The following is a 55,345-nucleotide window of genomic DNA, read 5'->3' as shown; positions in this document are numbered from 1 at the left end:
ATCAGTTGAGGGAAGCCAAGCCAGGCGCCCCGCCCGATTAGCCGCACCACCCTTGATCACAATAAGTTATGACCGCTGGGGATCTTTCCGTTGTCCGTCTGGAACCTATCTAAGGTGAGCCGCGACCCCAACGGCCGCGACAGGTGCGTCCGTCCCCCGAGCCCTCGGACGCAGCGAGCCCCGAGCGAACCGCCGCCCCCCCACGGCGGGACCGCACGCCGCCGGAAACTCTCCTCCGGCGGCGTCCTCGCTCGGCTGGCGGAGGCGCGCCGGTGAGCAAATCTCGGCGCGTCCCATCCGCCCTCTCCCCATCCGCGCTGACCAAGGCCGTCATCCAGACCATCGGCGAGGACCCCGCCGCGTCCGCCGTCCGCGTCTTCGCGCAACAGGCCGCGGCCGACGTGGTCGCCGACGAGCTGCCCGAACTCACCGCGACCCAGCTGGCCGACAACCTGGCGGACTTCTGGCGCTTCGGCGAACGCCGGCGTGGCCGCGCGCCGCTGGTGCGGATCGCCGCGGCCCTGGACGCCGATGCGCCCGGGCTCGACCGGCTGGAGATCGTGCAGGACGACTGCGCCTTCCTGGTCGACAGCGTCATGGGCGAGATCGCCGACCAGGGTGTCGCGGTGCGGGCCATGTTCCACCCGATCGTCGACGTCTTCCGCGACCGCGCCGGCCTGCGCGCCGAATCCGGCACGGCGCGCAGGGAATCGATGATCCAGGTGATCCTCGAGCCGATCGGACCCGACCGTGAGGCGACGCTGCAGGCCGGCGTCGCGGCGACGGTAGCCGATGTCCACGCTGCCGTGGACGACTTCAAGGCCATGCTGGCGCTGGTGCGCCGCACGCTCGACGAACTGCGCGAGCGGCCGGGCAAGGCGACGCCTGAGGAGTTCGAGTTCCTGACCTGGCTGCAGCCCGAACAGTTCGTCTTCCTGGGCGCGCGGATCTACGAATTCCCTAAGCGCCCCAACGGCGAATATGCACCGGAGGAACCGCTCTACCAGGCCAAGGACGGATTGGGCGTGCTGCGCGATCCCGAGCGCACCGTGCTGCGCCGGGCGAACGAGCCCGCCGTCCTGATGGGCGCCAGCAAGGATCGGATCTTCCGCGAGCCCGCCGTCACCGTCGCCAAGGCCAACGCCAAGAGCCGGGTCCATCGCCGCGGCTATCTCGATTACGTCGGGGTCAAACGTTACGACGACGAGGGCCGTCCCTATGGCGAAGTCCGCTTCGTCGGCTTGTTCACCGCCCGGGCTTATGACGAGTCGGTGACCGCCGTGCCGCTGCTGCGCGAGAAGGTGGCCCGTGTGCTGGCCCGCGCGAACGCCGCGCCCGGCGGACACAACGAGAAGCGGCTGAAGTACATCCTGGAGATCCATCCCCGGGACGAGCTTTTCCAGGTCGACGAAGACGAACTGCTGACCCAGGCGCTCAGCATCGTGCATCTCACCGACCGGCCGCGTGTCGGCCTGTTCGAGCGGCGCGATCCGCTGGACCGCTTCGCCTCGGTGCAGCTGTTCCTGCCGCGCGACCAGTACGATTCCGAGCTGGAACGCCGGGCTGGAGAGATCCTGGCCCAGGCCTACAAGGGCCGCGTCTCCGCCGCCTATCCCACCGTGTTCAACGCCCCTGTCGCGCGCGTCCACTACATCATCGGCTTCACGCCGGGCGCGCACGCCTGGCCGGACCTGAAGGCGCTGGAAACCGCGATCGCCGAGGCGGCGCGCAGCTGGCGCGACCGCTTCGAGGCCGCCGTTCGCACCGGCGGCGTCGCGCCTGCGGCGGTGGCGGAAACCCTGGCGCGGTTCCGGGACGCTTTTCCGGCCGGCTATCAGGACCGCTTCGACCCGGCGGAGGCCCTGGCGGACCTCGAGGTGATCGAGAGCCTGGGCGACGCCCCGGTGCGCGCCCGGGCCCATCGTCAGCCTACGGACGGTCCCACGCAGTTCCGCTTCAAGCTCTACCGTGCAGGAGCGCCGATCCCTCTCGCCGACGTCCTGCCGATCCTCGAGAACATGGGCCTGAAGGCCATGGCCGAGGCCGGGTTCCCGGTGGGCCGGCCGGGCGAACCGCCGGTCTGGGTGCACGATTTCGAGATCGACGATTCCCGTGGCGAGCGCCTGGTCTTCTCGGAAATCAAGCTCGCCTTCGAGGACGCGGTGGCGGCGGTCTGGACCGGCCAGACGGAAAGCGACGGCTTCAACCGCCTGGTGCTCGAACTGTCGATCCCCTGGCGCGACGCAGCCCTGGTCCGAGCCCTCGCCCGCTACCGCCAGCAGTCCGGCCTCGACCCCACCCAGAGGGCCCAGGAAGAGGCCCTGTCGAACCATCCCGGCGTCGCGCGGCTGATCCTCGACCTGTTCCGCACCCGCTTCGATCCGGCGATCCGCGCCGACCTCGCCGCCCGGCGCGAGCAGGCCATGGAGGTGTCCGCAGAGATCCTGGGCGCCCTGCAGCACGTCGACAGCCTGGAAGAGGATCGGGTGCTGCGCCGGATGGCCGCCCTGGTCCAGGCGATCCAGCGGACCAACTACTATCAGCTGGACGCCGAGGGTCGGCCCAAGCCCTACATCTCCTTCAAGGTGGCGAGCGGCCAGCTGGCCGACCTGCCGGCGCCCAGGCCCTTCCGCGAGATCTTCATCTGGGCGGTCAACGTCGAGGGCGTGCACCTGCGCTTCGGCCCCGTCGCCCGCGGCGGCCTGCGCTGGAGCGACCGGCGCGACGACTTCCGCACCGAGGTGCTGGGCCTGGTGAAGGCCCAGCAGGTGAAGAATGCGGTCATCGTGCCCGTCGGCTCGAAGGGGGGCTTCTTTCCCAAGCGCCTGCCGAAGGGCGGCGCGGCCGACGCGGTCCGCACCGAGGCGATCTCGGCCTACAAGACCTTCCTCCATGGCCTGCTCGACCTGACGGACAACCTGACCCCGGACGGCCGGGTGACCCACCCCGACGGCGTCATCGTCTACGACGGCGACGATCCCTATCTGGTGGTGGCCGCCGACAAGGGCACGGCGACCTTCTCCGACATCGCCAACGAGGTGGCCGAGTCCTACGGCTTCTGGCTCGGCGACGCCTTCGCCTCCGGCGGCTCGGCCGGCTACGACCATAAGGAGATGGGCATCACCGCCCGCGGCGCCTGGGAGGCGGTGAAGCGTCACTTCCGCGAGCTCGGCAAGGACATCCAGTCGGAACCCTTCAGCGTGATCGGCGTCGGGGACATGTCCGGCGACGTCTTCGGCAACGGCATGCTGCTGTCCAAGCAGACCCGGCTGCTGGCGGCCTTCGACCACCGCCACGTCTTCCTCGATCCCGATCCGGACCCGGAGCGCAGCTTCGCCGAGCGGGAACGGATGTTCGCCCTGCCCCGGTCGTCCTGGGACAACTATGACCGCAAGGCGATCTCCGAGGGCGGGGGGGTCTATGCCCGCACCCTGAAATCGATCCCGCTCTCCGCCCAGGTGCGGGCCGCCCTCGACATCAGGGCCGAGGAGCTCAGCCCCCACGAGCTGATCACGGCGATCCTCAAGGCGCCCGCCGAACTGCTCTACCTCGGCGGCATCGGCACCTATGTGAAGGGCGGTCGCGAGGCCAATGTCGATGTCGGCGACAAGGCCAACGACGCGGTCCGCGTCAACGCCCGGGACCTGCGGGTGAAGGTGATCGGCGAAGGCGCCAACCTGGGCGTCACCCAGGCCGCGCGAATCGAGTTCGCGCTGGCCGGCGGGCGGGTCGAGACCGACGCCATCGACAACTCGGCCGGGGTCGATTCCTCCGACCACGAGGTCAACATCAAGATCCTGACCGGCATGCTCGAGCGGTCGGACCAGCTGACCCGCAAGCGGCGTGACAGCCTCTTGAAGTCGATGACCGAGGATGTCGCCGCCCACGTGCTGGCGCACAACTACGGCCAGACCCTGGCGCTGTCGCTGATGGAGATGGACGCCGCGGGCGAGCTGGAGTCCTACGCCCAGTTCATGACCCGTCTGGAGGCCGACGGCCGTCTCGACCGAGCGGTGGAAGGCCTGCCTGGCCCCGCCGAGATCACCGCGAGGGCCGAGGCCGGCCTGGGCCTGACCCGGCCGGAGCTGGCCGTGCTCCTGGCCTACGGCAAGCTCGAGCTGAAGCGGGAGATGGCCGCCGGCCTGGCGACCGACGATCCCTGGTTCGAACGCCAGCTGGAAGGTTACTTCCCCAAGCCGCTGCGAAAATACGCCGACGCGCTGCGCCGCCACCGGCTGCGGCCGGACATCATCGCCACGGTCATCGCCAACGACATGGTCGACCGCTGCGGGCCGAGCTTCCCCTGGCGACTGATGAGGGCCGCCAACTGCGACGTCGGCGCCTTCGTCGCCGGCTATGAGGCGAGCAAGACCCTGCTCGACCTGCCGGCGCTCTGGGACCAGGTGTCGGCGCTCGACGGCCGAGCGCCGGCCGCGGGACAGATGGCGCTCTACCGGCAGATCGCCTCGGCGCTGCGCGGTGCGACCTTCTGGCTGGCGCGGCGGGCGATGCGGAACAAGGCTGGCCCAGAGACCCTGGTCTCGCGCTACGGCGACGGCTTCCGCAGCCTCAGGACCATCGCGCTCGAGGTCGCCTCACCGGTCGAGCTGGCCGGGATCGAAGCGCGCGCCCGCACGCTGGCGGAGGCCGGCGCGCCAGAGGATCTCGCCCGTGCGGCCTCGGTCCTGCAGGCGATCAGCACCGCCGCCGATCTCATCGACCTGGCCGAGGGCGCCGGCTGGCCGCTACGCAGCGCGGCCCGGCTCTATCACGCGGCCGGGGAGGCCTTCGGCTTCGACCGGCTGCGCGGCGCCGCGGCCAGCTATACTGTCGGCGACAGCTTCGAGCGCACGGCGCTGCGCCGGCTGATCGAGGAGCTGCTGGCCGAGCAGGCCAGCCTCTCGCGCGCGGTGATAGCCAAGGCCGACGCGCGCAAGGCCGGCGACCCCGCCGGCGCCCGCGCCGCCGTGAAGGCTTGGAGCGCGCCGCACGAAACCCAGGTGGCGGCCGCCCGGCGGACGCTGACGGAAATCGAGGCCTCCGTCGGGCCCTGGACCTTCGCCAAGCTCACCATCGCCAACGCCGCCCTGCGGGAGCTGGCGCTGACCGGAGACTCGCGGCGGCGGAAATAAGGCGTGGAGCGGGTCGTCAGTGCCGGAACACCCGCACGCCGGTGAAGACCATGGCCAGGCCGCGCTCATTGGCCGCTTCGATGACCTTCTCGTCACCGATCGAGCCGCCGGGCTGGATCACCGCGGTGCAGCCGGCGTCAGCGGCCTGGATCAGGCCGTCCGGGAAGGGGAAGAAGGCTTCCGAGGCGCAGGCGGAGCCGGTCAGGTCCAGGCCGAAGTCGGCGGCGCGCAAGGCGGCGATGCGGGCGCTGTCCTTGCGGTTCATCTGGCCCGCGCCGATGCCCAGGGTCTGGCCGGTCCGTGCGTAGACGATGGCGTTCGACTTCACGTGCTTGGCGATGGTGAAGGCGAACAGCATGTCGCGGATTTCCGCCTCGGTCGGCGCGCGCTCGGTCACCACCTTGAGGTCGGCGGGGGTGAGACGCGCAGTGTCGCGGCTCTGCACCAGGAAGCCGCCGGCCACCGAGCGGAAGGTGTCGCCGGCCTCGGTCGGGTCGGGCAGGCCGCCTGTCGTCAGTAGGCGGACGTTCTTCTTCTTGCGGAACAGGGCGACGGCGTCCTCGTCGGCATCCGGGGCGATCACCACCTCGGTGAAAGTCTCCAGCACCTTGGCGGCGGTGGCCGCGTCCAGCCTGCTGTTCAGGGCGACGATGCCGCCGAAGGCGCTGACCGGGTCGCAGGCCAGCGCCCGCTCGTAGGCTTCCAGCAGCGAGCCGCCGGTCGCCAGGCCGCAGGGGTTGGCGTGCTTGATGATGGCGCAGGCCGGCGCGGCGGCCGGATCGAACTCGGCGATCAGCTCATAGGCCGCGTCGGTGTCGTTGATGTTGTTGTAGCTGAGCTCCTTGCCCTGGAGCTGCTTGGCGGTGGCGACCCCGGTCCGCGGATTGGCGAAGCGGTAGAAGGACGCTTTCTGGTGGGGGTTCTCGCCGTAGCGCATGGTCTGCACCAGCTCGCCGGCGAAGGCGCGGCGCCGCGGCGCCTCGTCCCCCAGCTCCTTGGCGAACCAGCCGGAGATGGCCGCGTCATAGGACGCGGTGCGGGCGTAGGCGCGGGCCGCCAGCCGCTTGCGCAGGTCCAGGCTTGTGGAGCCCTCGGCCTCCAGTTCGGCGAGCACCTCCGAGACATCCGCAATCTCGGTGCAGACGGCGACATAGCCGTGGTTCTTGGCCGCCGAGCGGATCATCGCCGGGCCGCCGATGTCGATGTTCTCGATGGCCGTCGCATAGTCCGCGCCAGCCGCGATGGTCGCCTCGAACGGATAGAGATTGACGTAGACCAGGTCGATCCCGCCGATCCCGTGCTCCTCCATGGCCTTCTTGTGCTCGGGCGCGTCGCGCACGCCGAGCAGGCCGCCGTGCACCACCGGGTGCAGGGTCTTCACCCGGCCGTCCATCATCTCAGGGAAGCCGGTCAGCTCGGAGATGTCCTTCACGGACAGGCCGGCGTCGGCGATCGCCTTGCGGGTGCCGCCGGTGGAGACGAGCTCGACGCCCATGGCGGCCAGCGCCTTGGCGGCGTCAATCAGGCCGGCCTTGTCCGAGACCGAGATCAGGGCGCGGCGGATCGGGGCGCGGTCGGGCGCGGCGGGGAAGTCGGGAGCAGCAGGCATGGCGTTCTCCTTGCGGGGTCTTAAGGAAAATGCCCAGGCGAGCGGCGGATGAGTCCTGCGCTCCCCGGTGGTCGCCCACCTTACATCGCCAGTCACGCAGGATGAGGCGGGACTTAAGACGCGGTTATGCCGGCGTCAACGCGCGCGGCGGCGGAGAGCTTCCAGCGAAGCCGTGCGCCCTCGGCGATGCGCGCCTGGCCGCGCAGGACGATCTGCTGCGAGCGGCGCGGCTGGCCCAGCCGATAGTGCAACGACGGCTCCAGCACGACCTCGACGGCGTCGTTGCGCAGCCACCAACCCCGGTCATCGCCTTCAGGCTTCAAAAGGACGCTCTTCTTGTCCCGGGCGATCTGGGCCTGGACGTCCGGGTGCAGGTGGAAGCGGACCATGAAGGGCACGAAGCGCCGCCCATTCGGCTTCACTGGACCGACCGGTACAAAGCTGTCTTCACCGCGCAACTCGTCGGCCTCGACGTCGATGTAGAGCCGCCGCTCGTGCCGCAGCCCGAACCGCTCGACCCAGCCGTCGTGGGCCAGCTCCAGCCAGAGCGCGCCGGGCGCCTCGTGCCGACGGGACTCGATGCGGTGCACGGCGCCGGTGAGCCGCGGGCCCAGCACCTTGGCCGCGAAGCCGCGCAACGGCTCGCCGCAGGCTGCGTCGCCGATGGAGGCGGTGGAGGCCGCGTCCACCAGCCGCATGGCCTGAGGCGCCTGGGCCTCCGGCGACCAGCCGCCGCCGACGATCAGCCGCCGTTGTCCAACGAGCACTTCAATCGCCAAAGGCTGGGCGCAGGCGGCGACGCTCCAGGGCCCGGACGCGGACGGGGCGGAGTCCGCGCAGATCTGCAGCGAACGGGCCTCCAGCCGGTGATAGCCGTTGCGGGCGGCCGGCGCGGCGCGGTCCTGAGCCTCATCCTGGGCGCGCGCAGCCGAGACATAGGTCCGCTCGCATTCCTCTCCACCCTGGAAGGCGGCAAGCCGGCCGTCCGCCAGGGTGAAGAACCGCACCGCGCCGGACAGGCGGTCGATGGCGCGCAACAGCTCCTCAGGCGCCGAGAGGCCGCGCTGCGCCAGGGCGTCGTCCAGCGTGGAGAGGTCGAAGTAGAGCTCGAGCGCCGCTTGCGGATTGCGCGAGGCATGGCCGCCGTCCGGCGTGACGGTGATCGGCAAGACGCGCTTCAGACGCGCCAGCCCCTGGCCGAGCAGCCGCTCGCCGGCCCGTCCGGATAGAGCTGCGCCGGCGATCGCCGCCACGGTCGCCCGCTCTGCCGCTCGGGCGGGGCCGTCGTCGATCTGCAGCAACCGGCGCGCCTGGCGACAGAGGTCGAGGGCAATGCGCGCCGCCTCCGCATCCGAAGCCCGCGAGCAGATGGCCCGGGCGGCGCAGGCCAGGTTGTAGACCCTCCGCTCCAGCACTTCGGAGCTCCAGGCGAAGGCGTTCCAGCGGCCGAAGGTGTGCGACCATTCGAGCGTCAGCCGCAGCCCCTCCGTGGCGCCGTCAGGTCCGGCGGCCAGCAGGTCGCGCATCCAGCCGAACCGGTGCAGGACGACGGCGAAACGGCGGCTGGGGCTTGGCCGGTTCCAGGGATCGCCGCGCACGCCCGGCGCCATGGTCTCGCCGGCGAGGACGAAGGCCCCGGCGAGGATCTGGCGCCCGGCGCTCAGGCTGGCGGGGCGCAGGTCCCTGGGGATGGCGGCGAAGCCTTCAGGCCGGCCGCGGGCGAGCATCCAGCGGTGCAGCGGGGTGCCGGCCCACTCCTGGCCCAGCCGGCGCCGCGCCGCGAGGCCGACGGCGATGGCGACGTGGCGGCCGGGCAGTCGGTCGATGACTGAACCTCCCGCCATGCGCCCCGCTCTCAGCCGCCGCGCAGCGCGTGGATGTTGGCGGCGTACTTGTCGGGTCCGCCCCGGAAGACGGCGCTGCCGGCCACCAGGGCCGTCGCGCCCGCGGACAGGCAGGACGGCGCGGTCTGCGGCGTGACCCCGCCGTCGACCTCCAGGATGATGTCGCAGCCGCTGGCGTCGATCATCTTGCGCAGGCGCTCGACCTTGCGGAGCTGCGAGGTGATGAAGCTCTGGCCGCCGAAGCCGGGGTTCACCGACATCACCAGCACCAGGTCGATGTCCTCGATGATCCATTCGATGGCGGACGGATCGGTCGACGGGTTGAACACCACGCCGGCCTTGGCCCCCAGCTCCCGGATCCGGCGGACCGTGCGGTGCAGGTGCGGGCCGGATTCGGGGTGGACGCTGAGGATGTCGGCGCCGGCGGCGACGAAGGCTTCCAGATAGGGATCGACCGGGGCGATCATCAGGTGCACGTCGAAGGGGATCTTCACGTGCGGCTTCAGCGCCTTCACCACGTCCGGACCGATGGTGATGTTCGGCACGAAGTGACCGTCCATCACATCGACATGCAGCCAGTCCGCGCCGGCCGCCTCGACGGCGCGGGCTTCTTCGCCCAGGCGCGAGAAATCGGACGCAAGGATGGAGGGTGCGATGATCGGCGACACAGACATGGGAGACGGCATAATCTGATGCGCGCCCGCCCGCCAGAGTTGTCGCATCGGCGCTCTGGCGCGAACGCTCAGCTGCGCCTTAGCCGGGCGGCGTAGAAGCCGTCGAGACCGCCGGGGCGATGGTGCGGCAGGATCCGCAGCGTCCCCTCCGAAAGCCGGCTGGCGTCCGGCGACCCGCCCTCTCCGGCCGTGATCGGATCGATCGCGAAGTCGGGATGGCGCTGCAGGAAGGCCTCGACCTGGGCCTCGCCTTCTTCGGGCTCCAGCGAGCAGACGCAGTAGACCAGCCGGCCGCCGGGTTTCACCCGGGTCGCCGCCGCATCGAACAGCCGCGACTGCACGGCCGCGAGGCTGGCCACGTCGCCGGGCTTGGCCGCCCAGAGCACATCTGGATGGCGGCGGAAGGTGCCGGTCGCTGAACAGGGCGCGTCCAGCAGCACCGCGTCGAAGCTGCGCCCGTCACGCCACGTCGCGCCGTCCGCCGTCACCACCTCGGCGGCGAGACCGGTGCGGGCAAGGTTGTCGGAGAGCCGCGTCAGCCGCGGCGCCGATTTGTCGAGGGCCGTCACCTGGGCGCCGGCGGCGGCCAGCTGCAGCGTCTTGCCGCCCGGGGCGGCGCAGAGGTCGAGCGCCGCCTGGCCGGGCTGGACGTCCAGCAGCCGGGCGGGAATGGCGGCGGCGGCGTCCTGCACCCACCAGCCGCCCTCGGCGAAGCCAGGCCAGGTGGAGACGTCGCCACGACGGCTGGTGCGCACCGAACCCCCGGGAAGCACCTCGCCCTCGATCTCCACGGCGAGGGTCGAGGCCTCGCTCGGATCCTTCAGCGACAGGTCGGTGGCAGGCTCCTCGGCGATCTGGGCGGCGATCTCGCGGGCGGCGTCGACGCCGAAGGCCGCGGTCCAGCGTGCGTAGAGCCAGGGCGGCGCCAGCCGCTCGGGATCGTCAAGCTTCGGCGGCTCGCGGGTCAGGGCGCGCAGCACGGCGTTCACCAGGCCCTTGAAGGCGCGGCTCTGGTTGTGCTGCTGCGCAAGGTCGACGGAGCTGGAGACGGCGGCGTGAGCCGGCGTCTGCAGGACGAAGAGCTGGGCGACGCCAAGGCGCAGGATCTGCACGACGCGGTCCGGCGGGGCCTTGGCGACGCGCTCCTGCAGCGCCTGGTCGATCGGGCCCAGCCGACGCAGGGTCGCCATCACCAACGCACGGGCGAAGGCCCGATCCCGCGGCGACAAGGCCGCAAGCGACGGGTGGTTGAGCCCCTCCTCCAGCCCGGCGCGTCGCGACAGCGCCGCGGTCAGGAGGTCGAGGGCGGCGGCGCGGGCAGGAAGGCCTGCGGTGTCTTGCGGTTCGGACTGGCTCACCCGCGCCGGGGTGCCCCCTCAGCGCTTGCGGCGCAAGGACTTTGCGCGTCAGGCGGCCCGGGCTGACGTTGGCGACGCTGGCTTTTCCGGCGCGCTCGACCTAAATGAGACCGATGGAGACCCCGCCCAACGCCGCGCCGGACAAGGTGCTGACGCCCGCCGCCCGCCGCGCGCTCGAGGAAGCCGAAGCTCGCCGCCAGGCCGAGGCCGCGGCTGCGGAAGCCCTCGCCGCCGAGCAAGGCGGCCCCCGCGGCCCCGAGCCCACCCGCTTCGGCGACTGGGAACGCAAGGGCATCGCCGTCGACTTCTAGGCGCGCGCATTCATTTTCATTTGTCATCCCGGAAGCCGCGCAGCGGCTATCCGGGACCCATGAACACAGAAGACGAAGGCGGCCCGCGGCGAGGCTGCGCGAAATCTCATGATGCCGTGTTCATGGTTCCCGGTCTTCGCTTCGCGAAACCGGGACGACAGTGGGGAGGCGGCAACCGCGTCCGATAACCGCCAGCAGGTCGGCGCGGCGGCAGTTATGTTCGCGCCATGACCCACTACACCATCTTCGAGACGTCGCTCGGCTGGGCCGCCGTCGGCTGGACGCCCGCAGGGCTCGCCACGGTGCGGCTCCCGCAGAGCGAACGCAGCTCCGTCCTTGCCGCGCTGAAGCGGAAGCTGCCGGACGGCCAGGAAGCTGAACCGCCGCCTCAGATCGCCGCCGTCATCACCGACATTTGCGACCTGCTCGCCGGCGGCAGGCCAGACTTCGCCGGAGCGCCGCTCGACATGGCCGACACGCCGGAGTTCCACGCCCGGGTCTATGCAATCGCCCGCGACATTCGCCCGGGTCAAACCCTGACCTATGGCGAGGTGGCCGAACGGCTCGGCGACAAGCGGCTGGCGCGCGACGTCGGCCAGGCCTTGGGCAAGAACCCCTGGCCGATCGTGGTGCCCTGTCACCGGGTGACGGCGGCGGGCGGCAAGCTCGGCGGATTCTCCGCGCCCGGCGGGGCCGCAACCAAGCTCAAGCTGCTGGCGATCGAGGGCGCGGCCGCAGCGGCGCAGGCGGACCTGTTCGGCTGAAGCGCGCCTGTCAGACCCGCGTCAGCCGCCGGCAGATCTCGTCGAGCTGTTCCAGGCTGGCGTAGCGGATCCGCACCTCGCCGGCGCCGCCGCGATCGGCGACGTCGACGCTCATGCCCAGCGCATCCTCGAGATCGGCTTCCAGCGCTGCAGTGTCGGCGTCCTTGGCGGGGCGGCGTGGACCCGAGGCCTTCTTCGGGCCCGCCGCCTTGGTGCGAACCAGGGCTTCGGTGTCGCGCACCGACAGGCCGCGGGAGACCACGTGCTCGGCCACGGTCTCCTGGTCGTCGCTGGCGAGAATGGCCCGCGCGTGACCCGCCGAGAGCCGGCCGTTCAGGACGTGGTCCTGGACCGGACTGGGCAGCTGCAGCAGGCGGAGCGTGTTGGCCAGGTGGCTTCGGCTTTTGCCGACGGCCTTGGCCGCCTGTTCCTGGGTGTAGCTCATCCGGCCCATCAGGTTTTCGTACGCGCGCGCCTCCTCCATGGCGTTGAGGTCTTCGCGCTGCACGTTCTCAACGATGGCGATCTCATAGGCGCGGTCGTCGCCAAGCTGGCGCACCAGGGCGGGAATGGCCGTGACGCCTGCCCGCTGGGCCGCACGCCAGCGCCGCTCCCCGGCGACGATCTCGTATTCCCCGGCGCGGTCGGGTGACGGCCGCACGAGGATCGGCTGCAGCACGCCGGAGGTGCGGATCGACTCTTCCAGCTCCGCCAGTTCGGTTTCGGAGAAGTGCTGCCGCGGCTGGCCGGGATTGCGGTGGATCAGCTCGATCGGAATCTCGCGAGCGCCCTCGAGCCCGGGTTCGCGCGCAGCCGGCCGACCTTCCGCCGCCGCCGCGGCGTCCGCGGCGTCCTCGACCTCGGCCTCGCCGAGCAGCGCCGACAGTCCCCGACCCAGTCCCCTGCGGCCCTCCGTAACAGCCATCGTCATCTCCTCAGGCCGCGCCGGCCGCAAGTTCCTGGCGCCGCGCCCGCTCGCGCAGCACCACCTCGCGGGCGAGCTTCAGATAGGCCTGGCTCCCCGCACATTTCAGGTCATAGACGAGCGCCGGCTTGCCAAAGGACGGCGCCTCGGAGACCCGCACGTTGCGTGGGATCACCGTCTGGTAGACGGTCTCGCCGAAATGGCCGCGCACGTCACGCGCCACCTGTTCCGACAAGCTGTTTCGGCGATCGTACATGGTCAGCACGATGCCCTGGATCTCCAGCTTCGGGTTGAGGCTGCCGCGCACCAGGTCGATCGTCCGCATCAGCTGCGACAGGCCCTCCAAGGCGAAGAACTCGCACTGCAGCGGCACCAGCACGGCGTCGGCGGCGGCCATGGCGTTGACCGTCAGCAGGTTCAGCGACGGGGGGCAGTCGATCAGGACATAGGTGTAGCCGCCCCGGGTGCGCAACGGCTCCAGCGCGTCCCGAAGCTTGAACGACCGCCGGGCCTGATGGCCGAGCTCCAGCTCGACGCCGGAGAGATCCGGATCGGCCGGGACCAGGTCGAGCCCCGGCAGGGCGGTCTTCACGATCGCGGCGTCGATCGGCTTTTCGCCCATCAGCACGTCGTAGAGGGTGTTCTTGCGCAGCGCCCGGCCGACGCCGAGGCCGGTCGAGGCGTTGCCCTGGGGATCGGAGTCGATCAGCAGCACCTTTTCGCCGACGGCGGCGAGCGCGGTGCCCAGGTTAATGGCGGTCGTCGTCTTGCCCACGCCGCCCTTTTGGTTGGCGATCACGAGGACGCGCAGCGGCCGGTCAGACTTTTCGGGCACGACCCAGTCTCCTTACGCGCACGACCTGGCCTCGGGGATCACTGAGAGACGGTATCGTATCCGCCTCGAACTCCCAAGATTTAGCGGCCTCATCCAGCTCCGCCGCTACATCTTGTCCCTTCAGGAACAGGCCGAGCGCGCCAGATTTGAGGTAAGGCCTCGCGTACCCGAGCAGGCGAACGAGCGGCGCGCAAGCGCGAGCGGTGACGATGTCCACAGCAAGCTGCAGGTTTTCCGCACGCTCGTTGTGAACGGTGGCCGGCAGCTCCAGCGCGCCTACGACCTCCGAGAGGAAACGGCAGCGTTTGGCCATGCTCTCGACGAGATGGACGTGAAAGCCGGGCCGCCCCTTGCCGAGGATCGCCAGCACCAGGCCCGGCAGGCCGGCCCCTGCCCCCAGATCCGCCCAGACCAGGGCGTCCGGCGCCAGCTTCAGCAGCTGGGCGGAGTCCCAGGCGTGGCGGTTCCAGAAGACGTCCAGGGTCGCTGGGCCAACGAGATTCATCTTCTCGTTCCAGTCGGCGAGCATCACCTGGAAGCGTTCGAGGTCAGCGATCTGCTGAGGCGTGGCGCCTGTCGCGCGCGCGAAGCTTTCCGCGTCGGTGACGTCCATCCTGCGGCGGGCCTCAGGCGGCGCGGCGGCGAACATGGGCCAGCAGGGCGGTCAGCGCCCCGGGCGTCACCCCCTCGATCCGCGCGGCCTGGCCAAGGGTCAACGGGCGCACGGCCGCGAGCTTTTCGCGCACCTCGTTCGAGAGGCCGCCGACGCCGGCATAGTCGAGATCGGCCGGCAGCCGCAGGTCCTCGTCACGGCGGAAGGCCTCGGCGTCGGCCGCCTGGCGGTCGAGGTAGCCGGCATAGGAGGCGTCGATCTCCAGCTGCTCGCGCACCGCCGGCGACCATTCCGCCGCCTGCGGCCAGATCACCGCCAGGTCGTCGAAGCTGATCGTCGGATAGGCCAGCAGTTCGAGCAGATTCCGTCGCTGGCCGTCAGCCTTCACCGGCAGTCCGGCCCGGGCGGCTTCCGCCGGGCTGAGCTTGAACGTACGCGCCGCGCCGCGGGCCGCGGCCAGGGCCGTTGCCTTGGCGCCGAAGGCGGCCGCGCGCTCGGCGCCCACCACGCCGAGTTCGACGCCCCGGGCGGTGAGCCGCTGGTCGGCGTTGTCGGCGCGCAGCGTCAGCCGGAACTCCGCCCGACTGGTGAACATCCGATAGGGCTCGGTGACGCCCCGGGTGACCAGGTCGTCGATCAGCACGCCGATATAGGCTTCGTCCCGGGCGAACTCGCAGGGCTCGGCGCCCGAGGCCGCGCGCGCGGCGTTCAGGCCCGCGACCAGCCCCTGGGCGCCGGCCTCTTCATAGCCGGTGGTGCCGTTGATCTGGCCGGCGAGGTAGAGGCCGGGCAGCGCCTTGACCTCCAGCGTCGGATAGAGCTCCCGCGGATCGACATAGTCGTATTCGATCGCGTAGCCGTGGCGCTTCACCCGCACCTGCTCGAGACCCGGGATGGTGCGCAGGAACAGGTCCTGGGTCTCCGCCGAGACCGAGGTCGAGACGCCGTTCGGATAGACGGTGTCGTCGTCCAGCCCCTCCGGCTCCAGGAAGATCTGGTGGCTGGTCTTGTCGGCGAAACGGACGACCTTGTCCTCGATCGAGGGGCAGTAGCGTGGGCCCTTGCCCGAAACCCGTCCGCCATAGACCGCCGACTCCGACAGCCGCTCGGCGATGATCCGATGGGTCTCGGCCGTGGTGTAGGTGATGCCGCACTGGATCTGCGGGGTCGTGATCGCATCCGTCAGGAATGAGAACGGGACAGGCTCCGCATCCGCGGCCTGCATTTCCAGCTGGCCCCAGGCGATCGTGCTCCCGTCGAGCCGGGCGGGCGTCCCGGTCTTCAGCCGGCCCATGCGCAAGCCCAGCGAATAGAGCCGGTCGGACAGGCCGATCGCCGGGGCGTCCCCGACACGCCCAGCGGGGATGCGTTCCTCGCCGCGGTGGATCATTCCCTTCAGGAAGGTCCCCGTGGTCAGCACCACCCGGCCGGCGGCGTAGGCTTCGCCCGAAGCGCCGACCACGCCGACGACCCGGCCGTCCTCGATGATCAGGTCCTCGACCGCCTCGGCCCGCACCGTGAGGTTAGGGGTTGCGGCGAGCTCGGCCTGCATCGCCTCGCGATAGAGCCGGCGGTCGATCTGCGAGCGCGGACCGCGGACCGCCGCGCCCTTGGAGCGGTTGAGCATGCGGAACTGGATGCCGGCCTTGTCGGCCAGCCGGCCCATCAGCCCGTCCAGGGCGTCGATCTCCCGGACCAGGTGACCCTTGCCGAGGCCGCCAATCGCCGGATTGCAGCTCATTTCGCCGAGGGTTTCGATCTTGTGCGTTAGCAACAGGGTGCGCGCGCCGACGCGCGCCGACGCCGCGGCGGCCTCGCAGCCGGCGTGTCCGCCCCCGATGATGATCACGTCCCAGCTCACCAGACGTCCGGGCTCCAAGCACAGACGCCCCCGGCAGGCGGGGGCGAGGCGGCCTATATAGCGGATCGTCGGAAGGAATTCACCTGGGGACGGAGCTTGTTTCACGTGAAACTTCGCGCCAGACCCGGCGCCTGAATTTCGCACAGCTCTGCTTTAGAGGACGCAGCTATGTTTCACGTGAAACACGAACCTGTGGATAAGAACCTTGTTTCACGTGAAACAACGTTACGCCAGGACCTGGGCGTACTTTCCAGAACCGAAGATGACCGAGTAAAACCTTCGGAACTACTTGCCTATGCAGAAGGTCGAAAAGATCCTGCCCAAGACCTCCTCCGGGTCGATCCGCCCCGTGATACGGTCCAGCGCGCGACAGGCGAGACGTACATCCTCCGCGGCCAGCTCGAGGGCGTCCACCTCTTCGGCTGCATGTCTTAGCCGCGCCGCCGCCTCCTCCAGCAATACTTTATGGCGCAGACGGGTTGCCGCCGGGGGCTCCGCACCGGTCAGACTTGTGACCACCCGTTCTGCGAGCGTGCTCTCCAGCCAGGCGACGTCATTTGGACTGCGCGCCGAGAATGGCGCGCCCGGAAGGTCCAGCCTCCCCTCGCCCAGGTCCCGCTTGGTGAGCAGAATGATGTCCTCCGGCCGCAGGCTCGTGGGGGCGTTCGGGGTGCTGTCGGCGGTTCCGTCCACCAGCCAGATGCGGAGGTCCGCGGTGTCCGCCCAGGCGCCCGCACGCCGCACGCCCTCCGCCTCGATCTCGTCGGTCGTCTCCCGCAGCCCGGCGGTGTCGGCGACGATCGCCTTGTAACCGCCGAGCTCGAGCGGAACCTCGATGATGTCCCGCGTGGTCCCGGGAATGGCGGTGACGATCGCCGCCTCGCGCTTCGCCAGCGCGTTGAGCAATGTGCTCTTTCCGGCGTTCGGCGCGCCGATCAGGGCGATCCGAAATCCCTCGCGGATCCGCTCGCCACGCGCGACGTCCGCCGCAGCGGCTTCGATTTCGGCGATCAGCAGCGCCAGGACGGGTTGCGCACGCTGCGCCACATCCTGCGGCAATTCTTCGTCCGGGAAGTCCACGGCCGCCTCGAACAGGGCCAGGGCTTCCGTGAGCGCCTCGCGCCAGCGAGCCTGGGCCCCGGACAACCGGCCGTCGAGCTGGGCCAGGGCCTGCAGGCGTTGCGCCTCGGTCTCGGCGTCGATCAGGTCGGCGACCCCTTCGGCCTGGGTCAGATCGAGCTTGCCCGCCTCGAAGGCGCGTCGGGTGAATTCGCCGGGCTCCGCCAGGCGCAGACCGATCGACGACAGGGCCTCGACCAGGGCGGCGACAACGGCGCGCCCGCCATGGACGTGGAACTCCGCAGCATCTTCGCCGGTGTAGCTCGCCGGCCCCGGGAACCAGAGCACCAGGGCCTGATCAATCTCCGCGCCTGCCGGCGTGAACAGCCGCCGTACGCTGGCCCGACGCGGCGCGGACAAGCCCCCGGCAAGGGTTCTGAGCGCGACCTCCGTCCTGGGCCCCGTCAAACGCACCACAGCGATCGCAGCCCGGCCCGAGCCGGTCGCCGGCGCGAAGATAGTGTCTCTCATTTCTTCGTCGCAGCAGCGCTCATGCCGGCTTCCATCAGCTTGCGGAACTGCTCCTGGGCGCCCTGGCCGTAGGCCATCCAGTTCTTCACCAACTCGTCAGGCGCCAGCATGGCCATGTTGGATCCGATCTGCTTCTGCATCTCGCTGACGATGTGTTCGTTCAGGACGCTCACATCCGGCAGGCCCAGGAAACGGCGGGCCTCTTCCGGGGTGCAGTCAATCTCCACGATCATCTTCATCGGCAGGTGCTCCTTCGCATTCCTTATGGTCGTTCAAGGGCTCGTCGCGCTAGTGTCCCGATTCCGAAGTTCGCAGGCGCTTGTGGCGGGCTCCGACGAGCTTCGGAATCGAGAAGGACACTAGCAAGTGCAAGTTTCTAGTGTGCTTTTTAGATCTGAAGTTCACCACGGCGCGCGACCCAGATGCTGGCGAACTTCAGATCCAGCACACTAGAGCCATTCCCGATCCGGAAAGCTAAACGGCCAGGAATGGCTCTCGTTCGAAGTTGGAGCGCGTTCTCGCCGCAAAACGGGTATCCACTTCTGCAGCGCGCTCTTAGCTTGCTGATCATCTGGAACGGGAGATCCCCATGGGCGAACAAACGACCGTCACGACGCCGGACGGCTCCTTCTCGGCCTATCTGGCGCGGCCGGCGCAGGCGCCCAGCGCCGCGGTCGTCGTGATCCAAGAGATCTTCGGCGTGAACCAGGTGATGCGCGAGATCACCGACGGGCTGGCGGCCCAGGGCTTCCTCGCCGTCTGCCCGGACCTCTTCTGGCGGATCGAGCCGGGCATCCAGCTGACCGACCAAAGTGACGCTGAGTGGCAGCGGGCGTTCGGGCTGTTCAACGCCTTCGACGTCGACACCGGAATCAAGGACATCGCCGCGACGATTGCGAGCATACGGCAGGATCCAGCCTGCACCGGCAAGGTCGGCGCCGTCGGCTTCTGCCTGGGCGGCCTGCTTGCCTATCTCACCGCGACACGCACCGACGTCGACGCCTCGGTCGCCTACTATGGCGTGGGCATCGACAGCCGCCTGGCCGAGGCCGAGACCCTCGAACGCCCTGTGCTGATGCATATCGCCGAGGAAGACGGCTTCGTGCCGAAGGAGGCTCAGGCGAAGATCATCAACACGCTGAACGATCACGCCTTCGTCGAGATCCACACCTATCCGGGCCGCGACCACGGCTTCGCGCGCACTGGCGGCCAGCACTATGACGCCCTGGCCTCCAGCCTCGCCGGCGAGCGCTCGCTGGCCTTCTTCCGAAAGTACCTCTTCTAATGCGCGCGATCCGCTTCGACAGGACCGGTGGTCCCGACGTCCTCGAGCTGCAGGATGTTCCGACGCCCACGCCCGGCCCCGGAGAGATCCTGATCCGCCACGAGGCGGTCGGGGTGAATTTCATCGACACCTACCACCGCAGCGGCCTCTATCCCGTGCCCCTGCCCTCTGGTCTGGGCCAGGAGGCGGCTGGCGTCGTGGAGGCCGTCGGCGACGGCGTCACCCGATTCAAGGTGGGCGACCGCGCCGCCTACGCCATGGGGTCGCCGGGCTCCTATGCCGACGCCAAGACCCTCGCGGAGGCGCGCGCCGTACATGTCCCCGATGGGATCGATGCGAGGACGGCCGCCGCGGTCCTGCTCAAGGGGATGACCGCGGAGTTCCTGCTGCGGCGAGCCTATCCGCTGAAGTCCGGCCAATCCGTGCTGATCCATGCGGCGGCAGGCGGCGTCGGCCAGCTTCTCACCCAGTGGGCCAAGGCGATCGGCGCCACGGTCATCGCCACCGCCGGCAGCGCGGCCAAGGCCGAGATCGCGCGCAGCCTCGGCGCTGACCACGTCATCCTCTATCGGGACCAGGACGTCGCTGCCGAGGTCCGGCGATTCACCGATGGCGAGGGCGTCGCGGTCGCCTACGACGCCGTGGGCAAGGACACCTTCGAAGGAACCTTGGGCAGCCTCGCCCGGCGCGGCCTGTTCGTCAGCTTCGGCAACGCTTCGGGATCCCCGCCGCCTGTGGAGGCCCTGCGCCTTATGCGCGCCGGCTCGCTCTTCTTCACCCGGCCGACGCTGGCCGACTATGTCGCCACAACCGAGGAGCTCGACGCGAGCGCCGCTGCCGTGTTCGACATGGTCAGCTCGGGTAGGATCCGTATCGCCATCGGTCAGACCTACCCGCTGGCCAAGGCGGCCAAGGCGCACGAGGCGCTCGAGGGGCGCCACACCAACGGGGCGACCTTGCTCACCCTAGAGTAGCGGCAAGGTCCCTGCGCCGCGGCACGACCCAGTAGTGTTTCACGTGAAACACGCTTTATTTAGTCAAACCACGTTCTCCACTAGAACGGGTGGGTCATGCCGCGAACAGCCGCGCCATCGCGGCCTGCATCTTGGCGGACTCCTCCCGGGTCTGAGCGCCGAGGTTCTTGATCTCTTCGGCGATGACCGAGAAGGCCCTACCGGAGTCTCCCGCCCGGGCCGCTTCGATCAGGGCGTTGAAGGCGATCAGCCGGATCCGCGTCGCCGTCTGTTCGATGTCATCCAGCGCGCCGGTCATCACGAGGCGGATGTCCGCCGCTCGCTCCGCCTCCGCTCTCAGGGCTTCAGCGAGATCCTGCTCGAACGCCGCGACGATCCCGTTCAGGAGCGGAAGCAGAACCGCCCCGGCCAGGTCGGCGAGCGCCCGGATCTCACCGCCGCAGCTCCCCTCCCCGGCTTTCAGCCGTTGCAAACAGGCCGCGCCGCGCGCGCCGAACGACGCCAGCACCTCCGCACCACGGCCGTGTCCCTCGATACGCCCTGACAAGAGCGCGCGGACGCGATCGGAGAACAGCGGCGGGATCGCCTGCTCAGGGTCCCCGTGAAGCAACAGACGCACCCCAGCCTCGAAGCTGGCCAGGGCCTCGCCGGCGGACACGAGCAGGTCATCCGCCTGCCCGTCGGGCATCTGGCTCAGCGCGAGAAACATGACGGCGCGGTGCGACAGCATCCGTTGCCGACCGGCGATGTTGATCAGGGCGCCAAGCGCAGTCCGGTCGATGTCCCCACGGGACGATGAGCCTTCCTGCCGGCGATCTTCATTGGCGACAATCATCTCCACCTCCGGCGGAGATCGCTGCCCGGACAGGCGCCTAAGCGCGAGTCCTGCCCGCATAGGGATGTCAAAAACACCCTTGCACGGTGCGAGTGCAAAATCCGGGGGCGCCGCCGCCTGCCCCTTGGGCAGCCGACTTACGGTGGCTCAGACAGGCCGCGCGGTCATCGCGCCGGCCTGTCCGGCCGCACGTCAGGTGTTCATCGACTGGAAGAAGTCGTCGTTGCACTTCGACTGGCGCAGCTTGTCGAGCAGGAACTCGATCGCATCCTGGGCGCCCATCGGGTTGAGGATCCGGCGCAGGATGTAGGTCTTCTGCAGCTGTTCCTTCGGCGTGATCAGCTCTTCCTTCCGGGTGCCGGACTTCAGCACGTCGATGGCCGGGAAGATCCGCTTGTCGGCGACCTTCCGGTCGAGCACGAGTTCCGAGTTACCGGTGCCCTTGAACTCTTCGAAGATGACTTCGTCCATCCGGCTGCCGGTGTCGATCAGGGCGGTGGCGATGATGGTCAGCGAGCCGCCTTCCTCGACGTTCCGCGCGGCGCCGAAGAAGCGCTTCGGGCGCTGCAGGGCGTTGGCGTCGACACCGCCGGTCAGCACCTTGCCGGACGACGGAACCACGGTGTTGTAGGCGCGGCCGAGCCGGGTCACGGAGTCCAGCAGGATCACCACGTCGCGCTTGTGCTCGACCAGGCGCTTGGCCTTCTCGATCACCATTTCGGCCACCTGCACGTGGCGGGTCGCCGGCTCGTCGAAGGTCGAGGACACCACCTCGCCCTTCACGGTGCGCTGCATGTCGGTGACTTCTTCCGGGCGCTCGTCGATCAGCAGAACGATCAGATAGCACTCGGGATGGTTCCGCTCGATCGACTTGGCGATGTTCTGCAGCATCACCGTCTTGCCGACCCGCGGCGGGGCGACGATCAGGCAGCGCTGGCCCTTGCCGAGCGGGGCGACGATGTCGATCACCCGGCCGGACCGGTCCTTCAGCGTCGGGTCGTCGATCTCCATCCGCAGGCGCTCGTCGGGATAGAGCGGCGTCAGGTTGTCGAACAGCACCTTGTGGCGGACGTTCTCCGGGGCTTCGAAGTTGATCTGGTCGACCTTGACCAGGGCGAAATAGCGCTCGCCTTCGCGCGGCGCACGCACGGCGCCGTCGACGGAGTCACCCGTCCGCAGGCCGAACTTCCGGATCTGCGAGGGGCTGACGTAGATGTCGTCCGGACCCGGCAGGTAGTTGGCTTCGGGCGAGCGAAGGAAGCCGAAGCCGTCCGACACCACCTCGAGCGTGCCCGAGCCCGAGATCTCCACGCCCTCCTCGGCGAGGGTCTTCAGGATCGCGAACATCATGTCCTGCTTGCGCATGGAGTTCGCGTTCTCGATCTCCAGCGTCTCGGCGAAACCCAGGAGGTCGGCGGGCGACTTGTCCTTCAGCTCCTGCAGGCTCATCCGGGTGAGCCCCATGGAGGCGATCGCGGAGGTGACTTCCGACGGCTCTTCGGCGGATTCCGAAGCGTTGTTGGGATCTTCCACGGGCTGGGCCTCGCCGGCTTGCGGCTCCAGAACCTCGGCGGTGGCGAGAATATCGTCTTGCATTGAATCTGACTCGTTGAAGGCGGCTCGCGGACGGACTCCGGGCGCGGCCTCATAAAGCTGGGAGCGCGTTCAGCGCTGATGTGGTCGTCTCGTTGGGAGCCGGCGTGCCTGCGCCTACAGCGCGGGCGGCCGGAAAAGATGCGGGGCGCGCCGGGCAGTTCGCCGACGCGTGGAGCGATCCGAACCACAGGCGGCCAGCGGCGTCAAGCCGATCCGGAATATCCGCCCTTGAGGGACGTGTCTTATTTCCCGAATTCCGTGGTCACCGCGACGACCATGGCGATCGCCGCGAGGAAGGGCAGCTCGTTGGTCATCCGCCAGAACTTGTTGGACCGCTCGTTGCGGCCCTCGGCGAACGCCTTGCGCGCCACCGCCAGATAGTGATGCCAGCCGGTGAGGAAAAGGACCCCGGCGAGCTTCACAACCATCCAAGGCTCCTCCAGGAACCGCCAGCCGCGGATATGGCCATCGACCCAGATCAGGGCCAGGCCGAACACGAGGGCCAGAACGAAGGCCGGGTTCATGATGATCCTGAGGAGCTTGGCTTCCATCGCCCGGAAGGTCAGGTCCAGCTCCGAGCCGGCCGTGGCGGTCGAGTGGTAGGCGTAGAGGCGCGGCAGATAGAGCAGGCCCGCCATCCAGGCGATCACCGCCAGGATATGGAGACCGCGAAGCAGGTCGTAGTGAGCGATCAGCCAGTGGGTCATCGCCGCTCCTCTCTGTCACAGGCGCAGTTGAAAAGACCCGCCGGACACAGCCACGGTCCGTGCGGCCGGGCGTCCCCGAACCGGCTCAGCGCCACGAGAGACGCCTGGGCGAGTTCCTGGACGAACGGTTCGCGTACCCCCGGCGTCGGGGCTCGCAGATAGGGCCTGCAGCCGACCTCGTGCGCCAGCTTGGCGTACTCATGATCGAGCTCGACCAGGGTCTCGACATGTTCCGACACGAAGGCGAGCGGAACGATCAACACGCCCTTCCCCTCGGCGCCTGCTTGGCGGATCTCAGCGTCGGTCGCCGGCGCGAGCCATTTGAGCGGGCCCACCCGGCTTTGGAAACAGACCCGCCAGTCGGTCAGCTCGGGCAGGCGCCCGGCGATCCGGCCCGCCGTCGCCTCGACCTGGGCCTGGTAGGGGTCGCCGGCGTCGATCACCTTTTGCGGCAGGCCATGGGCCGAAAACAACAACCGCAGGTTCGCAGGCGAGCCCGCGCTCTCCCACAGGCGCCGAATCGCCTGGACATGCGCCTCGACCAGGCCGTCGGCGGTGGGATAGCAGCAGATCGCGCGCGATCGTCCTGGGCCCTTGTAGGCTGCGTACCAGTCCTTCAGCGACGATCCGGTCGTGGTCGTCGAGTACTGCGGATAGAGCGGCAGAAGCACGACCTCGTCCGGCGCGAACTCCGCCACCTGCCTGGCCGTCTCGGCGGCGAAGGGGTTCCAGTAACGCATGGCGATGAAGACGCGAGCGTCGACGTCCGGCGCCAGGCGCTTCAGCTCGGCCTCCAGGGCCGCCGCCTGGGCCTGGGTTTCCGGCAACAGGGGCGAGGCGCCGCCCATCAGGTCGTAGTTGGCCTGGGCGACCTTCTCCCGCCGCTTGGCGATAAGCGCCGCAAGCGGCTGACGCACGATCGCCGGAAGACCGATGATCGCCGGGTCGCGGAACAGATTGGTCAGGAAGGGCCGAACCGCCGCCGGACCATCCGGACCCCCGAGATTGAAGAGGACGATGGCGAGCTTCATGCATCGGCCCAGGTGTGCCTGCCCGTCACCCGCTCGACGACGCGCGCAATGTGCGCAATCGGCGTGTCCGGCAGCACCCCGTGGCCGAGGTTGAAGATGTAGGGCCCCTTCCCCCACTGCTCGAGCAGTTGTTCCACACGCGCGTCCAGCGCCGGCCCGCCCTGCCGCAGCAGGAGATTGTCGAGCGCACCCTGGATGGTCTTGCCCTGGGCCTGCAGGCGACGGCCGAGGGCCGCGGTGGCCTGGGTGTCCAACGCCACCCCTTCCACCGGCACAGCCTCGGCATAGGCCTCCACAAGCGCCCCTGCCCCGCGCGGGAAGCCGATGAAGGGGACGGTCACCCCCGCCGCCCGGACCTTTTCGACGATGGCCGCATGCGGGGCGATGACCACGCGCTCGAACACATCCTCCGCCAGCCCCTCGGCCCAGCTCTCGAAAAGCTTCAGCGCCTGGGCGCCCGACCGGGCCTGCATGACGAGGTAACGCGCCGTCGATTCGACCAGCACCTCGAGCAGGGCGTCGAGTGCCTTTGGCTCGGCATAGGCGAAGGCGCGCGCCGCCGCGCGATCCGAGCCGCGTCCCTCGATCATATAGGTCGCCACCGTCCAGGGCGCGCCCGCAAAGCCGATCAGCGCCCGATCCGGCTCGAGCTCGGCGCGGACCCGCTGCAGGGTCTCGCCGATGTCCGCCAGCCGGCCGGTGGACGCCTCGATCTGTTCCGCCAGCGCCGCGATCGGCGGCAGCGGCGCAAGTCTCGGCCCCTCCCCGGCCTCGAACCAGACATCCTGCCCCAGCGCCCGAGGGATCAGCAGGATGTCGGCGAAGACAATCGCCGCATCGAACGGAAAGCGGCGCATCGGCTGCAGGGTCGCCTCGGCGGCCATCTCGGGATTGTGGCAAAAGGCGATGAAGTCCGGCGCCTTGGCCCGCAGCTCCCGGTATTCGGGAAGCGATCGTCCGGCCTGCCGCATGAACCATACCGGCGGCCGATCCAGGGTCTCCCCGGCCAGGGCGCGCAACAGGCGGGGCATCATTTGATCGGGAGCAGGCGTCATCGACCCGGTTAAATCTCTTTGTGGTCGATCGCTCAAGCCCGGCGGTCAGATCCGTCCGCTCGCCTGCCTCTCTTCAAACCTTAAGAATATTTAAATGGATTGAGGAAGGGAGAGTTAGAGCCTGTCGAGTAGGTGGACAACTGCTCCGCCCCCACGGCGCCAGGGCGTTTCTCCCCAGCTTATCAAACGCCGCGTGGCCGGGTTCTCCCGCCCCTGTGGATTACGGGGATGCCGGCCAACCCCTTTTTTCGCTTAAGATTTCGTTAAGGAATGGCGGGATGACCGGGGTCCTACCGGCGGCCATACCCGTCCTGTAGATGGTCCGGGGTCGGATTTCACGCGCCCGCGAGGACGAGTGGATTAACGAGCCGTAAACGGAGCAAACCATACCGGCCATTCACCGGCTCCCGGAAACGACCGTGAAATCACGGCGCCTATCCCCAATCGGGCCGGCGTTCGCTAAGAGGGATTCACAGGATCTGTCCCCAGGCTTTTTTAAGGGGCCGAGACGTTGCCCAGCTCTTCCGCGGCCCGACTGGCCACCTATTTCCACGTTCACCTGGTCTCGGACTCCACCGGGGAGACGCTGAACGCCATGGCGCGCGCCGTATGCGCCCGCTTCGACAATGTGCTGCCCATCGAGCACATCTACGCCCTGGTGCGGTCCCAGCGGCAGCTCGACCGTGCGCTGGGCGATATCGAAGAGGCGCCTGGGGTGGTCATTCACACCATCGTCGACGAGACCCTGCGCCAGGCGCTCGAGGATGGCTGCCGGCGACTGGACATGGCCTGCATCCCGGCGCTGGACCCTTTGGTCTCGGCGCTGTCCCGTTACCTGGGCGCTTCGACCACCACCCGGGTGGGCGCGCACCTGCGCCTGGACAATGACTATTTCAACCGGATGGATGCGCTGAACTACGCCATCGGCCATGACGACGGCCAGGGCGGGCAGGATCTCGACCAGGCGGACGTGGTGCTGGTGGGCGTCTCCAGGACGTCGAAGACGCCGACCTCCATCTATCTGGCGCATCGCGGCGTGCGCGCCGCCAATGTGCCCCTCGTCCCCGGCCGCCCGATCCCGGAAAAGCTGCTGACGCTGAAGAACGCCCTGGTCGTGGGGCTGACCATCTCGCCGGACCGGCTGATCCAGATCCGCCGAAACCGGCTCCTGTCCCTGCACGAACGGCGGGAGTCGACCTATATCGACACCGACGTGGTCCGCGACGAGATCATCCAGGCGCGCCGTCTCTATGAACGTCACGGCTGGCCGACCATCGACGTGACCCGCCGCTCCGTCGAAGAGACGGCGGCGGCGATCATGAACCTGCTGCACGGCGGCCACGGCCAAGTGGAGGTCCTGGGTTGAGCCTTCCCCTGATCCTGGCGTCGAAAAGCACGGCCCGTCGCGCGGTCCTCGAAGGGGCTGGCGTTCCCTTCGAGAGCGCGGTCGCCGGCGTCGACGAGGACGCCGTCAAAATCGGCCTGCTGGCCAGGGGCGCCACGCCGCGTGAGGTCGCCGAAGTTCTCGCCGAGCAGAAGGCGGTGCGCATATCGCAAGACCGGCCGGGTCTGGTGATCGGGGCCGACCAGACGCTGGAGTTCGAGGGCGGCCTCTACGACAAGGTGGACAGCCTCGCGGCCGCCCGCGATCGGCTCAAACTGCTGCGCGGCAAGCCGCACCAGCTGCATTCGGCCGTGGTGGTGGCCCGCGACGGCGCGCCGATCTGGCGGGAGACCGTCAGCGCGAACCTGGCCATGCGCGATTTCTCCGACGCCTTCCTCGAGACCTATCTCGAGAAGGAGGGCGAGGCGGCCCTCGGGTCGGTGGGCTGCTATCGGTTGGAAGGCCAGGGCGCCCAACTCTTTGCGCGGATCGAGGGCGACTATTTCACCATCCTCGGCCTGCCGCTGCTGGGTCTCCTCGATCTTCTTCGACAACACCAGGTGCTGACCGCATGAGCCCCAAGATCACCCGGCCCAGGATCACCGGGACGACAGCGGTGGCCGGCGTCGCCGGCGCGCCCGTCCGCCATTCGCTCTCGCCCATCATCCACAACGCCTGGATCGAGGCGGCCGGTCTCGATGCGGTCTATGTGCCCTTCTCCCCTTGTGGCGACGACTTCATCCGCTTCGCAGCCGGCCTGCGGGGAGGCGTCATCCGGGGTTTGAACGTCACTCTCCCCTTCAAGGAAGCCGCCCTCAGCATCTCCGATGAGGTCAGCGAGCGCGCCGAGCGGGCGGGAGCGGTCAACCTCCTGGTGTTTGACGACGATGGGCGGATCACCGGCGACAATGTCGACGGCCTCGGGTTGCTCGGCGCCTTCGAGGCCCAGACCCCGGACTTCGATCCGAAGCAGGGGCCGGTGGTGATCATCGGGGCGGGCGGCGCCGCGCGCGGCGCGGCGGCCGCCTTCGTCCTGGCCGGGGCGCCGGAGATCCGGATCGTCAACCGCACCCTCGCCAAGGCCGAGATGGTCGCCGGCGCGCTCGGCCGTACGGTCCGGGCCTATCCTCTCGCGGCGGCGGCGGAAGCCTTCGAGGACGCCGCCGCAGTGATCAACGCCACCTCCGCCGGCCTGGCCGACGAGATGCCCGATATGCCGCTGGAAGCCACTCCCGCCCAGGCGATCGTCATGGACATGACCTACAAGCCGCTCCTCACGCCATTCCTCGCCAAGGCCCAGGCGACGCAGCGGCGCACTGTGGACGGCCTGGAAATGTTGATCCGCCAGGCCGCGCCCTCGTTCGAAGCCTTTTTCGGGCGCGTGCCCCCGGCCGACGTCGACGTCCGCGCCCTTTGCATCGAGACCCTGGAGAGCCAGGCTTGATCCTGCTGGGGCTCACCGGCTCGATCGGCATGGGCAAGTCGACGACGGCGGCGATGTTCCGCGACGCCGGCGTGCCGGTCTACGACGCCGACGCCGAGGTCCACGCCTCCTACGCCAAGGGCGGCGCCTGCGTGGAGCCCCTGGGCGCGGCCTTCCCCGGCGTGGTCAAGGACGGGGCGATCGATCGCGAAGCCCTGCGCCGGGCGGTGCTCGACAAGCCCGAACAGATGCAGCGGCTTAACGGCATCGTGCATCCCATCATCGGCGCCCTGCGAACCAGCTTCTTCGAAGACGCCCGGGCCGCCGGCGCGGATCTGGTGGTGCTCGACATCCCGCTGTTGTTCGAAGGCGGCGGCGAGCGGGGCATGGACGCCGTCGTGGTGGTGACCGCCCCCCCCGAAATCCAGCGCGCCCGGGTGTTGCAGCGCGAGGGGATGACGCCCGAGCGGCTCGACGCCATCCTCGCCCAGCAGACGCCGGACGCCGAGAAGCGGTCCCGCGCCGACTTCGTCATCGACACCGGCCAGGGCCTGGAGCCCGTACGCCGTCAGGTCGCGGAAATTATCGCCGTCATGCGTGATCCACAGCGCCGACCAAATCGTCGCGCCGCAACCGCTTGATCGCAGGCCGCGAAGCGGGCGAAGACTGATCCATGGCGCGTGAGATCGTTCTCGACACCGAAACCACCGGCTTCGAGCCGCACCTGGGCCACCGGCTGGTCGAACTGGCCTGCCTGGAGATTGAGGATTTCATCCCGACCGGGCGCACCTTCCACACCTATGTGGACCCCTGCCGCGACATGCCGGTCGAGGCCGAGCGGGTGCACGGCCTCTCCGCCGCCTTCCTGCGCGGCAAGCCCCGGTTCGAGCACCCGGAGGTGGTTGACGCCTTCCTCGACTTCGTCGGCGACGCCCCGATCGTGGCGCACAACGCAGGGTTCGACCGGGCCTTCGTCAACTGGGAGCTCAGCGTCATCCACCGCGAGCCCCTGCCGGAGCCCCGCTGGGTCGACACCCTGGCGCTCGCGAAACATCGCTTCCCGGGGATGCACAACTCGCTGGACGCGCTCTGCAAGCGCTTCAAGATTTCGCTCTCCGAGCGCGACAAGCACGGGGCGCTGATCGACGCCAAGCTGCTGGCCGCGGTCTATCTCGAGCTGAAGGGCGGCCGTGAGCGCCGGCTCGAGCTGACCTCTTCGGCCTCGGCGCGCGCCGTCGCCGCCGCCACCGCGCAGCAGTACGGCGCCCGCCCTCGCCCGCTTGCGCCGCGCTCCACGGAGGTCGAACGCGAGCTGCACGCCGCCTTCATCCGCGACGTGGTGAAGAGCGACGAGCTCTGGAAGAAGCACGGGTTCTGACCCGAGGCGAAGCTCAGCCGAAGCCGCTCAGCGCCGGTCCCAGCCCTGCTGTGATCTGAGCCGCCGACCCCGGCCGCAGGGACTCGAGCAGGCGGGCGCCTTCGATGACCGCGAGCAACGCCATCGCCGCATCCCGCCGCGCAGTCTCAATGTCCATATCGAGACGTTGAGCGACCCATTCAGCCCAAGCCTCGGTCAGCCGTTGGGCGATCGACCGGAATGGCTCTTCGGCCCGGACTGCGTGAGCACAGATGTCGGACCAGACGCTCATGAAGGGCGATACGGCCTCCGATCGGAGGACGACCATCGCCGTCGACAAGAAGGCGGCTGGGGCCATGGGTCCGGCGGAAATCGCCGTGTCGAGAACACGGGCCAGACGCGACGACACCGCTTCCAGCGAGGCGGCCACCAAGTCGGCCTTGTCCTCGAAATAGTAGAGCAACATCCGGTCGCTCGTACCCAGGCCGGCGGCCAGCTCGCGCAACGGAATCTGGGCGACGCCGGCCGCAAGCAGTCGGTCTGCGATCCGCCCGGCGAGCGCCGCCCGCTTATGCAATCGAGCTTTCGTCATGACGGATCTGTAGCGAATGCTACAGATATGCGCTATGTAGCACCTGCTACATAGGAGAGCTCCCATGCTCCGGACCAACCAGATCGCCGTCCTTGTCGGATTGAGCCTCGCCCTCTGGATCCTCGCCACCCTCTACATTCGCTTCCTCCCCGACGCCTTCGTCGACCCGTTCCAGGGAAACCTCGGCTTCGCCGCCAGCGTCCCCATGGCATGGCTCAGCGTCTGGCTGGTGAGGCGCGCTGGGCGCCTGGAAGCCGCTGAGCTTGTGCCTGGCGTGGCCATCGTCGGCGCCGTCGCGATGATGATCGACGGCGCTGCTCTGCGCTGGAGTCCTGGCGTCTATGGCGATGATCCGCTGGCGGTCCGTCTGGGCGCGGCCTGGCTCCTGTGGGGCTACGGCCTGAGCCTTGGCCTGGCCTACCTCATGGTTGCGCGGTCGCTCCGCCACGCCTGAACGCCCAGCCTTGACCGGCCAGACCCCATAGTTCGGTATACGAAATATGGGGTCTGGGAGCGCGGTCATGAAGTCCAAGGGATCGACGTGGCGTAGGCGCATCGCCGCCCTGGCGGTCGGCGCTAGCCTGATCGGTCCCCCTGCGCTTGCGGCCCCCGCGGCTCAGGCCCTCGGGCCGACGTCGCCCTCCAGCGGCCAGATCCCGACGCCTGCGGAAACCGGCGCCATTCCTCTGCTGAAGACGGCAAAGGCGGCCCGCTATCCCGAGCAGTGGGCGGAAAGGGGAAAGAACGACCGCAGCATCCGCAACGTCTCCAACCCGACGCTGACGCCCTTTCTGCCCGACCCGGCCAAGGCCACGGGCGCGGCGGTTATCGTGGCGCCCGGCGGCGCCTTCTTCTGGCTGTCGATCGATAGCGAGGGTTACGATGTCGCGCGCTGGCTGGCGGATCACGGCGTCGCCGCCTTCGTGCTGAAATATCGAACCCAGGAGACGCCGCGGGACCCGAGAGAGGCCAGCCTCGTCATGGCGGCCCGCATGAAAGCGGCAACGATGGAGAGACCTATCGAGCCCCCGGCCGAGGCTCTGGAGGACGCCAAGGCCGCCGTGCGGCTGGTCCGGGCGCGCGCCTCGGAGTGGCGCGTCGACCCGGCCCGCGTCGGGTTTGCGGGCTTCTCCGCGGGGGCCATCATCGCGCTGAGCGTCGGCCTGACCGACGATGCGTCGGCGCGTCCGGATTTCATCGCGCCGATCTACCCGCCGATGAGCGCGCGACCTGTCCCGGCGGACGCCCCTCCGATGTTCCTCGCCATCGCCCTCGACGATCCATTGTTCGCGAAGGGCAAGAGCCTCGGACTGATCGACTCCTGGCGCAGCTCCGGCCGGCCGATCGAGGTCCATCTTTATGGTCGCGGCGGCCACGGCTTTGGGATGAACAGTCGCGCGGCCGCCCCCCGGCTCTGGATCGACGAGTTCCACGCCTGGATGAAGGATCGCGGCCTGCTCCGCCCGACGGGGTGAGACGGCAGCCGCTGTTGTGTCCGCATGTAACCGATCGGCCTTGCCGGCGCCCCGGACACCGCGCAACTTGCGCCGATGCGCATCATGGCCTGCGCCGCATTGGCGGCCTTCTTCGCGAGCTCCGCACTCGCGGCCCCCCCGCCCGAAGCGGCGATCCCGCCCAAGACCGTCGCGCCGGTGACGGTCATGCCGAGGACCGATCCACCGAAGATCGCGAGCTCCTTTCCGGCCGCCGGTCAGGTGGTCGCGGCCGGCGTGCTCATCCTGCACATCACCTTCGATCAGAAGATGGATGAGAGGGGCTTCGCCTTCGCCGCTGCATCCGGCGGCGCCATGCCGAAATGCCTGAGCACGCCGCGGCTGCTGAATGACGAAAAGACCTTCGTGCTTCTCTGCACGACGGTTCCGAGCAGCAGCTATTCGCTGGCTTTCAACGCCGCGCCGCGTGGCGGTTTTGCGAACATCGGCGGCACGCGGGCCGCGCCAGCCGCCCTGGCCTTCTCCACGAGCGGCGAAATGGGCCCGCGCAACCTGGATGATGCGCTGAAGGTCGCCAATCTCACCGCCCAGGATGTTCCCATCGCGGTGGCCCCCTGAGGCCGCCCTGCGGGTCTGAGTTCGGTTGGCTACAGTCAATCGACGCCGACGCGAGCCTTAGCCTGGTCGGCGGCGTGGGGCCCGCGAGAAGGCTCCAGATCACCCCGGCCCAGATCACGAGGCCGCAGAGAAGGTAGCTGAGGCCGCCAGGCTTTCGTTCGGGCATGCGGGAAGCTCTGCCCTTGGTCGCCGATCCGCAATCGACTATCCAGGCGCAGGATGTGAGGTGAAGTCACATGCGCCGCCCCCTGCCCTCGCTGACCGGCCTGCGCGCCTTCGAAGCCTTTGCGCGCGCCGGCTCGATGACCGGGGCCGCGGCTGAGCTGAACATCACCCATGGCGCGGTGAGCCGTCAGGTCCGCGCGCTGGAGACCCGGCTCGGCGCACGCCTGGTGGTCGGGCCGCGCCACGATCTTCGCCTGACGGACGCCGGGCGACGGCTCGCAGCCGCCCTGGGGATGGCGTTCGACCAGATCCGTGCCGCCCTGCCCGGGGCGGAGGCGGAACACGAGCTGGTGGTGTCGTGCCTCGGGACCCTGGCGATGAAATGGCTGATCCCGCGCCTGCCCGCCTTCCTCGACCGCCATCCGGCCTTGCGCCTCCGGATTATCGAAAGTCATGCGCCGGCGGATTTCAGCCAGGGCGGGATCCATGCGGCCATCCGCATACTCGGAGAGCGGCCGCCTGAGGGCGTCGCGGCGGTCCCCTTCATGGACCATCACCACGGACCGGTGCTTTCGCCGGAACGATGGCGGGCCTGCAACGGCGCGCTCGCTGAAGTGCTGAAGCTGCCACGGCTTCACAGCGAAACCTTTCGGCCGGCCTGGTCGGAATGGGCGCGACACGCGGGCGTGGACCTTCCGCCGTCGGTGGAGGACCGCGAGTTCGAGCACAACTCCTACATGCTCGTCGCAGCCACCGCGGGGCTCGGCGCCGCGGTCGCGCCCTGGGCGTTTGCTGCGCCCGACATCGAGGCTGGCCGGTTGGTGGCGCCTTTCGGCTTCCGACGGTTCGATGCGCGCTATGTCCTTCTCCATCCCGCCCGCACGCAGAATGGCGCAGTTCAGGCCCTGGCGGATTGGCTCCGTGAAGCGGGGGCGCAGACGCCGCTTCCGCCGCCGCCATTGGCCGTGACCTGACGCCGATTTGGTATAGGCCGCCCGCTCCCCTATATTGGCGGCTCTTCAGATAAGGAATTTCAGTCCCTTGGGCGTGACCCTCGACCTTTCGCGCGCGCCGCAGGCGCCGTCCGCCCCGGTGCTCGTCAACCTCGTGGGTCTCACCCGCGCCGAGCTGGTCCAGGCCTTGATCGACGCCGAGGTCGTGCGCCCGGACAAGGCCAAGATGCGCGCCACCCAGCTGTGGCGCTGGATCCACCATTATGGCGTGACCGATTTCGCCTCCATGACCGACGTGGCGAAGGAGACCCGCGCGGCCTTGGTGGAGAAGTTCACCCTGGCCCGGCCCGAGGTGGTCGAGCGCCAGGTCAGCCGCGACGGCACCCGCAAGTGGCTGATCCGCATGGCCCCCGGGATCGAGGTCGAGACCGTCTACATCCCCGACGTCGGTCGCGCCGGCGCGCTCTGCGTCTCCAGCCAGGTCGGCTGCACGCTGAACTGCACCTTCTGCCACACCGGCACCCAGGCCCTGGTGCGCAACCTGACCACCGCGGAGATCGTCGCCCAGGTCCAGGTCGCCCGCGACGACCTCGGCGAATGGCCCTCGCCCAAGGAGGACCGCCGGCTCTCCAACATCGTCTTCATGGGCATGGGCGAGCCGCTCTACAATCTCGACAACGTCGCCGCGGCGATCGACATCATCGCCGACAACGAAGGCATCGCCATCTCGCGACGGCGGATCACCGTCTCGACCTCCGGCGTGGTCCCGGAGCTGACCCCCCTGGGCGAGAAGACCCAGACCATGCTGGCGATCTCGCTGCACGCGACCAACGACGAACTGCGCGACAAGCTCGTGCCGCTGAACAAAAAATATCCGATCGAAGAGCTGATGGCGGCGATCCGCGCCTATCCGGGCCTGTCGAACGCCAAGCGGGTGACCTTCGAATATGTCATGCTGAAAGGGGTGAACGACAGTCCGGCCGAGGCCAAGGCCCTGGTGAAGCTGCTGAAGGGCGTGCCGGCGAAGATCAATCTGATCCCGTTCAATCCCTGGCCCGGTAGCGAGTACCAGTGCTCGGACTGGAAGACGATCGAGGCCTTCGCCGCCATCCTCAACCGCGCCGGCTACGCCTCGCCGATCCGCACCCCGCGCGGCCGCGACATCCTCGCCGCCTGCGGCCAGCTGAAGAGCGAGAGCGAGAAGATGCGCGCCAGCGAACGCCGCCGGATCGAGGCCGAATAGCCGCCCCGGCCAGCGACATGCTAAGCACGCTGCGGCCGCTTTCGGGCGGCGTCGGGGGGAAATACTGAATGCCGACATCGCCTGAAGTGCAGGCCTTCGCCAGCGGATTTCCGGTGACCCTGCTGCACATCGCCGTCAGCGTGGCGATGCTGCTGGCGGCCGCCGCCATCTACATCGTGCTGACGCCGCACAAGGAGATCAGCCTGGTGCGGCAGGGCAATGTCGCCGCCGCCGTCGATCTCGGCGGCGTGCTGGTGGCGCTCGCCATTCCGCTCGCCTATTCGCTGAAGGGTTCGACCAGCCTGGTCGATGTCGCGCTCTGGGGCGTGGCCACCGTCGCGGTCCAGCTGCTGGCGTTCCGTCTGGTCGATCTGGTGCTGCGCGGCTTGCCGAAGCGGATCCAGGACGGCGAGATGGCCGCCGCCGCCCTGCTGGTCGGCGCCAAGCTGGCCACCGCCATGATCGTCGCCGCCGCCGTGGCGACCTGAGGCCCCACGCCGGCCGCCTATGCCCTTGCCGCGCCTCCCCGACTGGCTGATCTACGCCGCGGTGGTGGGCGCCCTGCTGTTCGCCGCGGTCAGCCGCCGCGAGCACGTCGACGCCCCGCCAGCGCCGCCGCCGGTGCGCACGGCCGAAGGCGCCCTGCTCGGCCCGGCCTCGCCCTTCGATCCGTCGGTCACGGTCGACGTGCCGGATCGGGCCGGTCCCGCGGCGGGAACCGCCTTCTCGGTCGCTTCGTCGGGGGTCTGGATCACCGCGCGTCACGTGATCGACGGGTGCCGCCAGGTCGCCCTGGTGGTCGGAGACGGCCGCGGCGTCGCCGCCAGCGCCCATATCGATCCGCGCGGGGAGGCGGCCATCCTCAATACCGAGGGGGGCTCGCCCGCCCTGCCCCTGGATCTGACGGCCCCGCTGCGTGAGGGCGAGATCGCCTATCACCCGGGCTTTCCGCAGGGTCAGGCGGGTGAGACGGCGTCGCGCCTGCTGGGTCGGGAAAACCTGGTGGTCCGCGGCCGCGGCGCGCGGACCGAACCGGTGCTGGTCTGGGCCGAGATCGGCCGCACGGACGGGCTGAAGGGCGGCCTGGGCGGGCTCTCGGGCGCGCCGGCGCTCGACGCCCAGGGCCGGGTGCTCGGCGTGACCATCGCCGAGGCGCCGCGCCGCGGGCGGATCTACACCACCACGCCGGAGACGCTTCGGAACCTGATCGACGAAAGCCGCACCACCCTGCCGGTGGTCGCCGCGTCCGGCTCGCCGATCACGCCGCAGACCTATGGCAAGGTGGCCGACAGCTTGCGGCGCGACCTGCGGGTCGCCCAGGTGATCTGCCTGACCTAGGCTGCGGACTCGGGCGCTGTCTGGGCGAGGGCTCGCTGCTCGCGCTTGTGGCGCACGCCCAACATCAGGCAGAGGATCAGCGCCGGCACGCCGACCAGGGCCGTGCCGGTGAAGAAGATCGCGTAGGCCGTCGTCTGGCTGTAGCTGCGCTCCAGGGCTTCCACCATCGCTCCGGAGAAGCCCTTCAGCACCTTGCCCAGGACGGCGTAGAAGCTGGAGAGCAGGGCGTACTGCGTGGCCGTGTAGCCGAGGCTCGTCAGGCTGGACATGTAGGCCACCAGCGCCGCCCCGGCGAAGCCCGTGGCGATGTTGTCGACTATGATCGCCGTGGACAGTGCGGTGATGCTGGGCCCGGCGTAGGCCAGGCCGGCGAAGGCGAGGTTCGACCCCGGCCCGAGGATGGCGCCCAGCACGAGCGTCCGCGTGAAGCCCAGCGAGATGGCGCTGAGGCCAGCCAGAGCGATGCCGACAAAGGTGGCGCCCAGCCCCAGGGTCGCCCGGACTCCGCCCACCGTCTCCTTGCTGAGGCCGATGTCCACGTAGAGCGGGTTGGCCATCGGGCCCATGAGGAAGTCTGGGAGCCGATAAAGGCTGATCGCCGCCAGCATCAGCACGGCTGCGGAGACGCCGTGGGCGCGGAAGAAGGCCACGAACGGGCCGATGATGGCGTCCCACAGACCGCGGGGCGTGCGGAGCGAGGGACCCTTCTGGGCCGCGGCCTGCTCAGGGTGGATCCGCGCCGGCTCGCTGGCGAACAGGGTGGCGGTGAGCCCTATCCCCACAGCCAGGCCGCAGAGAGCATAGGAGTTGCTCCAGCCGAGCTTGGCTGCGGCGAGCAGAATCAAGGCGTCGGTGCAGAGGATGGCGATGCGGTAGCCTAGCTGGAAGGCGGAGGTCAGGAGGCCGAGGTCGGCGTCATTCTCCGCACGCTCGATGCGCCAGGCGTCGATCACGATGTCCTGGGTGGCCGAGGCGAAGGCGACCACCAGGGCGAACATGGCGAAGGTCAGCAGCCCGCCTCCAGGTCCTATGGCGGCCATCGCCAAGAGGCCCGCGCCGATGATCAGCTGCGAGAGGACCATCCAGCCGCGCCGACGGCCGAGCAACGGGCCGAGCACGGGCGCATCCACCTTGTCGAGGATCGGCGCCCACAGGAACTTCATGGAGTAGGCGATGCCCACCCACGAGAGGAAGCCGATGGCGGCGAGTTGGACGCCTTCCTCGCGCAGCCAGAAGCCCAGGGTGTTGCCGGTCAGCATGAACGGCAGGCCGGAGGAGAACCCCAGAAGCAGAGTGATCAGCACGCGCGGCTGGCGCAGCGCCAGCAGCATATTCCTGGAGGCGACGGCCTTCGGCTGTTTGGCGGGGGTGGCGGCCATCGGGCTCCTCGCGGGTGTTCTCGGGCCCGTCGTCAACCGACCTTGGCGCGCGCCGGCGCCCGCGTCCAGCCGGCGGCGACCCATCGCGACAGCACGGCGCGCAGCGATTCCGGCTGCAAGGGCTTGGCCAGGAAGTCATCCATGCCGGCCTCCAGGCAGGCCCTGCGGTCATCGTCGAAGACATTGGCGGTCAGCGCGACGATCGGGGTCGCGAACCCTTCCGCCCGCAGCTTGCGCGCGGTCTGCTCGCCGGAGAGGCCGGGCATGCGCATGTCCATCAGGATGATGTCGTAGATCCCGACCTTGACGGCGGCCAAGGCCTCCTCGCCGGCGCGGGCGTGATCCACCTCGCAGCCCTCGCGCGCCAGCAGGGCGCGGGCGAGCAGGGCGTTGACCGGATTGTCCTCGACCAGCAGGACGCGGGCGCCGGGCGCGACGGCGGGAGCAATGCGGTCGTCCTCCGCCGGTTCCTCGGCCAGGGCCGGCCCGGCGCCGGCGGCGATCAGGACGCGCTCGGCCAGGGAGGCGGGGCGCAGTGGTTTGATCAGATAGCCCGCGAAGCCGGCCTGGCGGTAGGCGGCCAGCCGCTCACGCTCGTGGCCGGTGAGCAGGATGATGGCCCGGCGTCCGGGCGCGGGCGCCAGCAGCGCGTCGCCGACGCTCAAGGCGTGGTCCAGCAACAGCACGTCGGCGGGGTCGGTGCGGGCGAGCAGCGCCTCGACGCTCTGGGCGGTGACCGCACGCGCCCCGCAAGCGCGGATCTGCCGGCGGGCGGCCTCGCGCACGATCGGGTTGGCCGAGGCGACGCCCACCGTCCGGCCAGCCAGCGGCGCCTTTGACGGCCGGGCTTCGAGCCGCTCGAACGGAGCTTCGAACCAGAAGAGGGCGCCCCCGTGGGGACCTTTCTCGACGCCGACCTCGCCGTCCATGGCGTGGGCGAGCCGCCGGGCGATCGCCAGGCCCAGGCCTGCGCCGAGCTGGGCATGCGCCGTGTCGGCCTGGGCGAAAGCCTCGAAGATCCGCGCCTGGTCGGCGGCGGAGACGCCAGGCCCGGTGTCTTCGACGCTGAATCGAAGCCGGCCGTCGGGCTGTTCGACGACGTTCGCCAGAACCCCGCCGGACTCGGTGAATTTCACGGCGTTGCCGGCGAAGTTGAGCAGGATCTGCCGGATCCGGCCCTCGTCGGCGCGGATCCGCCCGAGCCGCGGCGGCGTGGCCCAGCCGACTTCCAGCTGCTTCTCGCCGGCGCGGGGCGCCAACAGCTCGCAGACGGACCGGACGATGTCCTCGACGTCGACGGGCGCAAGCTGCAGCTCGATCTTGCTCGCCCCGAGCTTGGCGAAATCGAGCAGGTCGTTGACCAGGCCCAGCAGGTGTTGGCCGCTTTCGCGCAGGGCGACGGCGTAGTCGCGCTGTTCGGCGCTCAGCTGGGTGCCTTCCAGCAGACGCGCCATGCCGAGCACGCCATTGAGCGGCGTGCGGAACTCGTGGCTGAGCGCTGCGAGCTGGTCGGCGGTGATGTGGGCGCGCGTCGGGCGTCGTTCCGAAAGCGGGCGGGGAGGTCTACGCATGGCCGCCAGCCTTAAGCGGCTGCGCTTAACATGAGGTCAAACGTGGGCGTCGGAGGCGTGGCTGTGCCGGGCGAGTTCTCTGGCGATGGCCAACAGGGCGTTGCGGCCGCGAGGATCGGCGATGGCGTTGAACGCCTGCAGGATCTCCAGAGCGCCGGGCCGGCTGAGCGCCGACAGCAGATCCTTCTCTCCGGCCCGCGGCGCTTCTTCGGCGACCAGCCAGCCGATGCTGACCCCCAGGACGGCGGCCGCGGTGACGAGAGTCGAAGCCGCCACGCGATTGGCCCCGCGCTCGTATTTCTGGACCTGCTGGAAGGAGACCCCAAGTTCCGCGGCGAGTTCGGACTGGCTCAGGCCGAGTTGGCGCCGCCGGGCGCGCATACGGGCGCCGATCTCTTGTTCGAATACAGCTGTTTGGGCGACGTCCTTGGGAAGCATCATCAAGAGCCTCGGGGACTTGGGCGCCTACATCGTAGCCGAAAGTGGCCTGCGACGCTCGTCAAAGTAGACGAACACCGTCCATCGCGCTTTACTAGGTGCGATGCCAATACGCCCGGTCATCACCGAAGATCCGGTTGAGCTGCTCACACCACGTGAGCGGGAATGTCTGCGCCTGGTCGACCAGCACCTCAGCTCGAAAGAGATCGCCCGGAAGCTGGGCATGTCCAAAACTTCTGTCGACACCTATTGCGACAGGGCGCGGCGAAAATTGGGCGTTCCCGATCGTTATGAGGCCGCGCGTCTGCTGCGCAACCAGGGCGTGCCGGTTGTCCCGATCGGATCAGGACAGGACGCAATCAGGACAGACAGCGCCTCCGGTCCGTGGCCCCATGTCCCTGTCAGCAGGGAGACACCAGATGGGCGAGTGGCGGCACAACTTCGAGGACCGGGCGGTGATAGGCCGGGCCCTTCGACTGAAGCGGGAGATCGACGCGTTCGAAGCCCGCTGGCCGAGTTCGGAGAAGCGGGAGGAACTGATCCCGAGCTTCTCCTGGGAGCAGCTCGAGCGGCAGCTCGTCGATCTGGCGGCGACCCCGGCGCAAGCTTCGATGGCTCGGCACTTGGTCTCAGCGACCCGGAAGCTCGCGCCGTTCAAGCCTTCCGAGATGGTCTTGCGGGAGATCCTCTGCATGACCTGGGTTCTGCTCGACGAGAACTTCCGGCCGGAACCCGAGGCCGGTTCGCCCGAAATAATCTAGGTCCAGTCGCCCGGCTTGGGGCCATCGTGGGCATCGCCATCGTTACGGCGCTTGCCTTCGGGGCGATGCTCGCCGGGCTCCATGCGCTGCAAGAGTTAGCGCGCAGTTTAGTTTAGTTCTGAACTAACCCGAACATTTACAATGATCTTTCACACGACGTGCGGACTCTGTCTCCGCGCGATGGAGGGACTTATGCTCAAGGAACGCCGCCTGGCCGCCGAACAGATCGCCGCCGCCCTTTGGGATGCGGAGAGCGCCGTCGATCTCGCTCTGACCAAGACCGCCACCTTCACCGGCGTCATCCCGGCGTTGCGCCGGCAAGCCGGCGCCTCGGCCCTGATCGGCCAGGAAGCGATGGAGCGCGCCAGCCAGGCCGTCGTGGCCCTGGCCGAAGCGCGCCGGGCGCTGGTCGAGGCCCACAAGGAGCTGACGATCGCGCAGGGACAGGTCGGCCTGGGCGCGATCGTCATGACCGACACCGGCACCGGCAAGCCGCCAATCACCGTCACGGGCGCTGTCCGAATGCGCGGCCGTTCGTTGCGCGCCGTTGCGGCGGCCTGATCCACTAGCCGAGCTGATGTTCTAGTCTAAGTTGGGCCCCTCGCAGGCACGAGGGGTCCAACGCTCTTGACAATCGCCTTACCGCCTTGGCTCGGCGCGCTGGTCGCCTTCCTCGTTTGCGGTGCAGCGCTTTGGAAGGGCGACCTCGAAGAACGCCTCGCCGCAGCCGGCTTCCTGACCAGCCTCGCGGTGACAGTCTTGTTGCGCGACAACTCCTGGCCCCACATTCAGCGCGCGATCTTCATCGCGGACACCCTGTTGTTCGCCCTGCTGCTGGTCATCGCGCTGCGGACGCCCAAGTTCTGGCCGATGGCCGCTGCGGGGTTCCAGTTGCTCGCCATCATGACCCACCTGGCCAAGGTGATGGACGCCGGGCTGCAGCAATGGGCCTATATGACCGCCGGGGTCATCTGGACCTACCTGCAGCTCGGCGCCGTGGCGGTGGGCACCTGGAACGCCCAGCGCGCCCGAGCCTACTCCGCCCGAACCGAAGACCCTGCGCGACCGGTCGATACCCGCCGATAGATCAGCGCCTCGGCGACGTGCACGCGGCGGACCGTTTCGGCGTCCTCCAGGTCGGCGATGGTCCGCGCGAGCCGCAGCGTCCGAGTCCAGCCTCGCGCCGTCAGACCGCCGGCCTCGGCCGCCTGGGTGAGCAGGGCGCGCGCCGGCGCGTCCAGCGCGGCGATCGTCTCCAGCCAGTCGCCGTTCGCCTGGGCGTTCAGCGGGCAGGCGCCGTCGCGGGCGGCTTCGGCGCGCGCGGCCTGACGCTCGCGGGCGCGCGTCACGCGCGCGGCCGCCTGCGCCGTACCCTCGGCGGGCGGGGGCAGGGCGAGGTCGGCGGCGGTCACCGGCGGGACCTCCACCTGCAGGTCGATCCGATCCATCAGCGGCCCTGAGATGCGCCCCTGGTAGTCGCTCTGGCACCGCGGCGCGCGCCCGCAGGCGCCGCGTCCGGCGCCGCCCAGGCCGCAGCGGCAGGGGTTCATCGCCGCGACCAGCTGGACGCGGGCGGGATAGCGGACATGGGCGTTGGCGCGGGCCACCACGACCTCGCCGGTCTCCAGCGGCTGGCGCAGCGAATCCAGCGCCTGGGTTCCGAATTCCGGCAGTTCGTCGAGAAACAGGACGCCGTTGTGCGCCAGGCTGACCTCGCCGGGCTTGGCCTTCATGCCGCCGCCGGTCAGCGCGGCCATGCTCGCCGAGTGGTGCGGGCAGCGGAACGGGCGGGCGCGGCGCAGCTCGCCCTTGGCGATCAGCCCGGCCATGGAGTGCACCATGGAGGTTTCCAGCAGCTCCCCCGGCGTCAGCGGCGGCAGCAGGCCGGGCAGGCGCTGGGCCATCATCGACTTGCCCGACCCGGGCGGGCCGACGAACAGGAGGTTGTGGCCGCCGGCGGCGGCGATCTCCAGCGCCCGTTTGGCGTTCTCCTGGCCCTTGACGTCGCGCAGATCCGGGACGCGCTCGCCGTCCAGGATCTCCCCGGGCTTCGGCGGCGATAGCACCTGCACGCCGCGGAAATGGTTCACCAGCGCGATCAGCGAGGGGGCGGCGATGATCCGGGTCTCGCCGGCCCAGGCTGCTTCCGGGCCGCAGGCCTGGGGGCAGATCAGGCCCAGCCCCATGCCGCCGACGGCGACCGCCGCGGGCAGGGCGCCCGCCACCGGCATGATCCGTCCGTCGAGGGACAGTTCGCCCAGCGCCGCCCAGCCGTCGAGCGCGTCCGGCGGGATTATCCCCATGCCCGCCATGATCGCCAAGGCGATCGGCAGGTCGTAGTGGCTGCCGACTTTCGGAAGGTCCGCCGGCGCCAGGTTGGCGATGATCCGCTTGCCGGGCCAGGCGAGGCCGAGGCCGGTGAAGGCGGCGCGCACCCGCTCGCGGCTTTCCGCCACCGCCTTGTCGCCCAGGCCGACCAGGATGAAGTGGGCCTCACCGCGGGTGAACTGCACTTCCACGTCGATGCGCACCGCATCAACCCCCTGGAAGGCCACCGTCACCACGCGCGCCGCCATGGCGTTTCCCCGTTCTGGCGTCAGATTTTATCCACACCCGTGGACGGTCGCCCCCAGGCCCGGAACGAAATTAGAACAGAACGGGAAAGTTGCAAGCACAAGCTTAAGCAGCGGCTCAGCGCTAGGCGCGGATCGCTTCAATCTTTTCCCACAGGATGGCGGCGGCGTCGATGCCGGTGAAGCGCTTGAGCGCCACGGCCCCGGTGGGGGAGGTGACGTTGATCTCGGTGAGATAGTCGCCGATCACGTCGATACCGACGAACAACAGGCCGCGCCGCTTCAGCTCGGGCCCGATGGCCGCGCAGATCTCCAGGTCGCGGGCCGACAGCTCCACGGGCTCCGGCTTGCCGCCGACGGCCATGTTGGAGCGGATCTGGCCCTTCTCCGGCACGCGGTTGATCGCGCCGACCGCCTCGCCGTCGACCAGCAGGATGCGCTTGTCGCCCTTGGTCACGGCCGGCAGGAATTTCTGCAGGATCACTGGCTCGCGGCCGATCTCGGCGTGCAGCTCCAGGAGGGCGTCGAGGTTGGGGTCGTCGGACAGGTGGCGGGTGACGCCCGAGCCGCCGCGGCCGTTCAGCGGCTTCAGCACCACGTCGCCGTGGCGCTTGCGGAAGTCGGCGATCGCCTGTCGGTCGTTGGTGATCAGGGTCGGCGGCTGCAGGCTGGGGAACTTGGTGACGAACAGCTTCTCGGGGGCGTTGCGCACTTCGATGGGGTTGTTCACTACCAGGGTCTTCGGGTGCACGGCCTCCAGGACGAAGGTCGTGTCGATGTAGTGCATGTCGAAGGGCGGATCCTGGCGCAGCAGGATGACGTCGAATTCCGTCAGCTCGGTGCGGCGGAAGTCGCCCAGCGTCGCATGGCCGTCCTTCACCCGCTGCACCGCGACGTCGCGGCCCCGGGCGAAGGCGCGGCCGTCTTCCAGCGCCAGGGTGTCGGTGGTGTAGACGAACAGGCTGTGACCGCGGGCCTGGGCCTGCTCCATCATCAGAAAGGTCGTGTCGGCCTCGATGTTGATCCCCTCGATGGGATCCATCTGCACGGCGACCTTCAGAGACATGGCGAACTCCCGACTGCCCAAGCTTGCCACATAGGGCCGCCGGAGCGTGGGCGCCAGCTAGTTGAGCCGCAGGCGAACGCGTTCGCGCTGGGCGCGGGCGGCGAGGGCCGCGCCGCCATCGAGGGTGGTGGCGCGCGCCAGGGCCTCGAGCGCGCCAGCCAGGGCGCCCTGGCCCTCGCGGGCGGCGGCGACGTCGAGCCAGGGGCGGTGGTCGTTGGGATCGAGCAGGGCGCGGCGCATCGCAGCGTGCTCGGCCCGGGCGAAGTCGCGTATCGCCGAGGCCCGGGCATAGATGGTGTTCTGCAGGCGGATCAGGACGGCGCGGTCGCTGACCGGCGCCATCAGCCGGTCCAACCGGTCGGCGACATTGGGAGTCAGGCCGGCATGCAGCGCCCGGCGGGTGAGCTCCGACGGCAGCACCACCCGGCCTTCGCTGAAGGGGTCGAGCGCCAGGGGGCCTTCCTCGGTCTCGATGCGCAGCAGGAAGTGGCCGGGGAAGTCGACGCCCTGCAGCGTCAGGCTGCAGCGGCGGGCCACGTGCAGGTAGTAGACCCCCAGGCTCACGGCCAGCCCCTTGCGGCGAACGCTCACGGAGATGATGTCGGCGTTTTCCGGGTCGTCATAGGTGAAGAGGTCGCCGGCGAGACTGAGGTCGCCGGCCATGGTCTCGGCGAGGGCTTCCTCGGCGCTTTCGCGCTTGAGGCGCTGGGTCAGTCGCTCGACGCCAACGGCGCCGAGGTCGCGCGCCGTCTGCGGGTCGCGCGTAGGGTCCTCATGGACGGCGCAGGCGATCGCCGCCTCGAGCAGGGGAAATTCCCCGTCCTTGGCGGAGCCGGCCTCCAGCAGGAATGCCTCAGCTTCTTCTCGCGTCACCCTTAAGCGCCCTTCCAAGCGTCGGGAATATGCATAGGAAGGCGGCCGGGCGCGAGCGCCAAGAGGTCGAGACGAACCGCCGCACCCGCCAGGGCCGGCCGTTTCGCGGCGATCGCCAGCCCCGCCCGCCGCAGACGGTCGCGCTGGTCGAAGCCGACGGCCTCCAGCGCCGCGAGCAGGTCGCCGCGGCGTTTGACCTCGACCACCGCCAGGGTCCGGCCGCGCAGCGCCAGCAGGTCGATCTCCGCCTGCGGCGTCTTCAGCCTGAAGCCGAGGATCCGATAGCCCTTGGCCATCAGCCACAGCGCCGCCACGATCTCGCCCTGACGGCCGGCGCGGCGCGCCGCCGCGCCGCGGATTGCGCGGACCGATTTCACCCGCGGTCCTTGAGAGCAAGCGCGCGCTTGTAGAGATCGCGCCGTGAGAGGCCCAGGGCCTTGGCGACCTCGGCGGCGGCCTCCGCGGGCTTCAGTCGGGTCAGGGCGTCGGCCAGGGCGGTGTCGGCGTCGGCGGCGGTGGCCTCCTGCTCGCGGCCGGGCCCGACGAGGATGACGAGCTCGCCCTTCGGTGCGGTGAATTGCGGATCGGCGGCGAGCTGGCTCAGGGGGCCGCGCACGACGGTTTCGTAGAGCTTGGTCAGTTCGCGGCAGACCACCGCCTCGCGGTCGCCCAGCACCACCGCCATGTCGGCGAGACTGTCGGCCAGCCGCGAGCCGCCCTCGAAGAAGACCAGGGTCGCGCGGATCCCGGCCACCTCCTCCAGGAAGGTGCGGCGCGCGGCGCTCTTCGGCGGTGGAAAACCGGCGAACAGGAAGCGGTCGGTGGGCAGGCCGGCGACCGAAAGCCCGGCCAGGAGCGCCGAGGCCCCGGGGATCGGATAGACCCGGTGGCCGGCTTCCGCCGCTTCGCGCACCAGGCGGTAGCCGGGGTCGGAGACCAGCGGGGTGCCGGCGTCGGAGATCAGCGCCACGCGCCCGCCCTCGGCCAGGGCCGCCATCACCTTGGGTCGGGTGCGCTCGGCGGCGTGCTCGTCGTAGCGCTCCAGCTTCTTCGACAGGCCAAAGAGGGACAGCAGCTTGCCGCTGACCCGGGTGTCCTCGCATAGGACGAAGTCGCAACCCGCGAGGACGTCGAGGGCGCGCAGGCTGATGTCGCGCAGGTTGCCGATCGGCGTGGCCACCACGTAGAGGCCGGGCGCCAGCGGGGCGTCGTCGAGGACCGGCGAGGGGAGGGGGCGTGCCATGGCGCAGGCTTCGCCGCTGGCGAGCCCGATGGCAAGCCTCCGCGGCGCCACGCGCCCTGGCGCGCCTGGCCGACAGGTTGTAGCAGCGGCGGGAAGGGCGACGCGGAGATCAGGGGCGGATGGCGGACGAGCGGGCGACGTACGACTGGTTGATCGTCGGGGCGGGCTTCGCCGGCAGCGTGCTCGCCGAACGGATCGCCGCCGAGCGTGGCGAGCGGGTGCTGATCGTCGACCGCCGCGACCACATCGGCGGGAACGCCTACGACCAGTACGACGCCGCCGGCGTGCTGATGCACCGCTACGGCCCGCATATCTTCCACACCAACGCCCAGGCGATCTTTGACTACCTGTCTCGCTTCACCGCCTGGCGACCCTACGAACACCGGGTGCGGGCCCAGGTCGACGGCCAGCTGCTGCCGATCCCGATCAACCTGGACACCATCAACCGGCTCTACGGCCTGTCGCTGACCTCCGAAGAGCTGGAAGCCTGGTTCGCCGCCCGCGCGGAGCCGGTCGAGGAGATCCGCACCTCCGAGGACGTGGTGGTCTCGCGCGTCGGCCGCGAGCTCTACGAAAAGTTCTTCCGCGGCTACACCCGCAAGCAGTGGGGGCTGGACCCGTCCGAGCTGGACAGGGCTGTCACGGCGCGGGTGCCGACCCGCACCGACCGCGACGACCGCTATTTCACCGACCAGTTCCAAGTCATGCCCGACGCCGGCTACACGGCCATGTTCCACCGCCTTCTGGCCAGCCCGCTGATCGAGGCGCGGCTGGGAACCGACTTCGCCGACATCCGCCACCTCAAGCCCCGCCGCGGCCTGATCTGGACTGGGCAGGTCGACGAATTCTTCGACTTCCGCTTCGGCAGGCTGCCCTACCGTTCGCTGAGGTTCGACCATGTCACCCTGGACCAGCCGCAGTTCCAGCCGGTGGCCGTGGTCAACTATCCCATGAGCGAGGCCTACACCCGGATCACCGAGTACAAGCACCTCACCGGACAGGAGCATTCGAAGACCACCGTCACCTACGAATATCCGACGGCCGAGGGCGACCCCTACTATCCGGTGCCGCGACCCGAGAACGAGGCGCTCTACAAGCGCTACGAGGCCTTGGCCCTGGCGACGCCGGACGTCTGGTTCGTGGGCCGGCTGGCGACCTATCGATACTACAACATGGACCAGGTGGTCGGGCAGGCGCTGGCGACGTTCCGGCGCATCCAGTCGGCTCTGCCGGCGGCCGAAGCGACGCCCGCGAAATAGATCAGGTCAGCAGCTCTGCGGTCAGCCGGTCGAGCACCAGCCGGCCGGCCGGGGTCGCCCGCAGCCGCTCGGGGTCGTCGGCCAGCAGGCCGAGCTCGACGAGGGAGGCGGTTCGCGCCGGCGACAGGTCGAGGACAGCCAGCTCGGCGCGCGGCACGCCGTCTTCGATGCGCAGGCCGCTCAGCACCCGCTCCTCCGCCGCCTCCAGCGGGCTCAGCGCCTCCAGCGCGGGAAAGCCGGTTCCGTGCGCGGCGACGCGGGCGACGTAGTTGGCGGGCCGGCTCTCGCCGACGGTGGCGTGGCGCACAGCCCCGCGGGTGATCCGCCCATGCGCCCCGGGACCTGCGCCGACATAGTCCTCACCGCGCCAGTAGACGAGGTTGTGGCGTGACCGCGCCGCCGCGCCGCGGGCGTGGTTGGAGACCTCGTAGGCGGTGAAGCCCTGGGCCTCGAGAACCGCCTGGGTGGTCTCGTAGAGGACCGCGCCGAGCTCAGGGTCCGCCGCGGCGAACCGGCCTCTCTGTACCGCTCGGTCAAATGCTGTACCGGCCTCGATGGTCAGCTGATAGGGCGACAGGTGCTCGGCGCCTAGATCCACCGCCTGGCGCAGCTCCTCGGCCCAACTGCCCGCCGTCTGGCCGGGCCGGGCGTAGATCAGGTCGAGCGACAGCCGCGGAAAGGCCTTGGCGGCGGCCTTGGCGGCGCGGATCCCAGTCGCTGCATCATGGTTGCGGCCGAGGAAGGCCAGGGCCGCATCGTCCATCGCCTGCAGGCCCAGCGACAGCCGCGACACGCCGGCCGCAGCGAAGGCCTCGAACCGATCAGCCTCGGCGTCGGTGGGATTGGCTTCGAGGCTGACCTCGAGGTCCGGGGCGGGGGTCCAGAGCTGGCGGGCCTTGGCGACGATCTGCGCCGCCCAGGCCGGATCCATCAGCGAGGGCGTGCCGCCGCCGAAGAAGACCGAGACCAGGGTGCGCGGCCCGGTGAGCTGCGCCTGGGCTTCGAGGTCGGCGAGGATGGCCCGGGCCAGGGTCGCAGGCTCGTCCGGCCGCCGCACCCGGAAGACGTTGAAGTCGCAATAGGGGCAGATGCGCGCGCAATAGGGCCAGTGGACATAGACCCCGAGCGGCGGGGGCGTGGTCACCAGAGCGCCGCCTTCAACTTGGCGAAGGCGAGGGCGCGGTGGCTCATGGCGTCCTTCGCCGCCGGCTCCATCTCGCCGAATGTGAGGTCGCCGCCCTCGGGGACGAAGATCGGGTCATAGCCGAAGCCGCGCTCGCCACGCGGCGGGAAGGCCAGGGTCCCGTCGACCCGGCCCTCGACCACCACCGCCGCGCCGTGCGGCCAGGCCAGGGCCAGCGCGCAGGTGAACCAGGCCGAGCGGTCGTCGCCGTCGGCCTCCTCGAGCCGTTCCTCGACCTTGCGCATGGCGGCGTAGAAGTCGCGCTCGGGCCCCGCCCAGCGGGCGGAATAGATCCCCGGCGCGCCCTCCAGGGCGCTGACCGACAGGCCGGAGTCGTCGGCCAGGGCCGGCAGGCCGCTGGCGTCGGCCGCCGCACGCGCCTTCAGCAGGGCGTTGCCGACGAAGCTGGTCTCGGTCTCCTCGGGTTCGGACAGGTCCAGGTCGCCGGCGGTGATCAGCTGGAAACGATTTTCCAGAATTTCGGCGAGCTCGCGCGCCTTGCCGGGATTGTGGGTCGCCACCACCAGCTTCGCGCCAGGCTCCAACGTCAGGGCCATCGATCGTCTCTCCGTCCGGGGTGGGCTTGCTCGCGGACCATAACGCCGAAGCGGCCTGCCGCATTGCGAAAGTTTAATATTGTTAATCGATATTCATTTGATCGAAAATCGATGTGTCCATATTGATTACCGGCATGGAAGCGATGTCGCTTCATTCAACCCCGCTGCACCGCAGCAAGCCCCAAGGAGGCTCCCATGCCCTCGAACCTGTCCAAGATCTTCGACCGCGTCGCGCTCAGCTTCTTCACCGCCTTCGCCATGTTCCCGGTCCTGACGGTCGCTACAGGCGGCATGTTCCACTAGGCTCCACGTGGGGTTGGCCAAGGCCGCGCGGCTCAGGCCGGGCGAGTCGGAAAGGGGGGTCGCATGCGCGCGTTGGGTCCGGGGTCGGTTTCCAGCTTCCTCAAGATCATCCTGGACGTGGTCTATGTCGCCCTGGTGGCGGGCGTCATCGGCGCAGCCCTCCTGGCGCTCGCGGCCCTGCTGTTCGCCTTCAACCCCTCGCTGCTGGCGAATGTGAAGATCTCCGACGGGGTGCAGTTCGCCGAGCGCGCGCCCCTGGTGGTCGGCGGCCTGCTCGCCGCCGGCTTCTACATGGCGAGCGTGCTGCTGATCATCGGCGCCCTGCGGCGGATCTTCGTGACGCTGACCGCCGGCGACCCCTTCCATCCGGACAACGTCAACCGGCTGCGGCTGATCGGGCTGATGCTTGCGGTGCTCGAACTCGGACGCTACGCGGTCTGGGGGATCAGCGCCTGGCTGCCCTGGGTGCGCGACGTGCGCCCGAGCTTCAGCCTGACGGCGTGGTTCTCGGTGCTGGTGGTGTTCGTCCTGGCGGAGGTGTTCCGCGAGGGCGCGCGCCTGCGCCGCGAAGCCGAGCTGACGATCTAGAGCCCCGGACCCGCGCCTGATCCATGCCCATCCGCGTAAGCCTCGACCGGATCCTCATCGACCGCCGCATGTCTCTGACCGAGCTGGCGGACCGCGTCGGCGTGACCATCGCCAATCTGTCGATCCTCAAGACCGGCAAGGCCCGCGCCGTGCGCTTCTCGACGCTCGCGGCCCTGTGCCGCGAGCTCGATTGCCAGCCGGGGGATCTGCTCGTCTACGAGGCGGGGCCGGCCGAGGAGCCGGAGGAGGAGGAATAGCGCTGTCCGTCATGGTCCGGCGTCCCCGCACCCCTCTCAACGTCATTCCCGGCCTAGGTGCCGGGAACCCATGCACACTGATGGTTGGAGATAGTCCCGGAACTTCGACGTTCATGGGTGGCCGGGACGAGGCCCGGCCATGACGGAAGAACGGGGAGAGGGGAGCGCCCCTAGCCCCCCACCGCCGCCCGCTGGGCGACGCAGAGTTCGCGGATGCCCTTGCGGGCCAGGGAGAACAGCGCCTCGAACTCGCCCTCGCTGAAGCCGCGCTTCTCGCCGGTGGCCTGGATCTCGACGATGTCGCCCTTGCCGGTCAGCACGAAGTTGCTGTCGGCCTCGGCGTTGGAGTCCTCCTCGTAGTCGAGGTCGAGCACCGGAGTGCCCGAGAAGACGCCGCAGCTGATCGCCGCCACCTGGTCAAGAACCGGGTCGGTGGTGATCAGGCCTTCCTCCAGCAGGTAGCGGGTGCAGAGCTTGAGCGCGACCCAGCCGCCGGTGATGGCGGCGGTGCGAGTGCCGCCGTCGGCCTGGATGACGTCGCAGTCGAGGGTGATCTGGCGTTCGCCCAGCGCCTTCATATCGACCACCGCCCGCATCGAGCGGCCGATCAGCCGCTGGATCTCCTGGGTGCGGCCAGACTGTTTGCCCTGAGCGGCCTCGCGGCGGCCGCGGGTGTGGGTGGCGCGCGGCAGCATGCCGTACTCGGCCGTCACCCAGCCCTGGCCGCGTCCGCGCAGGAAGGGCGGCACGCCTTCTTCGAGGCTGGCCGTGACCAGGACCTTGGTGTGGCCGAAGCTCACCAGGCAGGATCCCTCGGCGTAGCGGTTGACCCCTGTCTCCAGGGTGACGGGTCGCAGCGCATCGGCCACACGTTCGGAAGGGCGCATGCGGAACTCCTTGGGATTGCGACGCGTCTTGCAAGCTTGAAGGTCGCGCTTATCCTAGATCGAACCGGTCCAGTCCATGGGGCGCACAGACGGACGAGCATCCGACGTGAACACGCCTATCTTCGCTCGCGGGCCTTCTTTGGCCGAGCTCGACGAACGGGCGAGGGATATTTTTCGCCGCATCGTCGAGAGCTATCTCGACACCGGCGAGCCTGTCGGCTCCCGCACCCTGTCCAAAAGCGGGCTGTTGCTCTCGCCCGCCTCGATCCGCAACACCATGCAGGATCTGACGCAGCTGGGCCTGCTGGGCGCGCCGCACGTCAGCGCCGGACGGTTGCCGACGCATGCGGGCCTCAGGCTGTTCGTCGACGGGCTTCTCGAGGTGGGGGATGTCGCGGAGGATGAGCGGCGCTCGATCGATGCGCGCCTGCGCGCCCACGGCCGCAACTACGAAGACGCGCTGAACGAGGCCAGCGCCATTCTCTCGGGCCTGGCCGGCGGGGCGGCGATGGTGGTGACACCCACGCGCGACGCTGGCGTCAAGCACGTCGAGTTCGTCGCCCTGGGGGCGGAGCGGACCCTGGCGATCATGGTGTTCGAGGATGGCACGGTGGAGAACCGGCTGATCCGCCTGCCCGCCGGGGTGACGCCCTCGGCCCTGCAGGAGGCCTCCAACTTCCTCAATTCGCGCCTGCGCGGACGCACCCTGGTGGAGGCGCGGGTCGATCTGCGCACCGAGCTCGACGGCGCCCGGCGCGAGCTCGACGAGACGGCGGCGCGCCTGGTCGAGGACGGCATGGCCGCCTGGAGCGGCGGCGCAGCCGAGGACCGCTCGCTGATCGTCCGCGGCCGCGCCAATCTTCTGGAGTCGCGCGAGACGGCGGAGGACCTGGAGCGGGTGCGTTCGCTGTTCGAGGATCTGGAGCAAAAGGAACAGCTGATTCAGCTGCTCGACGGGGTGCGGGACGGGGAGGGCGTGCGCATCTTCATCGGCGCCGAGACCCGTCTCTTCTCGCTTTCGGGTTCCGCCGTCATCGCGGCGCCCTATATGACGGGCTCACAGCGGGTGTTGGGCGCGATCGGGGTGATCGGGCCGGCCCGTCTCAACTACGCCCGGATCATTCCGCTGGTGGACTACACCGCCCGCGTGCTTGGCCAGGTGATGAACGCTTAACTCGCGAGCCAGGTAAGACATGTCCGAAGACCAAACGCCCGAGCCGGACGTCCAGGCGACGACCCAGGAAGCCGGCGAGGACGCCTATGAGGCGCTGCGCGCCGAGACCGCAGCGCTGAAGGAGCAGGTGCTCCGTTATGCGGCCGAGGCCGACAACACCCGTCGCCGCGCCGAGCGCGAAGCCAACGACGCGCGCGCCTACGCCATTCAGAAATTCGCCCGCGACCTGCTGGGCGTCGCCGACAACCTGGCCCGCGCGCTGGCGGCCCAGCCGGCGGAGAGCGCCGATCCGGCGGTGAAGAACTTCGTGGTCGGCGTCGAGATGACCGAGAAGGAGCTGCAAGGCGCCTTCGAGCGGAACGGCCTGAAGAGGATCGACCCCGCCCGCGGGGAGAAGTTCGACCCCAACAAGCACCAGGCGATGATGGAGCAGCCCGGCAGCGACGTGGCCCCCGGCGGCGTCATCCAGGTGCTGCAGCCCGGCTACGACCTGCTCGGCCGCCTGGTGCGCCCGGCCATGGTGGTGGTCGCCGCCAAGGTCGCGCCGGCGCCGCCCGAAGGCGGCTCCAATCCCTACGCCGCCAACGATGAAGCCCAAGGCGGCGGCTCGGTCGATACGCGGGCGTAGGATCCGGCGCCGAACGCCGTCAGGTTGGGGCGGACGGATAAAACAATCCAGCCGTCATCCCGACCGAAGCGCAGCGTAGAGCCGGGACCCAGGGCCATGCACGCCGCCCTGGGTCCCGGATCGGCCTTGCAGGCCGTCCGGGATGACGTGTGTTATTTGTATGCGATAGCCCGCCTCCCAGGCGGCGCATCAACTCTCGCGCTTCCCCCTCTTCCCCCCCTTGCGAAATTGGCTAATGTCGCAAGTCCCCTCCAGTCGGGGGGCGCCGGGCGCATGATTCGCGCCGGCGCGTGCGCGAGCGGGACCAGGGCATGAAGCTGACGATCGAACGGGCGGCGCTGTTGAAGGCGCTCGGGCATGTGCAGAGCGCCGTCGAGCGCCGGAACACCATTCCGATCCTGTCGAACGTGCTGCTCTCGGCCGAACGCGACAAGCTGAGCTTCTCGGCCACCGACCTCGACATGGAGATCATCGACGAGGCCTTCGCTCAGGTCGACCAGCCGGGCCAGATCACCGCGCCGGCCCACACGCTCTACGAGATCGTGCGCAAGCTGCCGGACGGGGCCGACGTCGCGCTGACCTTCAACGGCGAGGACCCGCGGCTGACGGTCCAGGCCGGCCGTTCGCGCTTCAGCCTGCCGGTGCTGCCGGCCGGCGATTTCCCGATCATGTCTTCCGAGGGCCTGACCAGCCGGATGACGGTGGACGCCAACGACCTGATCCGGCTGATCGACAAGACCCGCTTCGCCATCTCGGCGGAGGAGACCCGCTACTATCTGAACGGCCTCTACATCCACACCGTCACCGATAACGGCGTGCTGAAGCTGCGCGCGGTGGCCACTGACGGCAGCCGTCTGGCGTTGGCCGAGATGGCGGCGCCGGAAGGGGCGGCCGGGACGCCGGGCGTCATCGTGCCGCGCAAGACCATCGGCGAGGCCCGCCGCCTGCTCGACGACGCCGGCGAGACCGTGGAGCTGGCGGTCAGTCCGCAGAAGGTCCGCTTCGAGGTGAACGGGGCGGCGCTGACGTCCAAGGTGATCGACGGCAATTTCCCCGACTACACGCGGGTCATCCCGAAGGACAACAACCGCATCGTCCGCGTCGACGCCAAGCTGTTCGCCCAGGCCGTCGACCGGGTCGCCACCATCTCGGCGGAAAAGAGCCGCTCGGTGCGCATGGCGATCGAGAGCGGCCGGGTGGTGCTGACCGTGCGCAACATGGAAGCCGGCCAGGCCGTCGAGGAGCTGGAGATCGACTACGACGGCGACGCCTTCGAGCTGTCGTTCAACGCCCGCTACCTGATGGACATCACCGACCAGATCTCCGGCGGGATGGCCGAGCTGCGCTTCGGCGGCCCCAACGATCCGGCCCTGGTGCTCGATCCGGCCGACGCCGACGTCCAGTACATCCTGATGCCCCTGCGGGTCTAAGGCCGGGTCGGAGCGCTCGGCCGCTCGACATGGTTTCCCCCAGGTAAGGTTAAATCAACTCGGCGCATGGGATGGTCCGCCCGAGGGCCGACGGTTCGGTCCGTCGGGAGCCCGCGCCGTGTTCAAAAACTTGAGGATTTCGCGCAAGCTTTCGGGCGCCTTCGCCGGCCTGATCCTCATCCTGGTCGGCGCGAACGCCCTGGTCATGCACCAGCTGCGGGCCATCCACCACGCCGTCGACCAGACCGTCCGCTCGAGCGAGCGCGCCGACGAACTGAGCGCCGCCCATACGGGCATGCTGGAGATGCAGAACGCCCTGCGGGGCTTCGCCATCGCCGGCGAGCCGGCCTTCCTGAAGACCTATCACGAGAGCTCGGCGAAGCTCGACAAGGCGCTCGAGAGCTTCCGCAGCCAGTCTGACGACGCCGAGCAGGCCGCGCGCGCCGTGGCGCTGAAGAAAGAGTTCGACACCTGGCGCGCCACCTATGGCGAGCCGGTCATCGCCCTCGCCCAGGATCCCGCCACCAAGCCTCAGGCGTTCGACATGCTGGGCCGAAAGTCGCTCAGCAAGCTGCGCGCCGGCCTGAAGGGCCTCAATACGGCTCAGGACAAGATCCAGGCGGCGAACGCCGCCGCTCAGCTCAGCGCCATCCGCAAGGCCACCGTCGTGATGGTCGGCGCCGGCGTGGCGGCCATCGCCTTCGCGGTCTTCATGGCCGGGCTGCTGTCGCGCGCCGTCGCGGTTCCGATCGCCGGAATGACCTCGGTGATGCGCAAGCTCGCCGAGGGCGACCACGAGGTCTCGCCGCCCGGAATCGGTCGCGGCGACGAGATCGGCGCCATGGCCGCCGCGGTGCAGAGCTTCAAGGAGGCCGCGCTCGACAAGCTGCGCCTCGAAGGCGAGAGCGCCGAGCAGCGTCGGCAGACCGAGACCGAACGCGCCCGCGCCGCCGCGGCGGAGGCCCAGGCCGCCCGTGAACAGGCCGAGGTGGTCAAGGCGGTGGGGCTGGGCCTCGAACAGCTCTCGGCCGGCGAACTCACCTTCCGCATCGCGACGCCCTTCCCGCCGGACTACGAGAAACTGCGCCAGGACTTCAACGGCGCCATCAGCCGGCTGCAGGACACGCTGAAGGTCATCAACACCGCCACCAGCGGCGTCCGATCGAGCACCAGCGAGATCAGCGCCGCCTCCGAAGACCTCGCGCGCCGCACCGAGCGCCAGGCCGCCAACCTGGAGGAGACCGCCGCCGCGCTTGAGGAGATCACCGTCACCGTCGGCCGCACCGCCGAGGGCGCGCGCAACGCCGACCGCATCGTCACCGCCGCGCGCTCCGACGCCGAGGTCTCCGGCGAGATCGTCCGCCAGGCGGTGGACGCCATGGGCGGCATCGAGCGCTCGGCCGGCGAGATCGGCCAGATCATCGGGGTGATCGACGAGATCGCCTTCCAGACCAACCTGCTGGCCCTGAACGCCGGCGTCGAAGCCGCCCGCGCCGGTGAAGCCGGCAAGGGCTTCGCGGTCGTCGCCTCCGAGGTGCGGGCTCTGGCCCAGCGCTCCGCCGACGCGGCCAAGGAGATCAAGACCCTGATCAACACCTCCGGCGAGCAGGTCGGCAAGGGCGTCGATCTGGTGGCGCGGACCGGCGAGG

General features: G+C 69.4%; 55 protein-coding genes, 1 pseudogene and 1 riboswitch (2 of these 57 running past the window's edge). Of the genes and pseudogenes, 29 read left to right on the top strand and 27 right to left on the bottom strand.

Annotated features, from left to right (window positions below; all coding sequences use genetic code 11):
- Positions 1-41, top strand: the 3' end of a protein-coding gene (locus ACSQ2B_RS16435; RefSeq protein WP_436051486.1) for an AI-2E family transporter. 1,039 nt of this gene lie to the left of the window's left edge; 41 of the gene's 1,080 nt are visible here — the last part of the coding sequence; the start codon falls outside the window, past its left edge; the stop codon is at positions 39-41.
- A 231-nt stretch (positions 42-272) separates the two neighbouring features.
- Entirely contained in the window at positions 273-5,132 is a 4,860-nt protein-coding gene (locus tag ACSQ2B_RS16430; RefSeq protein WP_436051484.1) for an NAD-glutamate dehydrogenase, read from the top strand.
- Between the two features lie 16 nt (positions 5,133-5,148).
- On the opposite strand, the gene purH is transcribed toward ACSQ2B_RS16430, so the two are convergent.
- The 4 genes from purH to ACSQ2B_RS16410 form a co-directional block, all read right to left on the bottom strand.
- On the bottom strand, positions 5,149-6,741 hold the full coding sequence (gene purH, locus ACSQ2B_RS16425) for a bifunctional phosphoribosylaminoimidazolecarboxamide formyltransferase/IMP cyclohydrolase (RefSeq protein WP_436051483.1): 1,593 nt from the start codon (positions 6,739-6,741) through the stop codon (positions 5,149-5,151).
- Between the two features lie 24 nt (positions 6,742-6,765).
- Positions 6,766-6,847: riboswitch (ZMP/ZTP riboswitch) on the bottom strand.
- Positions 6,848-6,854: 7 nt separating this feature from the next.
- Positions 6,855-8,585 carry a heparinase II/III family protein gene (locus tag ACSQ2B_RS16420; protein ID WP_436051482.1) on the bottom strand — a complete coding sequence of 577 codons (1,731 nt, stop codon included), beginning with the start codon at positions 8,583-8,585 and terminating at the stop codon, positions 6,855-6,857.
- Positions 8,586-8,596: 11 nt separating this feature from the next.
- Complete coding sequence (gene rpe, locus ACSQ2B_RS16415; RefSeq protein ID WP_436051480.1) at positions 8,597-9,259, bottom strand: ribulose-phosphate 3-epimerase; 663 nt, start codon at positions 9,257-9,259, stop codon at positions 8,597-8,599.
- Positions 9,260-9,327: 68 nt separating this feature from the next.
- Positions 9,328-10,617 (bottom strand): RsmB/NOP family class I SAM-dependent RNA methyltransferase, encoded by a 1,290-nt coding sequence (locus ACSQ2B_RS16410; protein WP_436051478.1) that lies wholly within the window; start codon positions 10,615-10,617, stop codon positions 9,328-9,330.
- A gap of 104 nt (positions 10,618-10,721) precedes the next feature.
- Here ACSQ2B_RS16410 and ACSQ2B_RS16405 point away from each other — a divergent pair, with 104 nt between their 5' ends.
- Positions 10,722-10,928, top strand: coding sequence for a DUF1674 domain-containing protein (locus ACSQ2B_RS16405; protein WP_436051476.1), 207 nt, complete (start codon positions 10,722-10,724; stop codon positions 10,926-10,928).
- 227 nt (positions 10,929-11,155) lie between these two features.
- Positions 11,156-11,692 carry a methylated-DNA--[protein]-cysteine S-methyltransferase gene (locus ACSQ2B_RS16400; protein WP_436051475.1) on the top strand — a complete coding sequence of 179 codons (537 nt, stop codon included), beginning with the start codon at positions 11,156-11,158 and terminating at the stop codon, positions 11,690-11,692.
- 10 nt (positions 11,693-11,702) lie between these two features.
- Here the strand turns inward: ACSQ2B_RS16400 and ACSQ2B_RS16395 are convergent, their stop codons facing one another.
- From ACSQ2B_RS16395 to ACSQ2B_RS16370, 6 genes are all read right to left on the bottom strand, one after another.
- Positions 11,703-12,617 carry a ParB/RepB/Spo0J family partition protein gene (locus tag ACSQ2B_RS16395; RefSeq protein ID WP_436051473.1) on the bottom strand — a complete coding sequence of 305 codons (915 nt, stop codon included), beginning with the start codon at positions 12,615-12,617 and terminating at the stop codon, positions 11,703-11,705.
- A 10-nt stretch (positions 12,618-12,627) separates the two neighbouring features.
- Positions 12,628-13,452, bottom strand: coding sequence for a ParA family protein (locus ACSQ2B_RS16390; protein WP_436051472.1), 825 nt, complete (start codon positions 13,450-13,452; stop codon positions 12,628-12,630).
- Positions 13,436-14,065, bottom strand: coding sequence for a 16S rRNA (guanine(527)-N(7))-methyltransferase RsmG (gene rsmG / locus ACSQ2B_RS16385; protein ID WP_436051470.1), 630 nt, complete (start codon positions 14,063-14,065; stop codon positions 13,436-13,438). Before rsmG ends, ACSQ2B_RS16390 begins: the two co-directional genes overlap by 17 nt.
- A 13-nt stretch (positions 14,066-14,078) precedes the next feature.
- On the bottom strand, positions 14,079-15,929 hold the full coding sequence (mnmG, locus tag ACSQ2B_RS16380) for a tRNA uridine-5-carboxymethylaminomethyl(34) synthesis enzyme MnmG (RefSeq protein ID WP_436052587.1): 1,851 nt from the start codon (positions 15,927-15,929) through the stop codon (positions 14,079-14,081).
- Between the two features lie 282 nt (positions 15,930-16,211).
- Positions 16,212-17,516 (bottom strand): tRNA uridine-5-carboxymethylaminomethyl(34) synthesis GTPase MnmE, encoded by a 1,305-nt coding sequence (mnmE, locus tag ACSQ2B_RS16375; RefSeq protein ID WP_436051468.1) that lies wholly within the window; start codon positions 17,514-17,516, stop codon positions 16,212-16,214.
- Positions 17,513-17,755: a DUF6489 family protein gene (locus ACSQ2B_RS16370; RefSeq protein WP_436051466.1), complete on the bottom strand. Its 243-nt coding sequence runs from the start codon at positions 17,753-17,755 to the stop codon at positions 17,513-17,515. The genes mnmE and ACSQ2B_RS16370 overlap by 4 nt, the downstream gene beginning before the upstream one ends.
- A 350-nt stretch (positions 17,756-18,105) precedes the next feature.
- Between ACSQ2B_RS16370 and ACSQ2B_RS16365 the strand changes: the two genes are divergently transcribed.
- The gene (locus tag ACSQ2B_RS16365; RefSeq protein WP_436051465.1) at positions 18,106-18,801 is read left to right on the top strand and encodes a dienelactone hydrolase family protein; all 696 of its coding nucleotides are present in this window, start codon (positions 18,106-18,108) and stop codon (positions 18,799-18,801) included.
- A complete protein-coding gene (locus ACSQ2B_RS16360; protein ID WP_436051464.1) occupies positions 18,801-19,775 on the top strand; it encodes a quinone oxidoreductase family protein in 975 nt (324 codons plus the stop codon). Before ACSQ2B_RS16365 ends, ACSQ2B_RS16360 begins: the two co-directional genes overlap by 1 nt.
- Positions 19,776-19,869: 94 nt before the next feature.
- Here ACSQ2B_RS16360 and ACSQ2B_RS16355 read toward each other — a convergent pair whose 3' ends face one another.
- The 5 genes from ACSQ2B_RS16355 to hemE all read right to left on the bottom strand — a co-directional run bounded on the left by ACSQ2B_RS16355 (position 19,870) and on the right by hemE (position 24,999).
- A complete protein-coding gene (locus ACSQ2B_RS16355; RefSeq protein WP_436052585.1) occupies positions 19,870-20,610 on the bottom strand; it encodes a methyl-accepting chemotaxis protein in 741 nt (246 codons plus the stop codon).
- A gap of 192 nt (positions 20,611-20,802) precedes the next feature.
- The gene (gene rho, locus ACSQ2B_RS16350; protein ID WP_436051462.1) at positions 20,803-22,206 is read right to left on the bottom strand and encodes a transcription termination factor Rho; all 1,404 of its coding nucleotides are present in this window, start codon (positions 22,204-22,206) and stop codon (positions 20,803-20,805) included.
- A gap of 242 nt (positions 22,207-22,448) precedes the next feature.
- Complete coding sequence (locus ACSQ2B_RS16345; protein WP_436051460.1) at positions 22,449-22,913, bottom strand: CopD family protein; 465 nt, start codon at positions 22,911-22,913, stop codon at positions 22,449-22,451.
- Entirely contained in the window at positions 22,910-23,944 is a 1,035-nt protein-coding gene (gene hemH, locus ACSQ2B_RS16340; RefSeq protein ID WP_436051458.1) for a ferrochelatase, read from the bottom strand. Before hemH ends, ACSQ2B_RS16345 begins: the two co-directional genes overlap by 4 nt.
- A complete protein-coding gene (gene hemE, locus ACSQ2B_RS16335; protein WP_436051456.1) occupies positions 23,941-24,999 on the bottom strand; it encodes a uroporphyrinogen decarboxylase in 1,059 nt (352 codons plus the stop codon). Before hemE ends, hemH begins: the two co-directional genes overlap by 4 nt.
- 511 nt (positions 25,000-25,510) lie before the next feature.
- On the opposite strand from hemE, the gene ACSQ2B_RS16330 reads away from it, so the two are divergent.
- From ACSQ2B_RS16330 to dnaQ, 5 genes are read left to right on the top strand one after another with little or no spacing between them, the layout of a single operon-like run.
- On the top strand, positions 25,511-26,365 hold the full coding sequence (locus ACSQ2B_RS16330) for a pyruvate, water dikinase regulatory protein (protein WP_436051455.1): 855 nt from the start codon (positions 25,511-25,513) through the stop codon (positions 26,363-26,365).
- Positions 26,362-26,958: a Maf family protein gene (locus ACSQ2B_RS16325; protein ID WP_436051453.1), complete on the top strand. Its 597-nt coding sequence runs from the start codon at positions 26,362-26,364 to the stop codon at positions 26,956-26,958. The genes ACSQ2B_RS16330 and ACSQ2B_RS16325 overlap by 4 nt, the downstream gene beginning before the upstream one ends.
- Complete coding sequence (gene aroE / locus ACSQ2B_RS16320) at positions 26,955-27,827, top strand: shikimate dehydrogenase (RefSeq protein ID WP_436051451.1); 873 nt, start codon at positions 26,955-26,957, stop codon at positions 27,825-27,827. The genes ACSQ2B_RS16325 and aroE overlap by 4 nt, the downstream gene beginning before the upstream one ends.
- Positions 27,824-28,447 carry a dephospho-CoA kinase gene (gene coaE / locus ACSQ2B_RS16315; RefSeq protein ID WP_436051449.1) on the top strand — a complete coding sequence of 208 codons (624 nt, stop codon included), beginning with the start codon at positions 27,824-27,826 and terminating at the stop codon, positions 28,445-28,447. The genes aroE and coaE overlap by 4 nt, the downstream gene beginning before the upstream one ends.
- Positions 28,448-28,479: 32 nt before the next feature.
- Entirely contained in the window at positions 28,480-29,184 is a 705-nt protein-coding gene (gene dnaQ, locus ACSQ2B_RS16310) for a DNA polymerase III subunit epsilon (RefSeq protein ID WP_436051447.1), read from the top strand.
- A 13-nt stretch (positions 29,185-29,197) separates the two neighbouring features.
- Here the strand turns inward: dnaQ and ACSQ2B_RS16305 are convergent, their stop codons facing one another.
- Complete coding sequence (locus ACSQ2B_RS16305) at positions 29,198-29,668, bottom strand: TetR/AcrR family transcriptional regulator (protein WP_436051445.1); 471 nt, start codon at positions 29,666-29,668, stop codon at positions 29,198-29,200.
- A gap of 151 nt (positions 29,669-29,819) precedes the next feature.
- Here ACSQ2B_RS16305 and ACSQ2B_RS16300 point away from each other — a divergent pair, with 151 nt between their 5' ends.
- The 7 genes from ACSQ2B_RS16300 (at position 29,820) to ACSQ2B_RS16270 (ending at position 35,526) form a co-directional block, all read left to right on the top strand.
- The gene (locus ACSQ2B_RS16300; protein WP_436051444.1) at positions 29,820-30,209 is read left to right on the top strand and encodes a hypothetical protein; all 390 of its coding nucleotides are present in this window, start codon (positions 29,820-29,822) and stop codon (positions 30,207-30,209) included.
- 67 nt (positions 30,210-30,276) lie between these two features.
- Positions 30,277-31,230: an alpha/beta hydrolase gene (locus tag ACSQ2B_RS16295; protein ID WP_436051442.1), complete on the top strand. Its 954-nt coding sequence runs from the start codon at positions 30,277-30,279 to the stop codon at positions 31,228-31,230.
- An 84-nt stretch (positions 31,231-31,314) separates the two neighbouring features.
- On the top strand, positions 31,315-31,827 hold the full coding sequence (locus ACSQ2B_RS16290; RefSeq protein ID WP_436051440.1) for a hypothetical protein: 513 nt from the start codon (positions 31,315-31,317) through the stop codon (positions 31,825-31,827).
- Between the two features lie 236 nt (positions 31,828-32,063).
- On the top strand, positions 32,064-32,966 hold the full coding sequence (locus ACSQ2B_RS16285; protein ID WP_436051438.1) for a LysR substrate-binding domain-containing protein: 903 nt from the start codon (positions 32,064-32,066) through the stop codon (positions 32,964-32,966).
- 67 nt (positions 32,967-33,033) lie between these two features.
- A complete protein-coding gene (rlmN, locus tag ACSQ2B_RS16280) occupies positions 33,034-34,188 on the top strand; it encodes a 23S rRNA (adenine(2503)-C(2))-methyltransferase RlmN (protein WP_436051436.1) in 1,155 nt (384 codons plus the stop codon).
- Positions 34,189-34,256: 68 nt separating this feature from the next.
- Positions 34,257-34,676 carry a DUF350 domain-containing protein gene (locus ACSQ2B_RS16275; RefSeq protein WP_436051434.1) on the top strand — a complete coding sequence of 140 codons (420 nt, stop codon included), beginning with the start codon at positions 34,257-34,259 and terminating at the stop codon, positions 34,674-34,676.
- A gap of 19 nt (positions 34,677-34,695) precedes the next feature.
- Positions 34,696-35,526 carry a S1 family peptidase gene (locus ACSQ2B_RS16270; RefSeq protein ID WP_436051432.1) on the top strand — a complete coding sequence of 277 codons (831 nt, stop codon included), beginning with the start codon at positions 34,696-34,698 and terminating at the stop codon, positions 35,524-35,526.
- Here ACSQ2B_RS16270 and ACSQ2B_RS16265 read toward each other — a convergent pair.
- Genes ACSQ2B_RS16265 through ACSQ2B_RS16255 form a run of 3 tightly spaced genes read right to left on the bottom strand, consistent with a single transcriptional unit; the run spans position 35,523 to position 38,917 of the window.
- Positions 35,523-36,905 (bottom strand): AmpG family muropeptide MFS transporter, encoded by a 1,383-nt coding sequence (locus ACSQ2B_RS16265; RefSeq protein ID WP_436051431.1) that lies wholly within the window; start codon positions 36,903-36,905, stop codon positions 35,523-35,525. The genes ACSQ2B_RS16270 and ACSQ2B_RS16265 overlap by 4 nt on opposite strands.
- Before the next feature lie 32 nt (positions 36,906-36,937).
- A complete protein-coding gene (locus tag ACSQ2B_RS16260; protein WP_436051429.1) occupies positions 36,938-38,476 on the bottom strand; it encodes a response regulator in 1,539 nt (512 codons plus the stop codon).
- A gap of 36 nt (positions 38,477-38,512) precedes the next feature.
- Positions 38,513-38,917: a helix-turn-helix domain-containing protein gene (locus ACSQ2B_RS16255; protein WP_436051427.1), complete on the bottom strand. Its 405-nt coding sequence runs from the start codon at positions 38,915-38,917 to the stop codon at positions 38,513-38,515.
- A 100-nt stretch (positions 38,918-39,017) separates the two neighbouring features.
- Here ACSQ2B_RS16255 and ACSQ2B_RS16250 point away from each other — a divergent pair.
- From ACSQ2B_RS16250 to ACSQ2B_RS16235, 4 genes and pseudogenes are all read left to right on the top strand, one after another.
- Positions 39,018-39,209 (top strand): annotated as a pseudogene (locus ACSQ2B_RS16250) (response regulator transcription factor); the annotation flags it as partial.
- A 124-nt stretch (positions 39,210-39,333) separates the two neighbouring features.
- On the top strand, positions 39,334-39,675 hold the full coding sequence (locus tag ACSQ2B_RS16245) for a hypothetical protein (RefSeq protein WP_436051425.1): 342 nt from the start codon (positions 39,334-39,336) through the stop codon (positions 39,673-39,675).
- A gap of 192 nt (positions 39,676-39,867) precedes the next feature.
- Positions 39,868-40,236 carry a hypothetical protein gene (locus tag ACSQ2B_RS16240; RefSeq protein ID WP_436051424.1) on the top strand — a complete coding sequence of 123 codons (369 nt, stop codon included), beginning with the start codon at positions 39,868-39,870 and terminating at the stop codon, positions 40,234-40,236.
- Between the two features lie 66 nt (positions 40,237-40,302).
- Positions 40,303-40,761 carry a hypothetical protein gene (locus ACSQ2B_RS16235; protein ID WP_436051422.1) on the top strand — a complete coding sequence of 153 codons (459 nt, stop codon included), beginning with the start codon at positions 40,303-40,305 and terminating at the stop codon, positions 40,759-40,761.
- On the opposite strand, the gene ACSQ2B_RS16230 is transcribed toward ACSQ2B_RS16235, so the two are convergent.
- The 5 genes from ACSQ2B_RS16230 to rsmI form a co-directional block, all read right to left on the bottom strand.
- A complete protein-coding gene (locus tag ACSQ2B_RS16230; RefSeq protein WP_436051420.1) occupies positions 40,710-42,251 on the bottom strand; it encodes a YifB family Mg chelatase-like AAA ATPase in 1,542 nt (513 codons plus the stop codon). The genes ACSQ2B_RS16235 and ACSQ2B_RS16230 overlap by 52 nt on opposite strands.
- Positions 42,252-42,372: 121 nt before the next feature.
- Positions 42,373-43,314 carry a glutathione synthase gene (gene gshB, locus ACSQ2B_RS16225; protein ID WP_436051419.1) on the bottom strand — a complete coding sequence of 314 codons (942 nt, stop codon included), beginning with the start codon at positions 43,312-43,314 and terminating at the stop codon, positions 42,373-42,375.
- Between the two features lie 57 nt (positions 43,315-43,371).
- Complete coding sequence (locus ACSQ2B_RS16220) at positions 43,372-44,187, bottom strand: SirB1 family protein (RefSeq protein WP_436051418.1); 816 nt, start codon at positions 44,185-44,187, stop codon at positions 43,372-43,374.
- Positions 44,188-44,189: 2 nt separating this feature from the next.
- The gene (locus ACSQ2B_RS16215; protein ID WP_436051416.1) at positions 44,190-44,564 is read right to left on the bottom strand and encodes a YraN family protein; all 375 of its coding nucleotides are present in this window, start codon (positions 44,562-44,564) and stop codon (positions 44,190-44,192) included.
- Positions 44,561-45,430 (bottom strand): 16S rRNA (cytidine(1402)-2'-O)-methyltransferase, encoded by an 870-nt coding sequence (gene rsmI / locus ACSQ2B_RS16210; protein WP_436051415.1) that lies wholly within the window; start codon positions 45,428-45,430, stop codon positions 44,561-44,563. The genes ACSQ2B_RS16215 and rsmI overlap by 4 nt, the downstream gene beginning before the upstream one ends.
- 119 nt (positions 45,431-45,549) lie before the next feature.
- On the opposite strand from rsmI, the gene glf reads away from it, so the two are divergent.
- Entirely contained in the window at positions 45,550-46,689 is a 1,140-nt protein-coding gene (glf, locus tag ACSQ2B_RS16205) for a UDP-galactopyranose mutase (RefSeq protein WP_436051413.1), read from the top strand.
- Position 46,690: 1 nt separating this feature from the next.
- On the opposite strand, the gene hemW is transcribed toward glf, so the two are convergent.
- Together hemW and rdgB are read right to left on the bottom strand one after the other, a co-directional pair.
- Positions 46,691-47,833: a radical SAM family heme chaperone HemW gene (gene hemW, locus ACSQ2B_RS16200; protein WP_436051411.1), complete on the bottom strand. Its 1,143-nt coding sequence runs from the start codon at positions 47,831-47,833 to the stop codon at positions 46,691-46,693.
- Positions 47,830-48,429, bottom strand: a complete 600-nt coding sequence (gene rdgB / locus ACSQ2B_RS16195; RefSeq protein ID WP_436051410.1) for an RdgB/HAM1 family non-canonical purine NTP pyrophosphatase — start codon at positions 48,427-48,429, stop codon at positions 47,830-47,832. The genes hemW and rdgB overlap by 4 nt, the downstream gene beginning before the upstream one ends.
- Positions 48,430-48,795: 366 nt before the next feature.
- Here rdgB and ACSQ2B_RS16190 point away from each other — a divergent pair, with 366 nt between their 5' ends.
- Both ACSQ2B_RS16190 and ACSQ2B_RS16185 read left to right on the top strand, forming a co-directional pair.
- Positions 48,796-49,320, top strand: coding sequence for a DUF2975 domain-containing protein (locus tag ACSQ2B_RS16190; protein WP_436051408.1), 525 nt, complete (start codon positions 48,796-48,798; stop codon positions 49,318-49,320).
- A gap of 23 nt (positions 49,321-49,343) precedes the next feature.
- Positions 49,344-49,577, top strand: a complete 234-nt coding sequence (locus ACSQ2B_RS16185) for a helix-turn-helix domain-containing protein (protein WP_436051407.1) — start codon at positions 49,344-49,346, stop codon at positions 49,575-49,577.
- A gap of 170 nt (positions 49,578-49,747) precedes the next feature.
- Here the strand turns inward: ACSQ2B_RS16185 and rph are convergent, their stop codons facing one another.
- Positions 49,748-50,464 (bottom strand): ribonuclease PH, encoded by a 717-nt coding sequence (rph, locus tag ACSQ2B_RS16180; protein ID WP_436051406.1) that lies wholly within the window; start codon positions 50,462-50,464, stop codon positions 49,748-49,750.
- A gap of 76 nt (positions 50,465-50,540) precedes the next feature.
- Between rph and hrcA the strand changes: the two genes are divergently transcribed.
- From hrcA to ACSQ2B_RS16160, 4 genes are all read left to right on the top strand, one after another.
- The gene (gene hrcA, locus ACSQ2B_RS16175; protein WP_436051404.1) at positions 50,541-51,638 is read left to right on the top strand and encodes a heat-inducible transcriptional repressor HrcA; all 1,098 of its coding nucleotides are present in this window, start codon (positions 50,541-50,543) and stop codon (positions 51,636-51,638) included.
- Positions 51,639-51,657: 19 nt separating this feature from the next.
- Positions 51,658-52,266, top strand: coding sequence for a nucleotide exchange factor GrpE (grpE, locus tag ACSQ2B_RS16170; protein WP_436051402.1), 609 nt, complete (start codon positions 51,658-51,660; stop codon positions 52,264-52,266).
- A gap of 311 nt (positions 52,267-52,577) precedes the next feature.
- Positions 52,578-53,696 (top strand): DNA polymerase III subunit beta, encoded by a 1,119-nt coding sequence (dnaN, locus tag ACSQ2B_RS16165; protein ID WP_436051401.1) that lies wholly within the window; start codon positions 52,578-52,580, stop codon positions 53,694-53,696.
- A gap of 118 nt (positions 53,697-53,814) precedes the next feature.
- Positions 53,815-55,345, top strand: partial view of a methyl-accepting chemotaxis protein gene (locus tag ACSQ2B_RS16160; protein ID WP_436051399.1) — the 5' portion only. 281 nt of this gene lie beyond the right edge of the window; 1,531 of the gene's 1,812 nt are visible here — the first part of the coding sequence; it begins with the start codon at positions 53,815-53,817; its stop codon lies off the right edge, out of view.

Origin of the sequence: Phenylobacterium sp. LjRoot225, assembly GCF_964252855.1 — a bacterium.
In the GTDB taxonomy this organism is placed as follows: Bacteria; Pseudomonadota; Alphaproteobacteria; order Caulobacterales; family Caulobacteraceae; genus Phenylobacterium.
Note: the sequence above shows the minus strand (reverse complement) of the source record. Positions and strands in the feature narration are given on the sequence as shown.

Coding starts and splice junctions, on each gene's coding strand:
- purH (WP_436051483.1), bottom strand. CDS start 6,741: ATGCCTGCTGCTCCCGACTTCCCCGCCGCGCCCGACCGCGCCCCGATC.
- ACSQ2B_RS16420 (WP_436051482.1), bottom strand. CDS start 8,585: ATGGCGGGAGGTTCAGTCATCGACCGACTGCCCGGCCGCCACGTCGCC.
- rpe (WP_436051480.1), bottom strand. CDS start 9,259: ATGTCTGTGTCGCCGATCATCGCACCCTCCATCCTTGCGTCCGATTTC.
- ACSQ2B_RS16405 (WP_436051476.1), top strand. CDS start 10,722: ATGAGACCGATGGAGACCCCGCCCAACGCCGCGCCGGACAAGGTGCTG.
- ACSQ2B_RS16400 (WP_436051475.1), top strand. CDS start 11,156: ATGACCCACTACACCATCTTCGAGACGTCGCTCGGCTGGGCCGCCGTC.
- ACSQ2B_RS16395 (WP_436051473.1), bottom strand. CDS start 12,617: ATGGCTGTTACGGAGGGCCGCAGGGGACTGGGTCGGGGACTGTCGGCG.
- rsmG (WP_436051470.1), bottom strand. CDS start 14,065: ATGGACGTCACCGACGCGGAAAGCTTCGCGCGCGCGACAGGCGCCACG.
- mnmE (WP_436051468.1), bottom strand. CDS start 17,516: ATGAGAGACACTATCTTCGCGCCGGCGACCGGCTCGGGCCGGGCTGCG.
- ACSQ2B_RS16370 (WP_436051466.1), bottom strand. CDS start 17,755: ATGAAGATGATCGTGGAGATTGACTGCACCCCGGAAGAGGCCCGCCGT.
- ACSQ2B_RS16365 (WP_436051465.1), top strand. CDS start 18,106: ATGGGCGAACAAACGACCGTCACGACGCCGGACGGCTCCTTCTCGGCC.
- ACSQ2B_RS16360 (WP_436051464.1), top strand. CDS start 18,801: ATGCGCGCGATCCGCTTCGACAGGACCGGTGGTCCCGACGTCCTCGAG.
- ACSQ2B_RS16355 (WP_436052585.1), bottom strand. CDS start 20,610: ATGATTGTCGCCAATGAAGATCGCCGGCAGGAAGGCTCATCGTCCCGT.
- rho (WP_436051462.1), bottom strand. CDS start 22,206: ATGCAAGACGATATTCTCGCCACCGCCGAGGTTCTGGAGCCGCAAGCC.
- ACSQ2B_RS16345 (WP_436051460.1), bottom strand. CDS start 22,913: ATGACCCACTGGCTGATCGCTCACTACGACCTGCTTCGCGGTCTCCAT.
- hemH (WP_436051458.1), bottom strand. CDS start 23,944: ATGAAGCTCGCCATCGTCCTCTTCAATCTCGGGGGTCCGGATGGTCCG.
- hemE (WP_436051456.1), bottom strand. CDS start 24,999: ATGACGCCTGCTCCCGATCAAATGATGCCCCGCCTGTTGCGCGCCCTG.
- aroE (WP_436051451.1), top strand. CDS start 26,955: ATGAGCCCCAAGATCACCCGGCCCAGGATCACCGGGACGACAGCGGTG.
- dnaQ (WP_436051447.1), top strand. CDS start 28,480: ATGGCGCGTGAGATCGTTCTCGACACCGAAACCACCGGCTTCGAGCCG.
- ACSQ2B_RS16300 (WP_436051444.1), top strand. CDS start 29,820: ATGCTCCGGACCAACCAGATCGCCGTCCTTGTCGGATTGAGCCTCGCC.
- ACSQ2B_RS16295 (WP_436051442.1), top strand. CDS start 30,277: ATGAAGTCCAAGGGATCGACGTGGCGTAGGCGCATCGCCGCCCTGGCG.
- ACSQ2B_RS16290 (WP_436051440.1), top strand. CDS start 31,315: ATGGCCTGCGCCGCATTGGCGGCCTTCTTCGCGAGCTCCGCACTCGCG.
- ACSQ2B_RS16285 (WP_436051438.1), top strand. CDS start 32,064: ATGCGCCGCCCCCTGCCCTCGCTGACCGGCCTGCGCGCCTTCGAAGCC.
- ACSQ2B_RS16275 (WP_436051434.1), top strand. CDS start 34,257: ATGCCGACATCGCCTGAAGTGCAGGCCTTCGCCAGCGGATTTCCGGTG.
- ACSQ2B_RS16270 (WP_436051432.1), top strand. CDS start 34,696: ATGCCCTTGCCGCGCCTCCCCGACTGGCTGATCTACGCCGCGGTGGTG.
- ACSQ2B_RS16265 (WP_436051431.1), bottom strand. CDS start 36,905: ATGGCCGCCACCCCCGCCAAACAGCCGAAGGCCGTCGCCTCCAGGAAT.
- ACSQ2B_RS16260 (WP_436051429.1), bottom strand. CDS start 38,476: ATGCGTAGACCTCCCCGCCCGCTTTCGGAACGACGCCCGACGCGCGCC.
- ACSQ2B_RS16255 (WP_436051427.1), bottom strand. CDS start 38,917: ATGATGCTTCCCAAGGACGTCGCCCAAACAGCTGTATTCGAACAAGAG.
- ACSQ2B_RS16245 (WP_436051425.1), top strand. CDS start 39,334: ATGGGCGAGTGGCGGCACAACTTCGAGGACCGGGCGGTGATAGGCCGG.
- ACSQ2B_RS16240 (WP_436051424.1), top strand. CDS start 39,868: ATGCTCAAGGAACGCCGCCTGGCCGCCGAACAGATCGCCGCCGCCCTT.
- ACSQ2B_RS16230 (WP_436051420.1), bottom strand. CDS start 42,251: ATGGCGGCGCGCGTGGTGACGGTGGCCTTCCAGGGGGTTGATGCGGTG.
- gshB (WP_436051419.1), bottom strand. CDS start 43,314: ATGTCTCTGAAGGTCGCCGTGCAGATGGATCCCATCGAGGGGATCAAC.
- rsmI (WP_436051415.1), bottom strand. CDS start 45,430: ATGGCACGCCCCCTCCCCTCGCCGGTCCTCGACGACGCCCCGCTGGCG.
- glf (WP_436051413.1), top strand. CDS start 45,550: ATGGCGGACGAGCGGGCGACGTACGACTGGTTGATCGTCGGGGCGGGC.
- rdgB (WP_436051410.1), bottom strand. CDS start 48,429: ATGGCCCTGACGTTGGAGCCTGGCGCGAAGCTGGTGGTGGCGACCCAC.
- ACSQ2B_RS16190 (WP_436051408.1), top strand. CDS start 48,796: ATGCGCGCGTTGGGTCCGGGGTCGGTTTCCAGCTTCCTCAAGATCATC.
- ACSQ2B_RS16185 (WP_436051407.1), top strand. CDS start 49,344: ATGCCCATCCGCGTAAGCCTCGACCGGATCCTCATCGACCGCCGCATG.
- rph (WP_436051406.1), bottom strand. CDS start 50,464: ATGCGCCCTTCCGAACGTGTGGCCGATGCGCTGCGACCCGTCACCCTG.
- hrcA (WP_436051404.1), top strand. CDS start 50,541: ATGGGGCGCACAGACGGACGAGCATCCGACGTGAACACGCCTATCTTC.
- grpE (WP_436051402.1), top strand. CDS start 51,658: ATGTCCGAAGACCAAACGCCCGAGCCGGACGTCCAGGCGACGACCCAG.
- dnaN (WP_436051401.1), top strand. CDS start 52,578: ATGAAGCTGACGATCGAACGGGCGGCGCTGTTGAAGGCGCTCGGGCAT.